This window comes from Burkholderia sp. AcTa6-5 (genome assembly GCF_017815075.1).
Classification (GTDB): domain Bacteria; phylum Pseudomonadota; class Gammaproteobacteria; order Burkholderiales; family Burkholderiaceae; genus Burkholderia; species Burkholderia sola.
In genome coordinates, this window is the sequence record NZ_JAGIQE010000034.1 from 1 (window position 1) to 56,584 (window position 56,584).

Below are 56,584 nucleotides of genomic sequence, written 5' to 3' on the forward strand. Positions count from 1 at the left end.
GAGCCGTATGCGGGGAAACTCGCACGTACGGTTCTTAGGGGGCGGCGGCGCAGCAATGCGCCGTCGCTACCCGACTTGTGGGTGGCATCATGCTCGCATCCTCCATTTCTCCCGAGTCCCTTCATCCGTCGCTGTGGCGCGGCTCGCAGCTCGCGCGCGGCGGTCCGCGCACGATCGAGACCGGCTTCGCGCCGCTGTCGGCCGAGCTGCCGGGCGGCGGCTGGCCGGTCGGCGGCCTCGTCGAACTGCTGGCCGCGCAGCCGGGCTGCGGCGAGATGCGGCTGCTCGCACCCGCGCTCGCCCGCGCCGTCAGCGCGCGGCGGCCGCTCGCGCTCGTCGCGCCGCCGCAGTCGCCGCATGCCACCGCGCTCGCCAGCCTCGGCGTGCCGGCCGACGCGCTGCTGTGGTTGCGCGCCGGTAGCCGCACCGATGCATTGTGGGCCGCCGAGCAGGCGCTCAAGACCGGCTGTTGCGGCGCGCTGCTGCTCTGGCAGGACGCGCGGCCCGATGCGCTGCGCCGCCTGCATCTCGCGGCCGCGCGCACCGGCGACACGCTGTTCGTGATGCTGCGCCCGCTGTCGGCCGCGCGGCAGCCGTCGCCGGCCGTGCTGCGCGTCGCGCTGCATCCGGTGCCGGGCGGCGTGTCGCTCGACATCGTCAAGCGTCGCGGGCCCGCGCGCAGCGAGCCGCTCGTGCTCGATTTGCCGTCGCCCATCGTGGAGAGCCGCTATGCGCGTCTTGCTCGGCATCCATCTGCCGCGCCTGCCGCTCGACGTGTGCGCCCCGCCGCCGTCTGACGCAGCGGCCGGCGAGGCCGGCGACGCAGGCTGCGCGGTGCTCGAGCAGGGTGTCGTGCTGATCGCCGATGCGGCCGCGCGCCGACAGGGCGTGCGCGCGGGCATGAAGCGCGGCGGCGTGCTGACGCTCGCGCCCGCGACGCAGCTCGTCGAACGCGATCCCGCCCGCGAAGCCGATGCGCTGCGCGCGGTCGCGCTCGCGCTGCTGCGCTTCTCGCCGTGCGTCGCGCTCGACGACGAAGCCACGCTGATCGTCGACGTCGGCCCGAGCCTGCGCCTGTTCGGCGGGCTGCCGTCGCTGTGCCGCCAGGTGCGCGCGACGCTCGCGGCGCTCGGCTATGCGGCGCGCCTGTCCGCCGCGCCGACCGGGCGCGGCGCGTGGCTGCTCGCGCGCACGTCGGCGCGCTCGCGCATGCGGCGCCGCGTCGCGCGTCACGCGTCGCTCGTCCGCACGCTCGACCGGCTGCCCTGCGTGCTGCTGCCCGACGCGCGTCCGTATGCGGGCTGGTTCGACGGCCTCGGCTGTCGCACGCTTGCCGATCTGCGCCGCCTGCCGCGCGCGGGGCTGCAGCGGCGCTGCGGTCCCGCGCTGCTGGCCGCGCTCGATCGGGCGTACGGCGAAGCGGTCGAGCCGCTCGCGTGGATGGCGGTGCCGCCCGTGTTCGACGTGCGGCTCGAATTGCCGGAGCGCGTCGACTACGCGGAAGCCGTGCTGTTCGCCGCACGGCGGCTCGTCGTGCAGCTGTGCGGCTGGCTGGCCGCGCGGCAACTGTCGCTGGCCGCGATGACGTTCGAGCTCGAGCACGAGCGCGGCCGCCAGGCCGTGCCGCCGACCCCGCTCGAACTCGCGTTCGCGGCGCCCGTGCGCGACGAAGCGCATTTCATGCGGCTGCTCGGCGAGCGGCTCGCGCGCATCGAGCTGCCGGCCGCGGTGATCGCGGTGCGGCTGAAGGCCACGCGCGTCGAACCGGTCGCGCCGCCGGCCGACGATCTTTTTCCCGAGCCGGGCGGTACGCGGGAAACCCGCGAGCGGTTGCTCGAGCTGCTGGTCGCGCGGCTCGGCACGGACAACGTATTGCGCGCGGCGCCTGTCGCCGATCATCGTCCTGAGGTCGCGAACCGCTGGTTGCCGCTCGATGCGCAAGCGGGCAAGCCTGTTGCCGGTCCGCCCGCCGCGCCGCCGCGTCCCGCGTGGCTGCTCGCCGAACCGCTGCCGCTTCTGATGCGCGGCGAGCGGCCGGTATTTCATACGCCACTCCGGATGATGTCGTCGGCTGAGCGGATCGAGGCCGGGTGGTTCGACGGACAGTTGATCGCACGCGATTACCACGTCGCGCAGGACGAAGAGGGCGCGTGCTACTGGGTATTCATGGAGCGGACGAGCAGTCAGGCTGCCCCGCGCTGGTTCCTGCACGGTTTGTTCGGGTGAGCGGAGATGGCTGCGGAATTCAGTTTGCTGCCCGATTACGCGGAGTTGTTCTGCCGCTCGAACTTTTCGTTCCTGCATGGCGCGTCGCATGCGGACGAACTGGTCGAGCGTGCGGCGGAACTCGGCTATCGCGGGATCGCGATCACCGACGAATGCTCGCTCGCCGGCGCGCCGCGCATGCATGTCGCCGCGAAGGCGAAAGGGCTGCCGCTTGTCATCGGTTCGTATTTCGACGTCACGCCGGATGAAGTCGCGCCCGGCCAGGATCCGGGCCCCGGTGCGTTCGGGCTCGTGTTGCTCGCGCAGAACCGCGAAGGGTACGGCAACCTGTCCGAGTTGATTTCGTGGCGGCGGATGGAGTCGCCGAAGGGAACTTACCGGCTGACGTCGCGAATGTTGTCGAGGCCGCCTGAGAAATTCGCCCATCTGCGTGGCATGCCCGACTGCTTCGCGATTCTCGTGCCGACGTATCCGGTGCGGGCGGCCGTGCTCGATGCGCAGGTCGCATGGTTCCGCGCGACCTTCGGCGAGCGTGCGCGGCTCGGGCTCGTGCAGTTGCAGCGTGCGCTGGATGGTGCGCAGCGCGACGAGATTCGCGAGGCCGGCAAACGGCGCGGCGTGCGCATCGTCGCGCTTGGCGACGTGACGATGCATAAGCGCTCCTGCAAACCGCTGCAGGACGTGATGACGGCGATTCGCGTCGGGATGCCGGTTTCTGAATGCGGCTATGCGCTCGCGCCGAATGCGGAGCAGCATCTGCGTTGGCGGAAGCGAATCGCAGAACTGTTTTCGCCGAACGAGATGGCGGAGACGTGCGCGATTCTCGATGCATGCGACGTCGATCTCGGCAAGCTGCGCTACGAGTATCCCGACGAGATCGTGCCGAAGGGGCTCACGCCGACGCGCTATCTGGAACAGGAAACCTTCGCGGGAGCGGCCGGGCGTTATCCGAACGGCATCCCGGAAAAAGTAGAGCAGCAGATCCGGTACGAACTCGATCTGATCGCCCGGCTGAAATACGAACCGTTCTTCCTGACCGTCTACGACATCGTCAAATACGCGCGCAGCCAGAACATCCTGTGCCAGGGCCGCGGCTCGGCCGCGAATTCGGTGGTCTGCTATTGCCTCGGCATCACCGAAGTGAATCCCGAGCAAAGCACGATGCTGTTCGAGCGCTTCATCAGCGCGGAACGCGGCGAGCCGCCCGACATCGACGTCGATTTCGAGCATCAGCGCCGGGAAGAAGTGATCCAGCACATCTACAAAAAATACGGGCACGACCGCGCCGCGCTCGCGGCCGCCGTTTCGACGTATCGTCCGCGCGGCGTGCTGCGCGAAACCGGCAAGGCGCTCGGCGTCGACCCGATGCTGGTCGATCGGGTCGCGAAGGGGCATCGCTGGTTCGACGGCAGCCGCGATCTGCTGCAGCAATTCGCGTCGACCGGGCTCGATCCCGAAACGCCGCTGATTCGCACATGGGCCGAACTGGCGGGGCGCTTGCTCAACTTCCCGCGTCACCTGTCGCAGCATTCGGGCGGCTTCGTGATCAGCCGCGGCAAGCTCACGCGGCTCGTGCCGGTCGAGAACGCGGCGATGGACGGGCGGCGCGTGATCCAGTGGGACAAGGACGATCTCGAGGCGCTCGGGCTGATGAAGGTCGACGTGCTCGCGCTCGGCATGCTGTCGGCGCTGCATCGCGCGTTCGACCTGCGCACCGCGTGGCGCGGGCCGCCGGAGCCGGACGGCGAACCGTTTACGCTGAAACACATTCCGCAGGATGACAAAGCAACCTACGACATGATCTGCCGCGCCGATACCGTCGGTGTGTTCCAGATCGAATCGCGTGCGCAGATGTCGATGCTGCCGCGGCTGCGGCCGCGCCACTATTACGATCTCGTGGTCCAGGTGTCGATCGTGCGGCCCGGCCCGATTCAGGGCGGCGCGGTGCATCCGTATTTGCAGCGGCGCAGGATCGTGGCCGGCGAAGAGGAGGGTGAGGTCACGTATCCGAGCGACGCGCTCAAGGAAGTGCTCATTCGCACGCTGGGTGTGCCGATCTTCCAGGAACAGGTGATGCAGATCGCGATCGTCGCCGCAGGTTTTACGCCTGGCGAAGCGGACGACTTGCGTCGCGCGATGGCCGCATGGAAGCGCAAGGGCAATCTCGAGAAATATCAGGACAAGATCATCAGCGGGATGCTCGAACGCAACTACACGCGCGAATTCGCCGAGCAGATCTTCGAGCAGATCAAGGGCTTCGGCGAATACGGTTTTCCCGAAAGCCATGCGGCCAGTTTCGCGAAACTCGCGTACGCGAGCAGCTGGCTCAAGTGCCACGAACCGGCGATCTTCCTCGCCGCGCTGCTGAACAGCCAGCCGATGGGCTTCTACCCGCCGTCGCAGCTCGTGCAGGACGCGAAGCGTCATCGCGTGAAGGTGCTGCCGATCGACGTCACGCAAAGCAACTGGGAGGCCGCGCTCGAAGCGCTGCCCGATCAGCCGCCGCCACACGGCCAGCCGGCCGTGCGGCTCGGCCTGTCGCTCGTGCGCGGTCTTGGCGAAGCCGCTGCGCGCCGCATCGAAGCCGCCCGCGCCGCCGGCCCGTTCGACAACGTCGACAGCCTCGCCCGGCGCGCGCAGCTCGAACGGCGCGATCTCGAAGCGCTCGCCGCCGCGAACGCGCTCGCGACGCTCGCCGGCCATCGCCGCGATGCGCTGTGGCAGGCCGTCGCCGCGGCGCCGGAGCGCGACCTGCTCGCCGCCGCGCCGATCGACGAGGTGGAGCAACCCGCGCTCGGCGCACCGTCGGAAGCCGACGACATCCTCGCCGACTATCACACCACCGGCCTCACGCTGAATCGCCACCCGGTCGCGCTGCTGCGGCCGGCGCTGCGCGCGCAGCGGCTGTCGTCCGCGGCCGAGCTGCGCGATCGCCTCGACGGCCGGCTCGCACGCGCATGCGGGCTCGTGATCGCGCGGCAGATGCCGGGCACCGCGAAGGGCGTGATGTTCATGACGCTCGAAGACGAAACGGGTTGCGTGAACGTGATCGTCCGGCCCGAACTGCTCGCGCGGCAGCGTCGCGAAACGCTCGATTCGCGGCTGCTCGCGGCGTCCGGCGTGTGGCAGGTCGTCAGCGACGTGCGGCACCTCGTCGCGCAGCATTTCGAGGATCTGACGCCGCTGCTCGGCGGCCTGCGCACGTCGAGCCGCGAATTCCACTGACGCCTGCATCGCGCCGGCCTGCTCGGCAGGTGCATACCAGTTGGCCAAATTGGTTCTATTTCGGTCTCATATTCGCACCCGAAATCCCGCCGAACCGGGCGCCTGAACCGTCCCTTTGCATACCACTTCGGGTAAATCCCTATGCCGCACTGCGTTGTAAACAAAGGCTTTGCTGGCACTAAAACGCTTGCCTCGCAAGGCTTTCGGCGATTTCCGCAGCGCTAATACCAGTTCGTTGACTGGTATTATGGTGGTTATATAATGCGTTCACTTTCGACGGTCCGAGATCGTCGTCCGACACCCGGAGGCACATGGAAACCGGCTGGTCCGAACTGGCGCCCGATCCCCTCGACGACACGCCGCTCTATCTGCAGCTCGCCCGCAACCTGGCGAGCGCGATTCACGCCGGCGCGTGGCGGGCCGGCGAGGCGCTGCCGTCGGAACGGCTGCTGTCGGTGTCGGTCGGCGTGTCGCGGATCACCGCGCGACGTGCGCTCGCGCTGCTGGTCGAGCAGGGCCTGATCAAGCGGGCGCGCGGCGCGGGCAGCTTCATCACGCCGCGCGTCGCCGATCCGCTGTCGCGTCTCGTCGGCTTCACCGCGAAGATGCAGCAGCGCGGCTTCGTGCCCGATTCGGTGTGGCTGGCGCGCACGCTGCGCACCGCGAGCCGCGACGAGCTCACGCATCTCGGCCTCGCGCCCGGCGCGACGGTCGCGCGGCTGGAGCGGCTGCGCCGCGCGGACGGCATCGTGATGGCGGTCGAGCATTCGACGCTGCCGGCCGCGGTGGTGCCCGATCCGCAGGCGCTCGGCGCGTCGCTGTACGAATACCTCGAGGCGCGCGGCATGACCGTCGTGCGCGCGTTGCAGCACTTTCGCGCCGCGAACGCGACGCACGCGATCGCGAAATGGATGGCGGTGAAGCCGGGCTCGGCGCTGCTGGTGATCACGCGGATCGGCTACGGCGCCGACCAGCGCGCGATCGAAGTGACCGAAACGTATTGCCGCGACGACTACTACGACTTCGTCGCCGAACTGAAACGCTGACGCGCGAGACTGCCCACACACCTCGCACCCTCCGCGCAATCGCGATGGAACGCAATCGCGCGTAATGAATCGCAACGGATTGGCCAATCACGACGCGGATGCCCGCGTCACCCGATCATCAAGAGAACGTCATGCTGACTGGCAACATCCTCACCTCCGACGGCTGGATTCTCGGTTCGCTCGATAGCGAGAACGGCCGCATCACCACGCTCGACGGCACGCCCGTCGATCCCGCGACGAACGACGCGCCTTACATCCTGCCCGGCTTCATCGACCTGCACGTGCATGGCGGCGGCGGCGCCGACGTGATGGAAGGCGGCGATGCGATCGAAACGATCGCTCGCACGCACGCGCAATTCGGCACGACGAGCCTGCTCGCGACGACGATGACCGCGCCGCGCGACGAACTGATGGAGGTCGTCGCGAACCTCGGCATCGTCGCCCGTACCCGCACGCCCGGCGGCGCGCGCGTGCTCGGCGTGCATCTCGAAGGCCCATACATCAACCCCGGCAAGCTCGGCGCGCAGCCGGACGCGGCCGTGTCGGCCGTGCTCGACGAGGTGCTGAAGTACCTGTCGATCGCGCCGATCCGCGTCGTCACGCTCGCGCCGGAAATCGCCGGCCACATCGAGATCATCGGCGAGATGGCCGCGCGCGGCGTACGCGTGCAGCTCGGCCACTCGCTCGCGACCTACGACGACGCGGTCGCCGCGCTCAAGCACGGCGCATGCGGTTTCACGCACCTGTTCAACGCGATGTCGCCGCTGCATCACCGCAACCCGGGCCTCGTCGGCGCGGCGCTCGCGCACGCCGAGTACGCGGAAATCATCCCCGATCTGCTGCACGTCCACCCCGGTGCGATCCGTGCGGCGCTGCGCGCGATCCCGCGCCTGTACGTCGTGACCGACAGCACGTCCGCGACCGGCATGCCCGACGGCGAATACCGGCTCGGCAGCCAGCACGTGACGAAGTGCCTCGGCGGCGTGCGGCTCGCCGACGGCACGCTCGCCGGCAGCACGCTGACGATGGACCAGGCGCTGCGCAACCTCGTGTCGCTCGGCCTGCCGATCGCCGACGTGTCGAACCGGATGTCGCGCTACGCGGCCGACTACCTCGGCATCGCCGATCGCGGCCGCCTCGAGCGCGGCGCATGGGCCGACCTCGCGGTGTTCGATCGCGACCTGAACCTCACCGCGACCTACGTCGAAGGAGAATCGATTGTCGAATATGCTTAAGGAAGCGCGCGAGTCCGCCCAGGTCGTCGCCGCGCAACTCGCCGACACCGCGCGCGTCGAAGCGCTCGCCGGCCAATTGCTCGATCACCCGCCGGCCGTCGCGCTGACGGTCGCGCGCGGCAGCTCGGATCACGCCGCCAGCTATTTCGCGAGCCTGACGATGAGCCGCCTCGGCGTGCCGGTCGCGTCGCTGCCGATGTCGGTCGCGACGCTGCAGCAGGCGCCGCTGAAGGTGCAGGACCAGCTCGCGCTCGCGTTCTCGCAGTCGGGCAAGAGCCCCGATCTCGTCAACACGATGGCCGCGCTGCGCGAAGCCGGCGCGCGCACCGTCGCCGCCGTCAACGTGCTGCCGTCGCCGCTCGCCGACGCGTGCGAGCACCAGCTGCCGCTGTTGGCCGGCCCCGAACTGTCGGTCGCCGCGACGAAGAGCTATATCGCGATGCTGTCGCTGTCCGCGCAGATCGTCGCGTACTGGCAGCGCGACGCCGCGCTGATCACCGCATTGCGCGGCCTGCCCGACGTGCTCGCGCAAGCCGGCCGGCTCGACTGGTCGCAGGCCGTCGCCGCGCTCGCGGGGGTCGAGCGGATGATCGTGATCGGTCGCGGCCTCGGCCTCGCGATCGCGCAGGAAGCCGCGCTGAAGCTGAAGGAAACCTCCGGCATCCAGGCCGAGGCATTCTCGAGCGCCGAAGTCCGCCACGGCCCGATGGAGCTGATCGACCGCGACTATCCGCTGCTCGTGTTCGCGCCGCCGGGGCCCGAGCAGGCCGGCCTGCTGCAGCTGGCCGCGGACATGCGCGCACGCGGCGCCGCCGTGCTGCTCGCGGCGCCAGCCGGCACGCCCGGCACATCCGACGCAAAGGGCACCGTGCTGCCGCTCGCGCAGTCGGCCCATTCGGCGCTCGACCCGATCGCCGCCATTCTTTCGTTCTACGTGATGGCGGCGGATCTCGCCGTCGCGCGCGGCCGCAATCCCGACACGCCGCGCCACCTGAATAAAGTCACCGAAACGCACTGACAGTCGAGAAAGCCGATGAGACGCGCCGAGGAATCCCAGTTGAAGAGCCCCAACCACGATCAGATCGTCCTGCTTAGCCCGTTGACGGGGCCGATCGTTCCGCTGGCCGACGTGCCCGATCCGGTGTTCTCCGGCGGGATGTTCGGCGACGGCATCGGCATCGACCCGCTCGAAGGCCGGCTCGTCGCGCCGTGCGCGGGCGTCGTGTCGCATCTCGCACGCACCGGCCACGCGGTGACGATCACGACGCCGCAAGGCGCGGAAGTGCTGCTGCACATCGGCATCGACACCGTCGAGCTGAACGGGCAGGGCTTCGTCGCGCACGTCGAAGCCGGCGCGCGCGTCGAAGCGGGCGCGTTGTTGATCGAGTTCGACCAGGACGCGGTCGCGCGAAACGCGCATTCGCTGGTGTCGGTGATCGCGATCGCGAATTCCGACGCGTTCGAGGTCGTCGATCGCGCGAGCGGTTTCGCGACGGCCGGCGAGACGCCGTTGCTCGCGCTGCGCGGCAAGGGCGAAGCCGCCGCGCAGGCGGCGCAGGCCGGCGCGGCCGCGCACAACGAAGTGCGCCGCGAAATCGTGCTCGCGCAGCCGGGCGGCCTGCATGCGCGGCCGGCCGCACGGGCGCGGGAAGCCGCGCGCGGGCTCGACGCGAGCGTCGACGTGCTGTTCGACGGCCGCAAGGCGTCGATCGCGAGCGTCGTCGGCCTGCTCGGTCTCGGCGCTGGCGAAGGCGCGACGGTCGAGCTGGTCGGCCGCGGCGCGCACGCGCAGCAGGCCGTCGATGCGGTCGAGCGCGAGCTGCTGCGCGAAGCGCACGGCGAAGTGGAGGAAAAGCCGGCGCGGCTGAAGTCGCCCGCGCCGCAGACGGTCGCACGCCACGCCGGCGCGCCGCGCGATGGCGCGCCCATTGACCCGAACACGCTCGCCGGCGTGTGCGCCGCGCCCGGCATCGCGGTCGGCACGCTGGTGCGTCTCGACGATGCGGACATCGTGCCGACCGAGCAGGCGACCGGCACGCCGGCCGCGGAAAGCCGCCGCCTCGACCAGGCGCTGAAGGCGGTCGACGCCGAACTCGGCGAAACGGTGCGCAACGCATCGGCGCGCGGCGCGGTCGGCGAAGCGGGCATCTTCGCGGTGCATCGCGTGCTGCTGGAAGATCCGACGCTCGTCGATGCGGCGCGCGACCTGATCAGCCTCGGCAAGGGCGCGGGCTTCGCGTGGCGCGCGACGATCCGCACGCAGATCGACACGCTGTCGAAGCTCGACGATGCGCTGCTCGCCGAACGCGCGGCCGACCTGCGCGACATCGAGAAGCGCGTGCTGCGCGCGCTCGGCCACACGAACGGCGCCGCGCGCGCGCTGCCCGACGAGGCCGTGCTCGCGGCCGACGAATTCACGCCGTCCGACCTGTCGTCGCTCGATCGCGAACGCGTGACCGCGCTCGTGATGGCGCGCGGCGGCGCGACGTCGCACGCGGCGATCATCGCGCGGCAGCTCGGCATCCCGGCGCTGGTGGCGGTCGGCGATGCGCTGTACGCGATTCCGGACGGCACGCAGGTCGTCGTCGATGCGAGCTCGGGCCGGCTCGAACACGCGCCGACCGCGCTCGACGTCGAGCGCGCGCGGCACGAACGCCAGCGCCTGGACGGCGTGCGCGACGCGAACCGGCAACTGGCAGGCGTGGCGGCCGCGACGGTCGACGGCCGCGCGATCGAGGTCGCCGCGAACATCGCGACGCTCGACGACGCGAACACCGCGGTCGACAACGGCGCGGACGCGGTCGGCCTGCTGCGCACCGAACTGATGTTCATCCATCGTCAGGCCGCGCCGACGGCGGTCGAGCACCAGCAGAGCTACCAGTCGATCGTCGACGCGTTGCAGGGCCGCACGGCGATCATCCGCACGCTCGACGTCGGCGCGGACAAGGAAGTCGACTACCTGACGCTGCCGCCCGAACCGAACCCGGCGCTCGGCCTGCGCGGCATCCGTCTCGCGCAGGTGCGCCCCGATCTGCTCGACGATCAGTTGCAGGGCCTGCTCGCGGTGAAGCCGTTCGGCGCGGTGCGCATCCTGCTGCCGATGGTGACCGACGCAGGCGAACTCGTGCGGCTGAAAAAGCGCATCGACGAATTCGCGCGCGCGCAGGGCCGCACCGAGCCGATCGAGGTCGGCGTGATGATCGAGGTGCCGTCGGCCGCGCTGCTGGCCGACCAGCTCGCGCAGCACGCGGATTTCCTGTCGATCGGCACTAACGACCTCACGCAATACACGCTCGCGATGGACCGCTGCCAGGCCGATCTCGCCGCGCAGTCCGACGGCCTGCATCCGGCCGTGCTGCGCCTGATCGACATCGCGGTGCGCGGCGCGGAAAAGCACGGCAAGTGGGTCGGCGTATGCGGCGCGCTCGGCGGCGATCCGCTCGCGGTGCCGGTCCTGGTGGGCCTCGGCGTGACCGAACTGTCGGTCGATCCGGTGTCGGTGCCGGGCATCAAGGCGCGTGTGCGCCGTCTCGATTACCAGTTGTGCCGTCAGCGCGCGCAGGATCTGCTCGCGCTCGATTCGGCACAGGCGGTAAGGGCAGCAAGCCGCGAGGTCTGGCCGCTCGACTGAACGTCGGCGGCAGGCGCGCGACCCGTATCACTACCAAAGCAATCACCTCAACGACGATTCATGACGAGACAAGGATTGGAGGACTGAATGAACGGGAATCCGTTTCTGAAAATACAGGGTCTAGGCCGCGCGCTGATGCTGCCGATCGCGGTATTGCCGGTCGCCGGCATCCTGCTGCGGCTCGGCCAGCCGGACGTGTTCAACATCAAGATGATCGCCGACGCCGGCGGCGCGATCTTCGACAACCTGCCGCTGTTGTTCGCGATCGGCGTGGCGGTCGGCTTCGCGAAGGACAACAACGGCGTGGCGGCGCTCGCGGGCGCGATCGGTTACCTGATCGAAACCGCGATCATGAAGGACATCGATCCCAAGCTGAACATGGGCGTGCTGTCCGGGATCATCGCGGGTGTCGTCGCGGGCCTGCTGTACAACCGCTATAAAGACATCAAGCTGCCGGACTACCTCGCGTTCTTCGGCGGCAAGCGGTTCGTGCCGATCATCACGGGGCTGGTGTGCGTGGTACTCGGGATCGTATTCGGGTACGTGTGGCAGCCGGTCCAGCATGCGATCGACGCGGCCGGCCAGTGGCTGACGACGGCGGGCGCGATCGGTGCGTTCGTGTTCGGCTTCCTGAACCGCCTGCTGCTCGTCACCGGCCTGCACCACATCATCAACTCGCTCGCATGGTTCGTGTTCGGTAACTTCACGCCGCCGGCCGGCGGCGAGATCGTGCACGGCGACCTGCACCGCTTCTTCGCGGGCGACCCGACCGCGGGCACCTTCATGGCCGGCTTCTTCCCGATCATGATGTTCGGCCTGCCGGCGGCGTGTCTCGCGATGCTGCACGAAGCGCCGAAGGAGCGCCGCGCGATGGTCGGCGGCCTGCTGTTCTCGATGGCGCTGACGTCGTTCCTGACCGGCGTGACCGAGCCGATCGAATTCAGCTTCATGTTCCTCGCGCCGGTGCTGTACGTGATCCATGCGTTGCTGACGGGGCTGTCGCTCGCGATCTGCCAGATCCTCGGCGTGAAGCTCGGCTTCACGTTCTCGGCCGGCGCGATCGACTACGTGCTGAACTACGGGCTGTCGACGAAGGGCTGGATCGCGATTCCGCTCGGTATCGCGTACGGCGTCGCGTACTACGGGCTGTTCCGCTTCTTCATCCGCAAGTTCAACATGGCCACGCCGGGCCGTGAGCCGGCATCGACCGATGCGGCCACGGAATCGTACGCGTCGGGCGGCTTCGTCGCACCGGGCGCGGCGGCAACGGCTGCCGCACCGCGTGCGCAACGCTACATCGCCGCGCTGGGCGGGGCGGCCAACCTGTCGGTCGTCGACGCATGCACGACGCGCCTGCGCCTGACCGTCGTCGATCCGGAGAAGGTATCGGAGCCGGAACTGAAGTCGATCGGCGCACGCGGCGTGCTCAAGCGCGGCGGCAACAGCGTGCAGGTGATCATCGGGCCCGAGGCCGACATCATCGCCGACGAAATGCGTGCCGCGATCGGCAGCGGCGCGACCGGCGCGGCAGCAACGGCGCCGGCCGCCGCCGCGCAGCCCGTCACCGGCGCGGCCGCCGGCCCGCTCGATCCGGAGCCGACCCGCTGGCTCGCGGTGTTCGGCGGCGCGACCAACGTCGTGTCGCTCGATGCGGTGGCCACCACGCGCCTGCGCGTGGTCGTGCGCGATCCGTCGGCGGTCGATCGCGAGCGTCTCGGCACGCTCGACGTCGCATGGGTGTCGCTCGACACGTTCCACATCGTCTGCGGCAACGCGGCGGCGCGCTATGCCGAACAGCTCGGCGCGCGCCTGCCGCCGTCGGGCGGCGGGGCGGCAGCACAACCGGCGTGATGCGGTGAAGCCGGCGTGAGCGATCCGCGCGGCGGATCCGGGCCGGTGGTCAAAAGAACAACGGCTTGCGACGTACGCGTCGCAAGCCGTTTTCTTTTGGGGCGGGCGATGCGCGATGCGTTTGCCCGCCTCGCGCATCGCCACATGCCTTCTTCAGCCGTTCACGGATTCGTCAGCGTGAAGGTCGGCTTCCGGTAGCCGACGCCGGCGCGCTCGAGCTTCGGCAATTCGCGTTGCGCGAGCAGCGTCGCGAAGCCGGCCCAGTCGCGCTGCAGCGCGGCGACGTCGACGTGATGCGTGTCGCCGCGCTTGAAGCGCACGCCGGCCGCATACGGCAGCTCCCAGTCGGCCCGGTGCCACGCGCGCTCGGCGAGCGCGAGCAGCCGCGGGTAGGTCATGTATTCGAGGAAGGTGTCGTTGCGCATCACCTCGCCCCACGCCTGGCCCTGCATGCCTTCGATGCGTGGCGCCGGGCCCGTGCCCGTCACCTCGAACGCGTTGCCGTCGCGGTCGCCCATCACTTCGGCGTTCTGCGGCAGGTTCTCCGGCGCGAGCGAGAACACCTTGTACTCGTCGGTCGCGTGCGAGCCCCAGTAGTAGCCGCGCTCGCGCGGATTGAGCGTGTACGGGAAGTCGAAGTACAGGTAGTCGGGCAGCGCGAGCACCGTCTGGTAGCCCTTGCCGCTCAGGTCGCGCGCGCTGTCCGACGCGCCCCAGAAGATCGTGTCCCACAGCGACACCATCACGTGGCGCGTGCTGAAATCCTGCGGCCCGTTCGCGTGCTTGATGCCGTCCTGCCACGCGGCCATCGTGCCGATCCCGTTCGCGTCGACGGCCGCGCTCACCTGTTTCGCGAAACGCGTCGGCAGCTCGTCGATCGACTTGATCTCGCCGCGCTGGAGCAGCGCCGTGCACGCGGGCGAACGCGCCCACGGCTTGTCCTGCGCGGCCAGGTCGATGCGCCCCTTGTTCGGATCGGTGCCGTTCAGCGGCTGGAAGCCGCCGCCGAGGAAGATGTTCTTCGCTTCGTCGCCGCCGTAGTGCCAGGTTTGCAGCGGCGCCTGCGCGTCCGCGTGCATCGCCGCGATCTCGCGGATCACCTTAGACGCGAAGTTGAGCGCGCCCGGCACGCACGGGTTCAGGTCGCTGCGCCGGTCGTAGAACTGCACCGTCGTCAGGTTCGTCGTGTCCTGCGGGTCGAGCAGCCGATACGCGTTCGCTTCCTGCTCGCGGCCGGCCGCGTGCAGCCGCCGGTAGCGCGCCTCCATCGTCACGACGGCCGCGCGGGCGTGCGCGGGCATGTCGATCTCGGGGATGATCTGCACGAAGCGCGCGGCCGCGTAGCGCACGAGCGCCACGTAGTCGTCGCGCGTCAGGTAGCCGCCGCCCGAGCGGTTGTCGGGGCCGGAGCCGAGCTGCGGCAGCAGGCAGCGCGTCTCGCCCGGGTCGTGACAGCGGCGCGAGCCGATCTCGGTCAGCTCGGGCAGGCCGGGAATCTCGATGCGCCAGCCTTCGTCGTCGGACAGATGCAGGTGCAGGCGGTTGAGCTTGTACGCGCTCATCTGGTCGATCAGGCGGCGCAGCGTCGCCGGCTGCTTGAAGTTGCGCGCGAGGTCGACGTGCATCCCGCGATGCGTGAAGCGCGGCGCATCCTCGACCAGCATCGCCGGGATCGCGCCGCCGCCGGCCGGCGCGAGCGAATAGAGCGTCTGCACGCCGTAGTAGAGGCCCGCGCGGTCGTAGCCTTCGATCAGCACGCCGCGCGGCCCGATCGCGAGCCGGTAGCCGCCCGGTGTCGCGAGGTCGGCCGGCAGCCGGCGCGGCGCGACGAAGCCGCGCACCGGCACGCGTGCGCCGTCGAGCCCGAGGGTCGTCGCGCGCTCGCGCAGCGCCGCGACCTGCGCGTCAGGCAGGTCCGGCAGCGCGAGTTCGACGCCGCGCAGCTCGAGCGTGCCGGGCAGCGGCAATTCGCGCTTCACGCTCGGCAGCGCGCGGGCCGGATCGGGCCGTGCGGCCACCGGCGGCGCGTTGCCGGTCGAGTTGTTCTGCGCGTCGGCCGGCAGCGATTCGACGTAGCGCAGCTCGTTGTCGGTGTCGTTGTAGCGCAGCACGGCCGGCGGCGCGCCGTCGACGACGACGTACGGGCGCGGAATCACGTCGCTGTAGCGCAGCAGCCAGTATTCGGCGACGAACGGCAGCTCGATGCGCTCGCCGGGCGCGAGCCGCACCGAGCCCGGCTGCGGCGTCAGTTCGTACAGGTCGCCGGTGAGCCGCCGCAGCGCGAAGCCGGGGCGATCGATCCGCAGCAGGCGGCGGATGCTGTGCAGGTAGAGCTTCCAGCCGCCGTCGGCGATCGCCTGGTGGCCGCGGTTTTGCAGGATCAGGCGGCCCGTCGCGCAGGCCGCGCCGTCTGCGCCGAGATCGGCGCACGGCACGCCGGCCGCGGCCGCGTGGTTGTTGTCGACGGCGACGCGCAACGCGAGGCCGTTCGACAGCTGCGTCGCGAGGCTGGCTGCCTGGGCGGCGGCCGCTTGCGCGCTGCCGGCGGTCGCGCCGGCGGTGGCCGACGCCGGCAGCGCCGAGATCGCAGCGGGCGACAGCACCGCGATCAGCAGACCGGCAATGAGGGATGGCAAGGTACGCTTCAATTCGAACTCCTGAGAAAAAGAGGGCGTGGCGGCGCCGTGACGCGACGTCGCTGCGATCGGGTCTTTCAGTGGAGCTGCGGGAGATACCAGCACGCGGGGCGATGCGGCAGCCCCGCGCACAATCGGCACGCGGGGGCGTGCGTTACGGAACGGGAGGCGGGCATGCGTGCCGATCGGATCGGCGCGGCGGCGTGCGCGGATTCATCGGCGGCCCATGACGTTCGCCGCGGCGACGAGGCGGCCGCGGCCGGCGGCGCCCGGTTGGCCGCGCACGAGCATGAGCACGACGACGGCGCGCGCCGTGGAACACGGACGTCGACACGGCGCGCAGGCGCACGCCACACACGGGAATCGCATGTCTCCCCCACCCAGAAGGAATCGGCCTGTCAGCGGCCGTGTCCAACGATCTTATGAAACCTTTTATTGGTATTCAAGTGGTATCAATCTGGCGCTAAATTGGCATCGATGCACGACGTGTGCCCGCGCGGCCAGGACGAAAAAAAACCTCGCGCGAAGCGAGGTTCTTTCTCTTCCGGACGGCGGCGCGCGATCGATCTGGCCGCGCGCGTCACCCGTCAGTGCATCGGTGTGTCAGTCGCGGCGCGCCCGCACGGACGCTTCCTGCGTCTTCTGCCGCGCTTCGAGCCACATCGCGTTGACGATGCCGAACGACAGCGCGACGCCGATACCGAGAATCCAGCTGAAATACCACATGGTCAGACTCCTTGCGAAACGGTAGGCGAGGGCGCCTGCGCGCCCCGGCCGGTTCAATGCATCAATACATCGAGTGCTTGTTTTCTTCGAGCGTCTGGTGCGTGACCTTGCCGCGCATCACGCGATACACCCAGCCCGTGTAGATCAACACGATCGGGAGGAACACGATCACCGCGAACAGCATCACCTGCAGCGTCATGTGGCTCGACGTCGAATCCCACACGGTCAGGCTGCTGCGCGGGTCGAGCGACGACGGCATGATGAACGGGAACATCGAGAAGCCTGCGGTCAGGATCACGCCGGCGATCATCAGGCCGGTGCAGAAGAACGCCGTCTTTTCCTGCTTCGAGCCGGCGAGCAGCAGCGCGAGCACGCCGCCCGCGATCCCGACGACGGGCGCGGCGATCATCCACGGATAGTCGCCGTAGTTCGCGAGCCACAGGCCCGCGCCGGCGGCGACGTCCTTGAGCAGCGGGTTCGCGACGGTGTCCGTCGGCGCGGCGTGGGTGATGTGGAAGCCGCCGATATACGAGGCCACCAGCACGCCGGCCAGCACGAACAGCACGACCGCGAGGAACGACGCGACACGCAGCGCGATCGACGCACGGCGCGCGATCACGCCGTCGGTCTTCATCTTGATGAACGCGGCGCCGTGCGCGACGAGCATCGTGAGGCTGACGAGCCCGCACAGCAGCGCGAACGGGTTCAAGAGCGCCCAGAAGCCGCCGTAGTAGGTCACGCGCAGGTCGCTGTCGAACTTGAACGGCACGCCCTGCAGCAGGTTGCCGAACGCGACGCCGAACACGAGCGCCGGCACGAAGCCGCCAGCGAACAGGCCCCAGTCCCAGCCCGCGCGCCAGCGCGGGTCCGGCCGCTTGCTGCGATAGTCGAAGCCCACCGGCCGGAAGAACAGCGCGAACAGCACGAGCAGCATCGCGAAGTAGAAGCCGGAGAACGACGCCGCATAGACGAGCGGCCAGGCCGCGAACATCGCGCCGCCGGCCGTGATCAGCCACACCTGGTTGCCTTCCCACGTCGCGCCGACCGTGTTGACGATGATGCGGCGCTCCTCGTCGGTCTTGCCGAGGAATGGCAGCAGCGCGGTCGCGCCCATGTCGAAGCCGTCGGTGACGGCGAAGCCGATCAGCAGCACGCCGACGAGCACCCACCAGATCAGCTTGAGAGTTGCATAGTCCATAGCGATTCCTTGTTCCGTTGCGAGTGCGTGCTCAGACGGCGGCCCGCTCGCCGGCAGCGACGAGTTCGTGGTGATAGCGGCCGGTATGCAGCGACGACGGGCCGAGGCGCGCGTACTTGAACATCAGCTTGATCTCGATGACGAACAGCGCGGTGTAGAACAGGATGAACCCGGCGAGACTCAGGTACAGGTCGCTCGGCTGCAGGCTCGACGCGGACAGGTGCGTCGGCAGCACGCCGGCGATCGTCCACGGCTGGCGGCCGAGCTCGGCGACGATCCAGCCGAATTCGATCGCGATCCACGGCAGCGGGATCGCCCACACCGCGTAGCGCAGGAACCAGCGGCGGTTGTCCTGCAGCAGTTGCCGCCGCGCGCAGAACCAGAACGCGGCAACGAACGTCGCGACGAACAGGAAGCCGAGGAACACCATGATCCGGAACGAGAAGAACACGGGTGCGACGGGCGGAATCGTCTTCTTCGCGGCGGCCTTGATCTGCTCGGGCGTCGCGTCGGTCACGTTCGGCGTGAACTGCTTGAGCATCAGCCCGTAGCCGAGATACTGCTTGTGCTGGTCGAACAGCGCGCGGGTCGCGTCGCTCGTGTCGCCCTGCTTGAGCTTCTGCAGCGCGCCGTACGCGATCATCCCGCTCTGGATGTGCTCCTCGCTGTGCTTCGCGAGGTCGCGCAGGCCGATCACCGGTTCGTCGATCGAGCGCGTCGCGATCAGGCCGAGCGCGTACGGAATCTTGATCGCATAGTCGGTGCGCTGTTCCGCCTGGTTCGGAATGCCGATCAGCGTGAACGACGCGGGCGCCGGCTGGGTTTCCCATTCCGATTCGATCGCGGCGAGCTTCATCTTCTGCACTTCGCCGGTCGTATAGCCCGATTCGTCGCCGAGCACGATCACGCACAGCGTCGCCGCGAGGCCGAAGCCGGCCGCGACCGCGAACGAGCGCAGCGCGAAGTCGACGTCGCGCTTCTTCAGCAGATACCACGACGACACGCCGAGCACGAACATCGCCGCCGACACGTAGCCGGCCGACACCGTGTGCACGAACTTCACCTGCGCGACCGGGTTGAACAGCACGTCGAACAGGCTCGTCATTTCCATGCGCATCGTCTGGTAGTTGAACTCGGCGCCGACCGGATTGTTCATCCAGCCGTTCGCGACGAGGATCCACAGCGCGGACAGGTTCGAGCCCAGCGCGACGAGGAACGTGACGATCAGGTGCTTGACCTTCGACAGGCGGTTCCAGCCGAAGAAGAACAGGCCGACGAACGTCGATTCGAGGAAGAACGCCATCAGGCCTTCGACCGCGAGCGGCACGCCGAAGATGTCGCCGACGTAGTGCGAGTAGTACGACCAGTTCGTGCCGAACTGGAATTCGAGCGTGATGCCGGTCGTCACGCCCATTGCGAAATTGATGCCGAACAGCTTGCCCCAGAACTGGGTCATGTCCTTGTAGACCTGTTTGCCGGTCATCACGTAGACGGCTTCCATGATGACGAGCAGCCAGGACAGGCCGAGCGTCAACGGCACGAACAGGAAGTGGTAGAGCGCCGTGATGCCGAACTGTAGACGTGACAGATCGACGACTTCACTACTTATCATGATGGTCTCCCTCGGTAGATGCAGGCGCCGGCACCGAGAGCAGCTTCTCGGCCACGGCGGCAGGCGGCAACGACATGTGCTCGGCCTGCGGATGATTGAAGAATGCGTATTTGAGCGACATCAGGAGGATCAGCTTGACGATCAGCACCAGGGTGATGTCGCGGGCGAGGGTGGGACCGCGTGCCCATGCGGCGATGCGCGCACGCCAGCCGATCGTGCCGGCCGGCCGCGAAGGCGGCGCAGGCTCTTTATTGATCGAGATCAAGGCGATTATCCTGAATCGATTTACGTCGGATTGGGGGCGACTTTACGTCGGATTTATGACGGCCGTGAAGCTGTTTTAATCCTTTTGCGCCTGACATGCCAATTTTAAAAGGACTGCTTTCCGATGCCGAGTGCTGCGATGCGGCAGACCGTCGCGAAACAGGGGGTAAAAATTGAGATGGATCAAGGTTATGCGGAAGGGCGCCGCACATGGCGTAATGCCTGATGAATCAGTTCAATTAATCGACGCAAAAACGGAGAGCGAAACGGCTGAAAAGCAGAGGAAAAGCTGCGGAAACCGGACGAAAAAAAACCGCTGCCGGTCGGGCAGCGGTTTTCGCTGAGGCGCTTTGGATCGCCGCGGATTTACGCGTATTCGGCGAGGGCGGTGCGCATCTTTTTCATGGCGCTCGCCTCGATCTGGCGGATGCGTTCCGCCGACACGCCGAATTCGGCAGCGAGATCGTGCAGCGTCGAGCCGCCCGAGCCGTCGTCGTCGACCTGCAGCCAGCGCGCCTCGATGATGCGGCGGCTGCGCGCATCGAGCGCGTCGAGCGCCTGCGCGATGCCGTCCGTCTGCAGCATGTCGCGTTGGCGCGCGGCGAGCACGGCGGTCGGCTCGTTGTGCGAGTCGGCCAGGTAGGCGATCGGCGCGTACGATTCCTCGCCGTCTTCCACCTGGCCCTCGAGCGCGATGTCGCCGCCCGACAGGCGCGTTTCCATCTCGGTGACTTCTTCGCGCTTGACGTTGAGCTCCTGCGCGAGGCCGTCGATTTCCTCGGGCGTCATCGCCTGCATGCTCTTCTTGTGGCTGCGCAGGTTGAAGAACAGCTTGCGCTGCGCCTTCGTCGTCGCGACCTTCACCATGCGCCAGTTGCGCAGGATGTACTCGTGGATCTCGGCCTTGATCCAGTGAATCGCATACGACACCAGGCGCACGTTTTGCGACGGGTCGAATCGCTTCACCGCTTTCATCAGGCCGATGTTGCCTTCCTGGATCAGATCGCCGTGCGGCAGGCCGTAGCCGAGATAGTTGCGCGCGATCGACACGACGAGACGCAGGTGCGACAGCACGAGGCGGCGCGCCGAGTCGAGGTCGTTGTTTTCGCGGAATTCGGTTGCATACCGGCGTTCCTCCTCGGCGGTCAGCAGCGGAATGCGGTTGACGGCCTGGATGTACGCGTCGATGTTGCCGAGCTGGCCCGGCAACATCGATTGGGCTGCGAGCGCCAGCGAGCCTGCCGATTCGGCCTTGGCCGGCGTCGGGCTCAGGGTGTTCGGAAGGGTCAGGGCGTGGCTCACTAAAAACTCCTTTGGAATCAGGGACAAACCGTTGGTCTCGGATGAGATTCCGGAGCCCATCTTAGCACTCCCACAATCCGAGTGCTAATTCCTTAGAGGCCACGGGGGCATCCAAGTTCCCGGTTTTCTATCGAGTCGTTCGAGTCGATAGTCTAATTTGCGACCGCGCTGGGGGTACGAAGTTCCGTAAGTGCTTGTTTCCGATAGTAATCAGTAGACGTTTTCGATTTTTGTAGTTTTGGAAGCAAACAATTTCGCTTCGCGATGCCGATTCGAAAAGTCCTTTACCATACCATTCAGTTCGCTCGGGCCGGCCGCTGCGGCAAGGCTCCATTCAACCCATAAAGTTGGAGTGTCAGATGAACAATAAGAAGAACCGCCGGCCCCGAAACCGGCTTGCGCTGCATGCGCTGCATGCGCTGCTGGCCGCGTCGCTGCTGGGCGGATCGGGCGCCGCGTTCGCGGACCGGTGGGGGATCCAGGCGGGCGGCGGATTTTCCGATCGCCACGGGATCGACAAGGCCGATCTCGGCGTGGTCTGGGATCCGGGCTGGAACTGGTGGGAAATCGGCGGCTGGCACTTCGCGTTCGTGATGGAAGGCCATGTCGGCTACTGGCACACCGGCGGCAACGTGCACGCCAACATCGGTGAATTCGGCGCGACGCCGATGTTCCGTTTCATCAAGAGCGCGGGCCAGGTTCGCCCGTTCGTCGAAGCCGGCGCCGGCATCCGGTTCCTCACGCATCCGACGATCTCGAACAATCTGTCGCTATCGACATCGTTCCAGTTCGCGGACGTCGTCGGCGTCGGCGCGCAGTTCGGCGAACGGCAACAGTATCAGGTGGGTTACCGTTTCCAACATGTGTCTAACGCGGGTATCAAAGAGCCGAATCCTGGTATAAATTTCCACCAGTTCTACGTGCAGTACAACTTCTGATCCGCACGCCGGCGCACGGCGGGCGCGTTGCCGAGGAGTCAGGCGATGGCGAAGGTGGTCGATGCGATTCGCGCGCTCGAGCGCGATCGGTTCCGGGCGATGGTCGACGGGGACGGCGAGGCGCTCGACGCGCAATTGTCGGACAAGGTGTTCTTCGTGCACACCAACGGCAAACGCGAAACCAAGCAGCAGTTCATCGACGCCATCGTCGCCGGCCGCCGCCGCTATCGTCAGATCGAGATCCAGTCGCAGGACCTGCTGCCCGTCGGCGATGCCACCTGCGTCGTGACCGGGCGCGCGTTGATCGAGATGGAAACGAACAATGGCGGCCTCGTGTTTCCGATCGCCTACACGGCCGTGCACACGCACGAGCACGGGCAGTGGCGGCTGCTCGCATGGCAGGCGACGCGGTGCGCGACCGAGACGTGAGCGCGGGTGGCGCTCGTTTTCATGTCCCGACCGAAGCGGCCTTCTGAGCCGCTTTTTGCTGTCTCGTGCGGCGCGGATCGCGCGGCGCACGGGCGGTCACGCACCGCTCGCTGACGTTTCAACCCTGAGCGGTCAGGCCGCCGCGCGGTGGTCCGCGCAGTGCCATGCCGAGCGGTTGATCGCGCTGACGACCGCATCGAGCGCCGCGACCGCCGCGTCGGCGTGCACGCCGACCCCATGCCGCAGCGGCGCGTCGCCGACCCGGCAGCCGACCGATACCGCGATCCGGCCGTCCGCGGTGCGCGTGTGCTCGCACGACGCGACGTCGATCGCGGCGCCAGCGGCCCCTGCCAATGCCGCGGCGAAATGTCGCGCGGCGTCGTCGGGTGTCGCATCGGCGGCGGGCGCCACCGCGATCTCGCGGTTTTGCCAGCGCGCGCCGCTGCCGTGGCGCGCGGCCGGGCCGTCGGTCTCGAAGAATTCGCGCGCGAACAGCGCGCAGATCGCGTCGCCCGTCACTTCCTCGCCCGAGGCGTCGGCGAGCGTCTGCACCGCGTGGCTGAACTCGATCTGGACGCGGCGCGTCGGCGTGAAACCCATTCCGCGTTCGAGCAGGAACGTCGCGCCGCCCTTGCCGGACTGGCTGTTCACGCGGATCACCGCGTCATAGCTGCGGCCGAGATCCGCCGGGTCGATCGGCAGGTACGGCACTTCCCAGATCGCGTCGGGGCGCTGCTGCGCGAAGCCCTTGCGGATCGCGTCCTGGTGCGAGCCCGAGAACGCGGTGAACACGAGGTCGCCCGCGTACGGATGGCGCGGATGCACGGGAATCTGGTTGCAGCGCTCGACGACGCGGCGCACCGCGTCGATGTCGGAGAAGTCGAGGCCCGGGTCGATGCCTTGCGTGTAGAGGTTCAGCGCGAGCGTGACGAGATCGACGTTGCCGGTGCGCTCGCCGTTGCCGAACAGGCAGCCTTCGATGCGGTCGGCGCCCGCGAGCAGCGCGAGTTCGGCCGCTGCGACCGCGGTGCCGCGATCGTTGTGCGGATGCACGGACAGCACGATGCTGTCGCGATACGCGAGGTTGCGGTCCATCCATTCGATCTGGTCGGCGAACACGTTCGGGGTCGCGGCCTCGACGGTGGCCGGCAGGTTGACGATCATCTTGTGGTCGCGGGTCGGGCGCCAGGTCTGCGCGACCGCGTCGCAGATCTCGCGCGCGAACGTCAGCTCGGTCATGCTGAAGGTTTCCGGCGAGTACTGGAAGGTCCAGTGCGTATCGGGGCGCGCGGCCGCGTGTGCCTTGATGATGCGCGTGCCGTCGATCGCGAGCGCCTTCACGTCGTCCTTCGACATCCCGAACACGATGCGGCGGAACGACGGGCAGACCGCGTTGTACAGGTGCACGATCGCGCGCGGCACGCCTTCGAGCGCATCGAACGTGCGCGCGATCAGGTCTTCGCGCGACTGCACGAGCACTTCGATCGTCACGTCGTCGGGAATCCGCTTGTCGTCGATCAGCTTGCGGACGAAATCGAAGTCGGTTTGCGACGCCGACGGAAAACCGACTTCGATCTCCTTGAAACCGATCGCGACCAGCATGTCGAAGAACTCGAGCTTCTGCTCGATGCTCATCGGCTCGATCAGCGACTGGTTGCCGTCGCGCAGGTCGGTGCTCATCCACACGGGCGCACGCTCGATGGTGCGGGCCGGCCAGCGGCGGCCATTGAGGCGGACGGGCTCGAACGGACGGTACTTGTCTTGCGGATTGCGCATCATCTTCTGGACCTCGGGTCTCAAGTCGCGAGCGAAGACGCGCGGCACGGGCGCCGGTTGGCGCTGCCTCGCACCCGGCGCGCGATGGCGCCGCGGATGCGGATGATCTTCGCGAATCGGCCGACGGATGGACGGACGAATGCTGACGACTTCGGGTTGTAAAAACTGCGAGAGGGGTACGGCGAGGAACTGCTGGGAGGACCGTGCGAACAGCACACGGCGCTACGACAGCCTTAGGCTAGTCGTAGCGATAGCGGCCGCGCTAGGCGGCCGGAGGTAATTCGGAGGGGGTTCGGAAAGGAACGCATGACGGCCACTCTATGCCAGGATGCGCTCGCGTGTCAAATGTCGGGATAAAGGGGCAGGTCGCCGCCGCGCCGTCAGCGCGCGACGCGGACGATCTGCACGATCGTCGCGACCTGTCGCGCGACCGTGTCGGGCACCGGCACCTCGCCGCGCAGCACCGCGTCCGTCCACGCGGCCGTGGTCGCCGCATCGCGCGACTCGGGCAGCGCGACGGGCGGCGCGTCGGTCGACGAACGCTCGGCGTCGATCAGCGTGTCGCACACGCCGTCGTGCAGCCAGTCGACCTGCACCTGGCGCCGTGTGTCGGCCACCGCTTCGCCTTCGGTGCCGCGCGCGAGCAGCGCGCCGCCCCGCGCGGCGTCCGGATGGTCGCGGAACAACTGCGCGAGGCTATCGCGGTACGGCGGATGCGTGTAGTTGACGAGCCGCAGCCCGGCCGGCGCGAACGGCTGCAGGATCTTCACGAGCGTATGCGTCGAGTTGCGCACGCCGAGCACGCCGCGCATCGACAGCAGGTGCGCGATGCGCGGCGCCAGCACGTCGATCGGCGCGAATGCGACGCGGCGCTCGGCGAGCGTGTCCTCGATCGCATCGTGCGACGTCGACGGCGCGAGCGACAGCGCCGAGAAGATCTCGGCGCTCGTCACGCGGCCCGGATCGCGCTCCACCCCGTGCACCAGTACCGGTACGCCTTCGCGCGCGAGCAGCAGCGCGAGCAGCGGCACGAGATTCGGCTGCTTGCGCGCGCCGTTGTAGCTCGGGATCGACACCGGGCGGAACGCGGCGTCCTGTACGTGCACGGGCTCGAACGACGCTTGCGCGGCGGCGAGCATCGCGGCCAGTTCGTCGGCGGATTCGCCTTTCAGCCGATAGGCGATCAGGATCGCGCCGAGTTCGACGTCCGACACGCGCGCATCGAGCATCGCGCGATAAAGCTCGAACGTGTCTTCGGCGGACAGGGCGCGCGCGCCGTTGGGGCCGCGGCCGATTTCCTTGATGAAGCGGGCGCAAGGGAACGGAGCGGCGGCGGGATCGTGGGAAGCGGTCATCGGAACGTGGGGCGGGCGGCCGGCATCGGGCCGCGCGGTGAGCGGTGAGGAATGCCCCGAGTATCGCACGGGCGCGGCTGCGCACCGTGCCGCGCTACACTCTGGTTCCCGGCGGCGTACGCACCCGCTGCGCCGCGCCCGTGCCGCCGCCGGCCGAATACGACCAAAAGAGAGACATCCCATGAAGCTCTACAGCTATTTCCGCAGTTCCGCGTCGTACCGCGTGCGGATCGCCCTGAACCTGAAGCGGCTGCCGTTCGACTATGCGCCCGTGCACATGCTGCGCGACGGCGGCGAGCAACTGAAGGACGCATACCGAGCGCTGAATCCGGATGGGGTCGTGCCGACGCTGGTCGATGGCGACGCGACGCTGCAGCAGTCGCTCGCGATCATCGAATATCTCGACGAAACCCATCCCGAGCCGGCGTTGCTGCCGAAGCAGCCGGTCGATCGCGCGTACGTGCGGTCGGTGGCGCTGCAGATCGCGTGCGAAATCCACCCGCTCAACAACCTGCGCGTGCTCAAGTACCTGAAGCACACGCTGAATGTGCCCGAAGACGCAAAGAACGCGTGGTACCGGCACTGGATCGAGGCGGGCTTCGACACGCTCGAGGCGCGTCTCGCGAACGATCCGCGCACCGGCAAGCTGTGCTTCGGCGACACGCCGACGCTCGCCGACGTGTGCCTCGTGCCGCAGGTGTTCAACGCGAACCGCTTTGCGATCGACACCACGCGTTTCCCGACGATCCAGCGGATCGCCGACCATGCGGCGACGCTCGATGCATTCAAGGCCGCCGAGCCGGGCGTGCAGCCCGACGCCGAATAAGCGCCGAACGAGTGTGGCGGCCCCGCGGCGAGCAGGATCGGGCGCGCATGAAAAAGGGCGCCCGAAGGCGCCCCGTGCGATGCGAGCCGGCGGCGTTCAGCCGAGCAGCGCGTCCGCGAATTCCACCGCGCTGAACGGCTGCAGGTCCTCGACCTTCTCGCCGACGCCGATGAAGTAGACGGGCACCGGCCGTTGCCGCGCGATCGCGGCGAGAATCCCGCCCTTCGCGGTGCCGTCGAGCTTCGTGACGATCAGGCCGGTCAGGCCCAGCGCGTCGTCGAATGCCTTCACCTGCGTGAGCGCGTTCTGGCCGGTGTTCGCGTCGATCACCAGCAGCACCTCGTGCGGCGCGCCGTCGTGCGCCTTCGCGATCACGCGCTTCACCTTCTTCAGCTCTTCCATCAGGTGCAGTTGCGTCGGCAGGCGGCCGGCCGTGTCGGCCATCATCACGTCGATCTTGCGCGCGCGCGCGGCGCTGACCGCGTCGAAGATCACCGCGGCCGGATCGCCGCTTTCCTGCTGCACGACCGTCACGTTGTTGCGCTCGCCCCAGACCGCCAGCTGCTCGCGCGCGGCCGCGCGGAACGTGTCGCCGGCGGCCAGCAGCACCGACTGGTCAAAGCTCTGCAGATGCTTCGCGAGCTTGCCGATGCTGGTCGTCTTGCCCGCGCCGTTCACGCCGGCGATCATCATCACGAGCGGCTGCGCGCGGCCGAGCATCAGCGATTTCTCGAGCGGCGTCAGCAGCTCGACGAGCAGGTCGTGCAGCGCATCCTTCACCTGCTGCGGATCGGTCAGCCGGCCCGCGCGCACCTTCTCGCGCAGCGCGTCGAGCAGGTACTCGGTCGCGTCGACGCCCGCGTCGGACATCAGCAGCGCGGTTTCGAGCTCCTCGTACAGGTCCTCGTCGATCTTCGTGTTGACGAAGACGCCGGTGATGCTCGAGCCCGTCTTCGCAAGCCCCGTTTTCAGGCGCGCGAGCCACGACTTCTTCGCGGACGCGTCCTGCAGCGGCGGCGGGACGATCTCGACCGTCTCGACCACTTCGTCGCGGCCGTCGTTGGTCGGCGTGACCGTCACCACGACGGCCGGCGCGGCCGCTTGCGCGCTCGCCTGCGGCACGTCTGCCGCGGCCGGCGCCTCCGGCGCGGGCGCGTCGGCGTCGGACGCTTCGTCCGCTTGCTGCGCGTCGGCCGATTGCGATTCCGCCGGATCGGGCTCCTGCGTTTTCTTGAATCGTTTGAAGAAACTGAACATGGTCTGGCGTCGGGAAGAGGGCGGGCCGCCGCCGAGGGCGGGGCGCCGGACGGGCCGTTCTGCGTTCGCGCGGGCGCGGCGCTCGGCGGCCGAAACCGTGCATTTTATCAGTGCGGCGCGGCGCTCGCGTCAGTGCGCGTCGCCGCTGTGGTAACGTGCGCCTGTTTGGCGGCGCCCCTCGCGCGCGCCCGGTCCCTCCGTTGTCGATATCCCGTATGTCCCGTTCCTCTTCCGGCCGCCCTGCGGCCCCTTCCTGTCGCGGCAAGCCGCACGCGGTCCGCATCATCGGCGGCGACTGGAAACGCACGCCGCTCGCGGTGCTCGATCTCGACGGCCTGCGCCCGACGCCCGATCGCGTACGCGAGACGCTGTTCAACTGGCTCGGCCAGGATCTCGACGGTTGGCGCTGTCTCGACCTGTTCGCGGGCACCGGCGCGCTCGGCTTCGAGGCCGCGTCGCGCGGCGCGGCGAGCGTCGTGATGGTCGAGCGCCATCCGCGCGCCGCGCAGCAGCTGCGTGCGATCAAGGACAAGCTCGGCGCCCGTTCGGTCGAGATCGCCGAAGCCGATGCGCTGCGGCTCGCGGCCGGGCTCACGCCGGGCGCGTTCGACGTGGTGTTCCTCGATCCGCCGTTCGACGACCTGGCCGCGCTCGAGCGCGCGATCGCGCTCGCGGCGCCGCTCGTCGCGGCGGGCGGCGCGCTGTACGTCGAAACGGGGGCGGAACTCGACCCGGCCGCGCACGACGCGCTCGCGGGCTGGCAGGTGGTGAAGCACGGCAAGGCCGGTGCGGTTCACTATCATTTGCTGCGGCGCGAAAATGATGAATAATGCGCGTTCCATACGAGGCGGCGCGCCGCAAAGGCGACGCATGCCCATCTCGGCAGCGGCGCGTGCATCGCACGGCTGCCATCCCGTTTGCGTGATGACAGGAGGAGCGACATGGTAGTCGCCGTGTATCCCGGTACGTTCGATCCGCTGACGCGCGGGCACGAAGACCTCGTGCGGCGTGCGTCGAGCATTTTTGATACGCTGGTGGTGGGCGTTGCCGACAGCCGCGCGAAGAAACCGTTTTTCTCGCTCGAAGAACGTCTGACGATTGCGAACGAGGTGCTCGGCCATTATCCGAACGTGAAGGTGATGAGTTTCACCGGCCTCCTGAAGGATTTCGTCCGCATCAACAACGCGCGCGTGATCGTGCGCGGGCTGCGCGCCGTGTCCGATTTCGAATACGAGTTTCAGATGGCGGGGATGAACCGCTATCTGCTGCCCGACGTCGAGACGATGTTCATGACGCCGTCCGACCAGTACCAGTTCATCTCGGGGACGATCGTGCGCGAAATCGCGCAATTGGGCGGCGATGTCAGCAAATTCGTGTTTCCGTCCGTCGAGAAGTGGCTGACCGAGAAAGTCACGGCGATGGGAGGCCCTGCCGCGTGACGCGGCGCCGGCCGGTTTCGTTGCGAAGCCGGCCGCCGGCCTGAAGAAGTGAGATCAGTATGGCTTTGATGATTACCGACGAGTGCATCAATTGCGACGTGTGCGAGCCCGAGTGCCCGAACGGCGCGATTTCGATGGGCCCGGATATCTACGTGATCGACCCGAACAAGTGCACCGAGTGCGTCGGCCATTTCGACGAACCGCAGTGCCAGCAGGTGTGTCCGGTCGAATGCATTCCGCGCGATCCGCAGCATGACGAGTCGCACGCGCAATTGATGGAGAAGTATCACGCGTTGATCGCCGTGAAGGGCGACGACGCATCGTGACCCTGCGCTGACGCGCGCGCTTCGATCGACGGGCGCGCGCGCCGCGCTTTCTTTCGGATCGGCGCCGCCCGGCGCCGGTTCTTCCGTGTCAGCCCAGCAGCTCGCGCAGCGCGGCGACGAGCGCATCGCATTCGGCGTCGGTGCCGACGGTGATGCGCAGATGCTGGTCGATCCGCGGCAGCCGGAAGTGCCGCACGAAAATTTCCCGTTCCTTCAGCTTCGCCGCGATCGCGCCCCCGTCGTGCGCCGGATGGCGCGCGAACACGAAATTCGCGGCCGACGGCACGATCTCGAAGCCGAGCGCGTCGAGCGCATGCGTGAGCCGCGCGCGGCTGTCGATCACGCGCCGGCAAGTCGCGTTGAAATGGTCGGTGTCTTCGTACGCGGCCTGCGCGGCGACTTGCGCGAGCCGGTCGAGCGGATACGAGTTGAAGCTGTCCTTCACGCGGTTCAGCGCGTCGATCAGCGCCGCATCGCCGAACGCGAAGCCGACGCGCATGCCCGCGAGCGAGCGCGCCTTCGACGTCGTATGCACGACGAGCAGGTTCGGGTGGCGGTCGATCAGCGTAATCGCCGACTGCGCGCCGAAATCGACGTACGCTTCGTCGATCACGACGACCGACGACGGGTTCGCGGCCGCGATCCGCTCGACGTCCGCGAGCGGCAACGCGCGCCCGGTCGGCGCATTCGGGTTCGGAAACAGCACGCCGCCGGCGTCGTCGAGATAGTCGTCGACGCGGATCGAGAAATCGTCCGCGAGCGGCACGACCGTGGTCTCGACGCCGTACAGGCGCGCGTAGGTCGGATAGAAGCTGTACGTGATGTCGGGAAAGCGCAGCGGCCGGTCGTGCTTGAGCAGCGCCTGGAACGCGTGCGCGAGCACCTCGTCGGAGCCGTTGCCGACGAACACCTGGTCGGGCTGGATGCGGTGATGGGCCGCGACCGTCTCGCGCAGCGCGCGTGCGACCGGGTCGGGATAGCGGCGCAGCGTGTCGCCGGTGTCGCCGAGTTCGCGTGCGATCGCCGCGACGACGCGCGGCGACGGCGGATAGGGATTCTCGTTGGTGTTCAGCTTGACGGGGTGCGCGAGCGCGGGCTGTTCGCCCGGCACGTAAGGCACGAGTTGCTGAACGACGTCGCTCCAGTAACGGCTCACCGCTTGGCTCCTGTCGGGCAAAACGTCCAGATTACCGCATGTGCGCGTCGCGGTGGGGCAGGCGAGGCCGCCGGATGGCGCCGGACGGCCGATGCACCGGGCCGGTGCGCGGTGCGGTCAGTTGCGATGCAGCTGCATCGTCGCGCGTTCGAGTTCGCCCTTGACGACCATCGGCATCACGGCGAGCGCGCGTTCGATCGATGCGTCGATCACGTCTTGTTCCTCGCGGCGCGGCGGTTTCAGCACGAAGTTCGCGACGTCGGGCTTCGCGCCGGCGCGCGCGCTTTCCGGAATCAGGTCGCGCGGATGGCCGATGCCGATCCGCAGCCGCCAGTATTGCTGCGACGACAGGTGCGCGGTGATGTCCTTCAGGCCGTTGTGGCCGCCGCTGCCGCCGCCGAGCTTCAGCTTCACGGTGCCGGGCGGCAGGTCGAGTTCGTCGTGCGCGACGAGGATCTGGTCGGGCAGGATCTTGAAGAATTGCGCGAGCGCGACGACCGACTGGCCGGAGCGGTTCATGTAGGTCTGCGGCTCGAGCAGATGGACTTCCTCGCCGTGCAGGCGCGCTTTCGCGTAAAAGCCGTGGAAGCGGCGCTCGTCGCGCAGCGTCGTGCCGGCTTCGCGGGCGAGCTGGTCGATCAGCCAGAAACCGGCGTTGTGGCGCGTCGCGGTGTATTCCGCCCCGGGATTGCCGAGGCCGACGATCAGTTTGATCATGACGTTTCGAAGGCGGCGGCCGCCGCCTGGGCGCAAAAAAGAAAAACCCGCCGGGCAAGCCGCGGCGGGTTGCGTCGACCGTTTCGTGAAACGGATCGATGGGGCGTGCAGGCAGCCGCTTAGGCAGCCGGCGTTTCGCCTTCTGCTGCGTCCGACACGGCACCCGCCGGGACCGTCGCCGAAGCGATGACCGGGTTTTCCGCGTCGACGTGCGCGACCAGCGCGACGCCCTTCGGCAGCGCGATGTCCTTCGCGTGCAGCGATTGACCGGCTTCGATCTTCGACAGGTCGACTTCGAGGAACTCCGGCAGGTCAGCCGGCAGGCACTCGATTTCGATTTCCGTCGCGACGTGCGAAACGATCGCGCTCGACAGCTTCACGGCCGGGCTGACTTCTGCGTTCAGGAAGTGCAGCGGTGCCTTCGTGTGCAGCTTCTTCTTCGCGTCGACGCGTTGGAAGTCCACGTGCAGCACGAGTTGCTTGAATGGGTGGTATTGCACGTCGCGCAGCAGAACCTGTTGCGACTGGCCAGCGACTTCCAGGTCGAGGATCGACGAGTGGAAGGCTTCCTTCTTCAGTGCATGCCACAGCGCGTTGTGATCCAGTTCGATCTTTTGCGGGGCTGCTTCGCCACCGTAGACGATACCCGCGGTCTTACCGGCGTTGCGCAGGCGGCGGCTCGCACCCGTACCTTGCTGTTGGCGCTCGAAAGCGACGACTTTCATGTGATTCTCCATGTGCTGCCCGCGACCAGGCAGTAAAACGGGGCCATCAAGCGGCCCCCGATGAAACGGCCGGGGTTTCGTCTATCCCGTCCGATTGTGCAAAAAGCGAAGCGTTGCCGCTTCGCTTTCCGCGCATGCTTTGTTCCGTCGATTCGCGATCAGGATTCCGCGAACAGCGACATCACCGAATCGCCGCGGCGAATCCGCGAGAACGTCTCGGCCAGCAGGCTCGCGCTCGTCAGCGAGCGGATCTTCGAGCATGCCAGCGATTCGGCCGACAGCGGGATCGTATCGGTGACGACCAGCTCGTCGAGTGCCGATGCGGCGATGCGATCTGCGGCGCCGCCCGACAGCACCGGATGCGTCGCATAGGCAAAAACCTGCTTCGCGCCGCGATCCTTCAGCACTTGGGCGGCCTTGCACAGCGTGCCGGCCGTATCGACCATGTCGTCCATGATCACGCAGGTGCGGCCTTCGACTTCACCGATGATGTTCATCACTTCGGCGACGTTCGCCTTCGGACGACGCTTGTCGATGATCGCGAGATCGCAGTTCAGCTGCTTCGCGAGCGCCCGGGCACGCACCACGCCGCCGACGTCCGGCGACACGACGAGCAGATCCGAATAGTTCTGCTTGCGCAGGTCGCCCAGAAGGATCGGCGTCGCGTAGATGTTGTCGACCGGGATGTCGAAGAAGCCCTGAATCTGGTCGGCGTGCAGATCCATCGTGATGATCCGCTCGACGCCGGCGATTTCCAGCATGTTCGCGACGATCTTCGCCGAGATCGCGACGCGCGCCGAACGCGGGCGGCGATCCTGACGGGCATAGCCGAAGTAGGGGATGGCAGCGGTGATCCGGCCGGCGGATGCGCGCTTGAGCGCATCGACCATGATCATCAGTTCCATCAGATTGTCGTTCGCCGGTGCGCACGTGGATTGCAGGACGAAGACGTCCTTGCCGCGCACGTTTTCCTGGATCTCGACCTGGATCTCGCCGTCGGAGAAACGGCTGACCATCGCTTTGCCGAGGGGAATACCAAGGATACTGACGACTTCCTGGGCGAGCGCGGGATTCGCGTTGCCAGTAAAGACCATCAGGCCATCATGGCTGTGGCTGCTCATCGTGCACCTGCTTCAGGCTTGGGCGGGAAATGCGGGAAAATTTTTGGCAGGGGAGGAAGGACTCGAACCCTCGCATGCCGGAATCAAAATCCGGTGCCTTGACCAACTTGGCGACTCCCCTACACTTAACTGATAACTTCACCGAACTTGTGTAGGCCGTTCGGCAAAGTAAAACTTCATGACGCGAAAGCGAAGAGCGGATGCTCGTTCAGACTCTCGGCAACTGCGCCGTTCCAACTGGCGGGCAGCTTGGCTTTCGCCGCTTCTGCCTCGTGCTTGCTGTGAAACGCTGCAAACACGCTTGCTCCGGAGCCGGTCATCCTCGCGGGGGTCACATCATACAACCATTTGACCACCTGCGCAACTTCCGCGTACTTCCTTGTTACAACTTCCTGCATATCGTTCCGGCCGAAGCTGTCTGGCCATTCCGCATCGCTGGTTTGCTGTGCAAGAAAGTCAGCAATTGTGACGGGCTTCGTATCTCTTGTCAACAACTCATCTGAAAATATTTCAGCGGTCGGGACATGAACGCGTGGCGTCACAACCAAGAACCAGCGAGTCGGCAATTGTACCTCAGCTAATTCTTCTCCGATACCCTCTGCGAACGCATTTTTTCCGAAAATAAAAAACGGGACGTCAGCGCCGAGTTTGACCGCGAGCGACTGGAGTTCGGCGCGCGGCACATCGAGTTGCCACAGGCGGTTCAGCGCGAGCAGCGTCGTCGCCGCGTCGGAACTGCCGCCGCCGAGGCCGGCGCCCATCGGCAGGATCTTGTCGATCTCGATGTCGACGCCGTGCGCGGTGCCCGTATGCGCTTTCAGCAGGTTCGCCGCGCGCACGACGAGATCGCTTTCCTCGGGCACGCCGGGCACGTCGGTGACGCGTGCGACGCGGCCGTCGTCGCGCCGCGTGAAGTGCAGCGTATCGCCCCAGTTCAGCAGCTGGAATACGCTCTGCAGATCGTGATAGCCGTTCGGACGACGGCCGGTGATGTGCAGGAACAGGTTGAGTTTCGCGGGCGCCAGGCAGTTGCGCAGCGAGCGGGTCGAATCGGTCATGCGGGTATCGGGGCTAGGCGCGCGTGCTCACTGATCGAGCACGAGCTTGATGTCGAGCGGCGGCGTCGCGCGCACGAGGTTGACGCGTTTGACGCCCGTGGCCGGGGCATCCGCGTAGGCAAGGTAGTCGATCGTCCAGCCGTCCTGGTGCAACTGCTTGATGCGCGTGCCGTCGGCCGGGTCGCGCACGGTTTCCGCGGGCGTCGCGGGCGCGGCGGTCGGCAGCAGCCAATAGCGCAGCCCCGCGAGCGGCAGCTCGAAGCCGAGCGTTTTCTGCATCAGGTCGCCGACGTCGGGCGCATATTGGGTCGGGCGGTTCGGCAATTCGAGCGACGCCGCGCGCGGGGACGATTTCACGACCGCGAGCGTCTGGCCGAGCGGGCTGCGCAGCTCGAGCGACACGTCGTCGCCGTGCTCCTGCCAGTCGAAGTTGCCGTACACGTTCTGCGGGTTGCCGAGACGATCGTCGTACCGCACCGCGAAGCGGCCATGGTACGCATGCGTCGCCGCTGTCTGCAGCGCGGCGCCCGTCGGCGCGTTGGCCGACGGCGGCGTGCTCGCGCAGCCGGCGAGCGCAAGCGCCGCGCCGGCTGCGGCCAGCATGCGCTGCGCGCGGGAGAACCGGGAAAACATCGGGAACATCCGCATCAGAGGCCGTTGATCTGCAGGCGTTTGAGCGTCTGCACGAGCGTTTCGTTGTCGGGCTCGAGCTTCTGCGCGGCACGCAACGCGCTGCGCGCGTCGTCCTGCGCGCCGCTCTTCCACAGCACTTCGCCGAGATGCGCGCCGATCTCGGCGTTCGGCTGCAGTTCGTATGCACGCTGCAGCACCTTCGTCGCGCCGGCCGTGTCGCCCATCCGGTACTTCACCCAGCCGAGGCTGTCCATGATGTACGCGTCGTTCGGCGCGAGCGTCATCGCCTTGTCGATCAGCTTGCTGGCCTCGGGCAGGCGCTGGTTGCGGTCGGCGAGCGAATAGCCGAGCGCGTTGTAGGCCTGCGGGTTGTCGGGCTGCGTACGGATCAGCTCGCGCAACTGCTTTTCCATCGTCGCGTAGTGGCCGGTCTTTTCGGCCGCCATCGCGTAGTCGTAGCGCAGGTCGGGATCGTCCGGGAAGTCCTGGACCGCTTGCCCGAGCCGCGCTTCCGCTTCCGGATAGCGCTTCGCGGTGAACAGGATCGACGCATCGGTGCGCGCGACCACGGCCGCGTCGCGCGGATCGGAGATCGGCAGGTTGTCGAGCACCTTGCGCGCCTCGTCGGTCTTGCCCTGTTTCTGCAGCAGTTGCGCACGCGTGATCTGCGCGGGCAGGTAGTGCTGGCTCGTCTGGTCGACCTTGTCGAGCCATTGCGACGCCTGCGCGTCGTTGTTCTGGTCGATCGCGATCTGCGCGAGGTAGATGTAGCCCTGGCCGACGTCGAGGTTCGGCTGCTTGTCGCCGAGCTGCACGTACTGCTTCAGGTAGCCGGTCGCCTCGTCGAGTTTCTTCTGCTGGATCTTGATCAGCGCGAGCGCCATCAGCGGCGTCGGATCCTTCGCGTCGAGCTTGCGCATCGTCTCGAACTGCTTCTGCGCGTCGTCGAGGCGATCGTCGGCGAGATAGAGCTGCGACAGCGCGAGCCGCGCGTCGCGCGACTTCGGATTCTGCTGAACATACTTCTCGAACGACGCGATGCCCGCCGCGCGCTCCGCCGGCCCCATCTGCGACAGCATCAGCGCCGCCGGCAGGTAGTCGGGGCGGATCTGCAGCGCCTGCTTCAGCGATTGCGCGGCGCCGTCCTTGTCGTCGACCGCGAGCTGCTGCCGCGCGATCGCGAGCTGCGCCTCGGGGCGATTCATGTCGTTCTTCAGCATGTCCTTCAGCACCGCGAGGCCGCCGACGCGGTCGGGGCCGCGCACGAGCAGCGCCTGCAGCGCAAGGATCGCCGGGCCGCGCGTGTCGCCGGTCGCGCGGGCCAGCTCGCGCGCGAGCATCGGCTGCGCGTCGGCCGGCTTGCCGGCGAGCACCAGCAGCGCGGCGTCGACCTGCGACGCGCGGTTCGAATCCGGCGCGTACTGACGCCACAGGTTCGCGGCGGACAGTGCGTCGGCCGGGCTCTGCGCGCCGAGCGCGATTTCGGTCGCGCGCTGCGCCATGCGCGGATCGCGCGTGTCGCGGGCAAGCGCGAGGTAGGTCTGGTACGCCGGTGCCGGCTGGTTGCGCTGGAGCGCGACCTCGGCCGCGAGCACCTGATAGACGATCTGGCTCGTCAGCGGCACGCCGGGGAGATTCTTCTGCTCGTCCGGCATCACATGCTCGAACGCACCCTGCGGCTCCGCGTCGTCCGATGCCGGAGCCTGCGCGTGGGCCGGAAAGGCGGTGAGGGTCCAGGCGGCAAACAGCGCGGCACCGAGTGCACGGCGGACCGGGAAGGCGCGCGCGCCGCGCACGGCGGCGGGGCGCTTCTGAAGCAGCTTCGAGGGCAGAGTCATGGAAATCCGTTCGATGTTTCAACCGATTGTAACGCGCTCGCTACAATACACGCACGATCGTGATAGGGTCCGCTTACCTGCGGAATCCCCATGCGAATGCCCGAAATCGCCCGCCTCGCGTGCTGCCAGGCCGGCGATTTCGGGCATTCCCGTGTTTAATTCGGGGTCGCCGCGAGAACGGCCGTTCGCGGCGGCGCATGCGCGTTCCCCATGTAAGCAGACCGTAGCCTCAGACCCGCAAAACATGCCAGAGTTGCCAGAAGTCGAAGTCACGCGCCGGGGCATCGAGCCCTTTGTCGCGGGCCGCCGCGTCGAGCGTGTCGACGTCCGTACCGCGATGCTGCGCTGGCCCGTGCCGGCGGGACTCGCCGAGCAGTTGCGCGCGCGCGAGGTGCTCGCCGTCGAGCGCCGCGGCAAGTACCTGCTGTTCGAAGTCGATGCGGGCTGGTTCATCGTCCATCTCGGGATGACCGGCACGCTGCGCGTGCTGCCCGCGGCCGGCGTGCCGGTCGCCGCGAAGCACGATCACATCGACTGGATCTTCGACGAATTCGTGCTGCGGTTCCGCGATCCGCGCCGCTTCGGCGCCGTGCTGTGGCACCCGCGCGAAGCCGGCGACGTGCATGCGCATCCGCTGCTCGCGAGCCTCGGCGTCGAGCCGTTCTCGCCGGCGTTCACCGGCGCGCTGCTGCATGCGCGCACGCGCGGCCGCACGGTGTCGGTCAAGCAGGCGCTGCTCGCGGGCGACATGGTCGTCGGCGTCGGCAACATCTATGCGTCGGAGAGCCTGTTTCGCGCCGGCATCCGGCCGACGACGGCCGCCGGCAAGGTGTCGCTGCCGCGCTACGAGCGGCTGGCCGATGCGGTGCGCGCGACGCTCGCCGACGCGATCGAGCGCGGCGGCAGCACGTTGCGCGATTTCGTCGGCAGCAACGGCGAAAGCGGCTACTTCCAGCTCGACTGCTTCGTCTACGATCGCGCCGGCCAGCCGTGCCGCGTCTGCGGCACATCGATCCGCCAGATCGTGCAGGGCCAGCGGTCGACCTATTTCTGCCCGACGTGCCAGCGTTGAAACCCTTTTCCACGATCAGACAACTTGAAGCCGCCCCGCATCGCCCCCGCTCCGTTCCCCGTCACGCCGCTGCACCGCACGTTCGCCACGCGTCTCGTCGCGTGGCAGCGCGAGCATGGCCGCCATGACCTGCCCTGGCAGAACACCCGCGATCCGTACCGGATCTGGCTGTCGGAAATCATGCTGCAGCAGACGCAGGTGTCGACCGTCATCCCGTATTACACGCGTTTTCTCGACCGCTACCCCGACGTCGCCGCGCTCGCGGCCGCGCCGACCGACGACGTGATGGCGCTGTGGGCGGGGCTCGGCTACTACTCGCGCGCGCGCAACCTGCACCGCTGCGCGCAGGTCGTCGTCGCCGAGCACGGCGGCGCGTTTCCGGCGACGCCCGACGCGCTGGCCGAACTGCCCGGCATCGGCCGCTCGACGGCTGCCGCGATCGCGTCGTTTGCATACGGCGCGCGCGCGACGATCCTCGACGGCAACGTGAAGCGCGTGCTCGCGCGGGTATTCGGCGTCGAGGGCTTTCCGGGCGAGAAGCGGGTCGAGAACGACATGTGGGCGCTCGCCGAATCGCTGCTGCCCGATGCCGCGAACGCGGCCGACGTGAGCGCGTACACGCAGGGGCTGATGGATCTGGGCGCGACGCTGTGCGTGCGCGGCAAGCCCGACTGCGCGCGCTGCCCGTTCGCGGGCGACTGCGTCGCGCAATCGACCGGCCGCCAGCGCGAACTGCCGGCCGCGCGGCCGAAGAAGGCCGTGCCGACGCGCAAGACGTGGATGCTCGTGCTGCGCGACGGCGACGCCGTGCTGCTCGAGCGACGGCCGCCGACCGGCATCTGGGGCGGCCTGTGGAGCCTGCCGCAAGCGGACGGCGATGCCGCGCTCGCGGATCTCGCGCGCGGCTTCGGCGGCGGCGGCACGGTGCCGCTCGCGCCGCTCACGCATACGTTCACGCATTTCCGGCTCGAGATCGAGCCGCGGCTGAGCGATCTGGCGGACGGCGGCGGCCTGCCGTCGCAGGCGCGGGACGCGGACACAGCGTGGGTGCCGCTGAGCCGGCTCGACGCGTACGGCGTGCCGGCGCCCGTGCGCAAGCTGCTCGATGCGCTGAGCGGGCCGCTGCTGTAACGAACGGGGAAGGGCGCGGCGCGGGCCGCGTTCGGGAAGGCGCGGCGTTGCCGCACGCAGGAAAGCCCTTCGGGTGGGCGCGACGCGCGATGCGCGAGCGGTCGCTACAGCCAGCCGTGCCGGTCGAGCACGTGGTGCACGGCGTCGATGCGCGCGCCGACGTCCGGAAACTCCATCAGCTTCTGCCGCGCGCGCAGGTCGAGCGGCAGCAGTTCCGCGAGGCGATTCGCTACCCAGCTCGGATCGTCGAGGCGGAACGGTTCGCCGAACGGCATTTTCTGCGGATCGGATTTCTTCAGCGCGTCGATGATGCGCTCGAGCACCTCGGCGCACGAGCCGAACTGCGCGAGCGCCTGTTCGCCTTCGAGCGGGATGTCGTCGGGCAGCGGCTCCGCGATGCCGACCAGCAGCCCGTTGCCTTCGACGCGATACGACAGCAGCTCGAAACGCTGCGTGCCGACCGCCTGCAGATACAGCATCCCGAATTCGCCGGTATCGCACTCGGTGATGCGCGCCATGCAGCCGATGGTCTCGGGCACCGACACCGCGCCATCCTGCGCGACTTCGGGCCCGCTCTTGAGCAGGCACACGCCGAACGGTGCGTCGTCGCGCAGGCAGGCGCGCGACATGTCGAGATAGCGCGCCTCGAACACCTTGAGCGGGAGCAGCCCTCCGGGAAACAGCACCGTGTGCAGCGGAAACAGCGGCAGGTCGATCAGGGTGGTCGATAGGGAGGACATGGCGCGCGGGCGTGGGGGCGGGTGTCGCTAGGGTCGGTCGACCTCGGAGACGAGCCGCGACGACGCGTCGACATCCACTGGCGCGTCACGATGCCGCACGATCACGTTCGCGTCGCGCGCGAGGCGCGCGGCGAGCGTTTCCGCGATGAACACCGAGCGATGCTGGCCGCCCGTGCAGCCGATGGCGACGGTCAGATAGCTGCGGTTGTCGTCGCGGAAGTGCGGCAGCCATTTCATCAGGAACGCATGGATGTCGTCGATCATCTGGTGGACGATCGGCAGTGCGTCGAGAAAGGCGATGACCGGCTGGTCGAGCCCGGTGAGCGGGCGCAGCTCGTGGTCGTAGTACGGGTTCGGCAGCGCGCGCACGTCGAACATCAGGTCGGCGTCGAGCGGCACGCCGCGCTTGAAGCCGAACGATTCGAACATCACCATCAGGTCGTTGTTCTTCTGCTCGATGAAGCGCTTGACCCAGGTGCGCAGTGCGTTCGCGCGCAGCGTGCTGGTGTCGATCTGATGGCCGAATTCGGCGAGCGGTGCGACGAGCTCGCGCTCGCGCTCGATCGCTTCCTCGAGCGACGACAGCAGGCCGACGTCCGCATCGTGCGACCGCGAGCCGGACAGCGGATGGCGGCGGCGCGTTTCGGAGAAGCGCTGGATCAGCGCCTGGGTGCTCGCGTTGAGGAACAGCACGCGCACGTCGTGCTCGCGGGACAGCTCGCGGATCAGGCCGGGCATTTCGTCGAGCGACGCGCTCGAGCGCGCGTCGATCGCGACCGCGAGCCGGCGCTGGCCGTCCTGCGCGAGGTAGCGGGCGAGTTCGGGGAGCACGTGCGGCGGCAGGTTGTCGACGCAGTAATAGCCTGCGTCTTCGAGCGCGTTCAGCGCGACGGACTTGCCTGAGCCGGAGATGCCGGTGATGAGGACGATGCGCATGGGAACAGAGAATCCTGACGTTTCATCATAGCACCGGCTCGACGCGTCGGCGTTGCGCGGCCGGCGCGTGCGGGTTACACCAGTTTGCCGGGGAACTGACTGTCGGGGTCCTGCATCGCGAGTCGTTGCCGATCCATGAAATCGCGCAACGTGTCGATTCCGCGCAACTGCAGGATCGTGTTCCGGACGGCCGCCTCGACGAGCACCGCGAGGTTGCGGCCGGCTGCGACCTGGATCGTGACCTTGCTGATCGGCAAGCCGAGCACGTCGACGGTCTGGCTTTCGAGCGGCAAGCGCTGGAATTCGCCGTCGGGGCGCCGCACGAGCTGGACGATCAGCTTCAGCTTCATTTTCCGCCGCACCGCGGTTTCGCCGAAGATCGTCTTGATGTCGAGCAGGCCGAGGCCGCGCACTTCGAGCAGGTTCTGCAGCAGCGGCGGGCAGCGCCCTTCGACGAAATCGGGGCCAAGACGGACGAAATCGACCGCGTCGTCGGCGACGAGGCCATGGCCGCGGCTGATCAGCTCGAGGCCGAGCTCGCTCTTGCCGAGACCCGAATCGCCGGTCAGCAGCACGCCCATCCCGAGGATGTCGAGGAACACGCCGTGCAGCGTCGCGCGCGGCGCGAGGATGCGCGACATGTAGAGCCGCAGGCTGTCGATCACCGCGGCGGCCGACATCGGCGTCGTGAACAGCGGCGTGGACGAGCGCGTGCAGCGCAGCACCAGCTCGGGCGGCGCCGCGGCGCCGCCGGCGACGACGAGGAACGGCGGTTCGAGTGCGATCAGCTCGGCCATGTGGCGCGAGCGGTCTTCGTCGGTCTGGCGCTGGTAGTAGTCGATTTCGGCTTCGCCGAGCACCTGGATCCGGTTCGGGTGGATCAGGTTCAGGTGGCCGACGAGGTCGGCGCTGGACGTTGCGTTGCCGACCGTGTCGGCCGAAAAGCCGCGTTCCCAGCCTTCATGCCCCGTCAGCCAGCTCAGTTTCAGCGTCGCTGCGTTGTCGTCGAAGATGCTCTGGGCGTTGATGCTGGACGTATCCATGACTCTCGTCACTCCAATGGGCCGGTGCGGGCGCGCGGCGACGGACGTCGCCATGCCGGGCCGGCGCCGGGCGGCCCTGGACGGCGGCGCGTGCCGCCTCGTACGGGGAAATATTCCGCCCGGAACAACTCAAGGTTGCCACTGAGTGAGCAGGCGATGCAACTCGGCGATATCCGTTTCGTTGTGCAGACGCTCGCGCGCGTCGCGATCGGACAGCAGTTGCGCGATTTCCGACAGGATCTCGAGGTGCTGCTGGGTGGCTTGCTCGGGGACGAGCAGGAAGATCAGGAGGCCGACAGGCTGGCCGTCGGGCGCTTCGAACGGGATCGCATCGGCGAGGCGGACGAACGCGGCGAGCGGATGCTTGAGGCCCTTGATGCGGCCGTGCGGAATCGCGACACCTTCGCCGAGCCCGGTCGAACCGAGGCGCTCGCGCGCGAACAGGTTGTCCGTGACGGTGCTGCGACCGATGCCGTTCTGATTCTCGAACATCAGCCCGGCTTGTTCGAAGACGCGTTTCTTGCTGGTGACCGAGAGGTCGATGACGACGTTCTCTATGGGCAGGATTTTGGCTAGGCGATTCATGTTGGCAGGCGATTGGGCGGCCTGGGGTCTCCTTGCGGCGGCGGACTGATTTACCATGTTCGGCGATATCAAGGCATGTGGCATGGCAACCTGCAACGCCGCTACCGCATCCAACACCCCCCGGCGATAACCGGAACATTATAGAGCACAGCCGCGTGCGTGGCGCAGCACGGACGGACCGGTTGCACCTGTGCTCGGCGTGGCAAAAAAAACGCCCGGCGAACCGGGCGGCGTGCGTGTTGCGGTGACGGTTATTGCGGCGGCAGTTCGATCTGGTCGATCGACGGCTGCAGCTTGATCGGATCGTGCGCATGCGTTTGCAGGCGCTCCATGTGCTTGACGACCTGGCGATCCAGCTTGTCGATCAACAGATCGATCGCGGCATACAGGTTGCCGTTCGCGCTTTCGACGAAGATGTCCTTGCCCTTCAGGTGCAGGTTGATTTCCGCGCGCTGCTGCTTGTCCTTTTCCTTGTGGTTGTCGACCGAGAGGATCACAGTGCCATCGATCACCTGATCGCTATGCCGTAGCACCCGGTCCAGCTTGGTGATCACGTATTCGCGAATGGCAGGCGTGACTTCGAGATGATGTCCACTGATCTTCAGGTTCATAGTGCTTCTCCAAGCGAGTGACCACCCGGCCGCATCGAGGCGGCGCTCCGGTCGACTTGCCCGTGCCGCACGAAGGCGGCGTATCGCGGACAGGTCGCCCGGCCTGTTCCCCGTGTGCGCGGTGGTCGGGACACGCCTGCCGCCGGGCAGGCAGCAGGCTTAAAGAGACTTGCGCAGATTCACTGCCGGGATCTTGAGGGCTTCGCGATATTTCGCAACCGTGCGGCGCGCGACCACGAAACCCTGTTCTGCCAGCAGCTCGGCAATGCGGCTGTCCGAAAGTGGCGATTTTGGGTCTTCAGCTCCTATCAGTTGCTTGATGAGGGCTCGGATGGCGGTCGACGACGCGGCGCCACCGGTGTCGGTCGAGACGTGAGATCCGAAGAAGTACTTAAATTCAAGCGTCCCGAACGGGGTCAGCATGTACTTCCCGGTTGTCACACGGCTGACAGTCGACTCGTGTAGGCCCAGCGTATCAGCTATTTCCCGCAAAACCAAGGGGCGCATGGCAATTTCACCGTGCGCAAAGAAGTTCTTTTGACGCTCGACAATAGCCTGCGCGACACGCAGGATCGTGTCGAATCGCTGCTGGATATTCTTGATCAGCCAGCGCGCTTCCTGGAGCTGCTGTTTCAGCGATCCGGCCGACGGATCGCCGCGGCTGTTGCGCAGGATGTTCGCGTACAGGTTGTTGATCCGCAGGCGCGGCACGACCTCCGGATTGAGCTCCGCGAGCCAGCCCTGGCCGGCCTTCTTCACGATGATGTCGGGCACGACGTAGTCGGCCTCGGCCTTGCCGTACGCGGCGCCGGGGAACGGCTCCAGCGAGCGGATCAGCGCATGCGCGTCGCGCAGCGCGTCGTCGCTCGCCTTCAGGTGCTTGCGCAACCGGGTGAAGTCGCGTGCGGCGAGCAGCTCGAGATGCTGCGACACGATCTCCAGCGCGAGCGTACGCGTGGGGGACGGATCGAGGCGCAGCAGCTGCAGCTTCAGGCATTCGGACGCCGAGCGCGCGCCGACGCCGGCCGGGTCGAAGCTGTGCAGCAGCGCGAGCGCCGCATTCAGTTCGTCGCAGTCGATTTCCAGTTCGGGCGGCAGGTCGGCGAGCACTTCGTCGAGCGTGGCGGTCAGGTAGCCGTCGTCGTCGAGCGATTCGATCAGGAACATCACGAGCGCGCGATCGCGCGGGCCGGCCTGCGTGACGCGCAACTGCGCGGCGAGGTGGTCGCGCAGCGACGTCGCGGCTTCCTGCACCTGCAGCGGCGGCAGGTCGTCGTCGTCGGACGCGCCGCTCGAGCGGCCGTATTCGTCGAGGTTCCACTGCGGGCCGTCGTTGCCGTCGCCGGACCCGTAACCGTCGTATTCGTCGGCGCCGGCCGGCTCGTCGCGCTCGGCGCGGTCGCTGGACGTGCTGCTGCCGTTCGTCGCGGCCGGCTCGGTGTTCTGTGCGGGCGGCGTCTGCGCGATCAGCGATCCGTCCGCCGCGACGCGCAGCGGGCTGGCGATCCATTCGTCGTCGTTCTCGAGCAGCGGATTCTGCGCGACGGCCATCGCGACTTCCTGCTGCAATTCGAGCGTCGACAACTGCAGGAGCCGGATCGACTGCTGCAGCTGAGGCGTCAGCGCAAGATGTTGCGACAGGCGGAGTTGAAGGCTGGCTTTCATGGCAAGGAGGGAGTCATACCGGCAGTTTGCCACGACCCAGGCGCATTGAGCCATCCGCGATTACGCGCGGCGCGCCGCCCGGCCGCGGGCAGGGCCGCGGGCGTGGATGCAAAGCGGGGCGCAGCCCCGCGCGGCGATGCCGGGCGGGGTGCAGCCAGCCACGAGGAGGACGTTACATGCGGAAGTGTTCGCCGAGGTACACGCGGCGCACGCTTTCGTTTTCGATGATTTCGCTCGGCGCGCCGGCGGCCAGCACCGACCCGTCGCTGATGATGTACGCGTGGTCGCAGATGCCGAGCGTTTCGCGGACGTTGTGGTCCGTGATCAGCACGCCGATGTTGCGCTGCTTCAGGAACTTGACGATCTTCTGGATCTCGAGCACCGCGATCGGGTCGACGCCGGCGAACGGTTCGTCGAGCAGGATGAAGTTCGGGTTGGTCGCGAGCGCGCGTGCGATTTCGACGCGGCGCCGTTCGCCGCCCGACAGCGACAGCGCGGGGTTCTCGCGCAGGTGGCCGATCTGCAGCTCGTCGAGCAGCGCTTCGGTGCGCGACGAAATCGCGTCCTTCGACAGGCGCTTGCCGTCCTCGCCGTACTGCAGCTCGAGCACCGCGCGGATGTTTTCCTCGACGGTCAGCTTGCGGAACACGGACGCTTCCTGCGGCAGGTACGACAGGCCGAGCGATGCGCGCTTGTGGATCGGCAGCAGGCCGATCGAGCTGCCGTTCAGCGAGATCTCGCCCGCGTCCGTCGGCACGAGGCCGACGATCATGTAGAACGACGTGGTCTTGCCGGCGCCGTTCGGGCCGAGCAGGCCGACGACTTCGCCGCTCTTCACGTCGAGCGACACGTCCTTGACGACCGTGCGCGAGCCATAGCGCTTCTTCAGGTTGCGGACGACGAGCGAACTCGTCGTGCCGGCCGGCTGGCGGTTCGGAAGCGCGTTCATTGGCCCGGTGCTCCCTGGATCGTGGTCGACGGCGACAGCTTGGCCGGCGCGCCGTTCAGCGGCGCGGGGCCGCCGTTCTTCGGCGACAGCATCGCGCGCACGCGGCCGTTCGGGTTGCCCGGCGCCGCGACGTCCTTGCCGCCCTTCGCGGTGTAGAAGTCGCGCTGGCCGTCGTACGTGATCACGCTGCCGTGCACGGTGTCGGCGACCGTCGACGTGCCCTGCAGGCGGCGCACGGTCGCGGCGGTGGTCAGCGTGGTCAGGTCCTGCTTGCCGTCGTAGTCGATGCGCTCGGCGTCGCCGTCGATGTATTCGTCGAGGCCTTCGCGCTTCTGGCGGAACGTCGCGTGCTTCTTGCCGCTGCCGAACGACGTCGCGTACTGATAGCCTTCCGGGTCCTGGCGCACTTCGACGCGATCGCCCTTGATGATGATCGTGCCCTTCGTGATCACGACGTTGCCGGTCGCGACCGTGACCTGCTTCAGGTCGTCGTAGGTCAGGTTGTCGGCCTCGACGTTGATCGGCTTGTTCTGGTCGGCCTTCTCGGCATGGGCGAGCGGCGCCAGCCCGACGAGCGGGAGCGCCACGAGCGTCGCGGCGAGCGCGGCGCGGACGGCGCGCGCAGCGCCGCCGGAAATCAGTCGAGGGAACGGTTCGTTCATGCAGTCACGTGAGGGATGCGTCACTTGGGTTGACCTTTCGAGCCGCCGGACGTGTCCGCCGCGGCAATCGTGCCGCGCACGTTGCCGTAAAGCTCGATGACCCGGGTGACGTTGTTGTACTTCATGCCGTCGGTCGCGTTGACGAGCGACAGGCCGCGCTGAAGTTTAACCGGCTTTTCGGTCTGGATCACATCGTCATTGACGAAGATCCGGAAATGCTGCGAATCGGCCTGCATCTGCGGATCGCCGCCGCCGGCCGCGCGCAGGATGCGCGCATCGTCGTACAAATCGACGATCGACACGTCGCCGTTGACGGTGCCGCGCTTCGCGGTGGTCGTCACGACCGGCTTGCCGGGCTGGAACGCGCGCATGGCCGGATCGGTCAGGTCGCTGCCTTCCGTGTCTTCGTAATGAACCAGCTTCGCGGCCGTCAGCCGGTACTGGGTCGTGCCGGTCTGGTCGAGCTCGGTGACCGAGAAGTTGTCCGCGAAATAGTCGGGCGTGTGGCGTTTCGGCTGCGCGACGCCCTCGCCGGGCGGCGGCAGCGTGGCCTGCAGCAGCCACCAGGTGACGCCCGCGAGCGCGGCGACCGCGGCGAGCGGCAGCATCTGGGTCCAGCGGAAATGCGTGCTCATCGGTCAGGCTCCGCAGGCGGCGGCGAGCAGCGCGTCGTAGCGGCGCTGCGCGCGCAGGATCGCATCGCAGACCTCGCGCACGGCGCCGTGGCCGCCGCGGGCCTCGGCGACCCAGTGCGCGCGGGCGATCACCTCGGGGTGCGCGTTCGCGGGGGCCGTCGCGAAGCCGCAGCGCAGCAGCACCGGCAGGTCGGGCCAGTCGTCGCCCATGTAGCCGCATGCGTCGGCCGTCAGGCCGAGCGACGCGATCAGGTCGGCGAACACGGCGAGCTTGTTCTCGACGCCCTGGAACAGGTGCGCGATCTTCATTTCCTTCGCGCGCGCCGCGACGATCTCCGAGCGGCGGCCCGTGATGATCGCGGTCGCGATGCCGGCTTCGCCGAGCAGCTTCACGCCGTGGCCGTCGAGCGAATTGAACGACTTCATCGCGTCGCCGGCCGCGGTAAACAGCAGGCCGCCGTCGGTCAGCACGCCGTCGACGTCGAAAATCATCAGCTTCACGCGGCTCGCGCGTTCGGCCGCAGTCAGCGCTGCGCTCATCAGATCACCTTCTTCGAAAACAGGTCGTGCATGTTCAGCGCGCCGATCAGCGCGCCGTCGGCATCGACGACCAGCATCTGGTTGATCCGGTGGCGCTCCATCAGTTCCACGGCCTCGACGGCCAGATGATCCGGCGCGATCGTGCGCGGGTTGCGCGTCATCACTTCGGTGATCGGCAGCGTGCGGAAGTCGCCGTCGCGGGCGAGCACGCGGCGCAGGTCGCCGTCGGTGAAGATGCCGGCGACCTTGCCGTCGGCGTCGACCACGGCCGTCATGCCGAGGCGCTTCGCGGTGATCTGGAACAGCGCGTCCGACAGCGTCGCATCGAGCCCGACGGACGGGACGTCGTCGCCCGAGCGCATCACGTCGCGTACGTAGGTGAGCAGGCGCCGGCCGAGCGCGCCGCCCGGATGTGAGCGCGCGAAATCTTCCGAACCGAAGCCGCGCGCGTCGAGCACGGCGACGGCGAGTGCGTCGCCGAGCGCGAGCGCGGCGGTCGTGCTTGCGGTGGGCGCGAGGTTCAGCGGGCACGCTTCCTTCGACACCGCGGCGTTCAGGTGCACGTCGGCGAGCGTGCCGAGGCTCGACCCCGCGCGGCCCGTGATCGCGATCAGCTTCGCGCCGATCCGCTTCACGAGCGGCAGGATCGCGACGAGTTCTTCCGATTCGCCGGAATAGGAGATGCCGATGAAGACGTCGTCGGAGGTGACCATCCCGAGGTCGCCGTGGCTGGCCTCGGCAGGGTGGACAAAGAAGGCCGGCGTACCGGTGCTGGCCAGCGTGGCTGCGATCTTGCGGGCGATATGCCCCGATTTGCCGATCCCGGAGACCACGACGCGGCCGCGGCAGCCGAGCAGCAGCGCCACGGCCTCGACGAAGCCGCCGTCGAGCTGGTCGCGCAGCGCGCGCACGGCGTCCGCCTCGATGTCGAGCACGTCGCGGGCGAGCGCGAGCGCCCGATCATCATTGATTTTCGCTATCATGCGCGGAGTATAGCAAAGGCGTTTGTTCGCCGCGCCGCGCCTTCGGACTCGTCCGAAGCAGCCTGTCCACCGCCACCACCCCGCGCCCGCATTGCCGTGGCCCCGACGAACGAGGACGCTTCGCCCGTGATTTCCCCGCTCGAAATGACCCTGCTGCTGCTGCTGGCCTCGGTGGTGGGCGTCGTCGTATTCCGCTCGTTGAACCTGCCGCCGATGCTCGGCTACCTGACCGTCGGCATTCTGGTCGGCCCGCACGCGCTTGGCATCACGGCGGATCTCGAACGGGCCGAGCACCTCGCGGAATTCGGCGTGGTGTTCCTGATGTTCTCGATCGGCCTCGAATTCTCGCTGGCGAAGCTGAGGTCGATGCAGCGGCTCGTGTTCGGGCTCGGGCTGCTGCAGGTCGTCGCGACGCTGGTACTCGCGCTCGCGCTCGGCGCGCTGTTCGAGCGCTGGGAGCATCTCACATGGCAGGGCAGCATCGCGCTCGGCGGCGCGCTCGCGATGTCGTCGACGGCGATCGTGTCGAAGATGCTTGCCGAGCGGCTCGAGATCGAGACCGAGCACGGCCGCAACATCTTCGGCGTGCTGCTGTTCCAGGATCTCGCGGTCGTGCCGCTGCTGATCGTGATCGCCGCGTTCGGCGCCGAATCGTCGAAGGACCTCGCGCTCACGCTCGGCGTCGCGGCGGTCAAGATCGTGATCGCGCTCGCGCTGCTGCTCGTCATCGGCCAGCGCTTCATGACGCGCTGGCTCAACGTCGTCGCGCGGCGCCGCTCGCAGGAGCTGTTCGTGCTGAACCTGCTGCTCGTCACGCTGGGCGCCGCGTTCATCACCGACAAGTTCGGCCTGTCGCTCGCGCTCGGCGCGTTCATCGCGGGGATGCTCATTTCCGAGACGCCGTTCCGCCATCAGGTGGAGGAGGACATCAAGCCGTTCCGCGACGTGCTGCTCGGCCTGTTCTTCGTGACGACGGGGATGCTGCTCGATCCGCGCGTGATCTGGGAGCATCCGTTGATCGTGCTTGGCTTCTTCGTCGGGCAGATCCTGTTCAAGGCGACGATGATCGCCGGGCTCGCGCGGCTGTTCGGCGCGACGCCGGGCGTCGCGATGCGCACGGGGATCGGCCTCGCGCAGGCCGGCGAATTCGGCTTCGTGCTGCTGAACCTGATCCTCGACCGGCATCTCGTCGATTCGACGCTGCTGCAGGCGATCCTCGCGTCGATGCTGCTGTCGATGCTCGCCGCGCCGTTCCTGATTCAGAACGCCGACCGCATCGTGATGCGGCTGTCGTCGACCGAATGGATGCAGCAGTCGCTGCAGATGACGCGGATCGCGACGCAAAGCCTGAAGCAGCGCGGCCACGTGATCATCTGCGGCTACGGTCGTGCCGGGCAGAACCTCGCGCGCATGCTCGAGCAGGAAGGTATTTCGTACGTCGCGCTCGACCTCGACCCCGATCGCGTGAGCGCGGCCGCGACGGCCGGCGAATCGGTCGTGTTTGGCGACGCCGCGCGCCGTGAATCGCTGCTCGCGGCCGGTATCCATCGGGCGGCGGCCGTCGCGATCACCTACGCGAACACGCCGTCCGCGCTGCGCGTGCTGCATCACGTGCACGAGCTGGAGCCGACGCTGCCGGCGATCGTGCGCACCGTCGACGACGCCGATCTCGAGAAGCTGCTCGCGGCCGGCGCGACCGAGGTGATTCCGGAAATCGTCGAGGGCAGCCTGATGCTCGCGTCGCACACGCTGGTGCTGGTCGGCGTGCCGATGCGCAAGGTCGTGCGGCGCGTCGAGGAGATGCGCGACGAGCGCTACAGCCTGCTGCGCGGCTACTTCCGCGGCGCGGACGATGCGGACGACGACGACCACGAGCAGGTGCGGCTACAATCGGTGCCGGTCGATGCGCGTGCGGACGCAGTCGGGCGTTCGCTGGAAGAACTCGGGCTGTACGCGCTCGGGCTGGAAGTCACGGCGATCCGCCGGCACGGCATCCGCGGCGTCGAACCCGATCCGCAGACCAAGCTGCGCGCGAGCGACATCGTGGTGCTGCGCGGGCTGCCCGAGGCACTCGCGCTCGCGGAGGAGCGGTTGTCGCGCCATCGGCGCGATCCGCCGGCCGCGGCCGCATGAGCCGCGATTCACAACCTGACCCGTATTGATCAGAAACGGTGCCCGATCTTCGCGCACCGTTTTTTTCGGAGAGTTTCATGCCGCATTCGTCGTCGGGCGCACCGCTCGATCCGGTCGCCTTCATCCACAGCCAGATCCGCACGGTGCCCGACTGGCCGCAGCCGGGCGTGCAGTTCCGCGACATCACGACGCTGCTGCAGAGCCCGAAGGCGCTGCGCATCCTGGTCGACCTGTTCGTCGAACGCTATGTCGACGCGAAGCTCGACTACGTCGCGGGCCTCGACGCGCGCGGCTTCATCATCGCGCCGATCGTCGCGTACGAGCTGAGCGTCGGCTTCGTGCCGATCCGCAAGGTCGGCAAGCTGCCGTACAAGACGCGCTCGGAATCGTACGACCTCGAATACGGCAGCGCGACGGTCGAGATCCACGAAGATGCGTGCAAGCCCGGCGACCGCGTGATCATCATGGACGACCTGATCGCGACCGGCGGCACGATGATGGCGGGGCGCAACCTGCTGCAGCGGCTCGGCGCGGTGGTCGTCGAAGGCGCGGCGATCATCGACCTGCCCGATCTCGGCGGCTCGACGCTGCTGCGCGACGCCGGACTGCCGGTCTATACCGTTACCGAATTCGCCGGCCACTGAACGCCGGTCCGCTCCCGGGGCCAGCCGCGCCGGCTTGCCCCGGTTCACGCTTGGTTCACCTTCCGCAGCGAGGTCACGATGCCCAACTTCATGCTGTTTCTCGCCACGTCGGTTGCGATCACGTTCGCGCCGGGTCCCGACAACCTGCAGGTGCTCGCACGCGGCATCTCGCAGGGCCGCGCGGCCGGCTTCGTCGCCGCGCTCGGCTTCACGGCCGGGATCCTGTTCCACACGACGCTCGCGGCGCTCGGCGTCGCGGCCGTGCTGCGTTCGTCGCCGGTCGCGTTCCAGATCCTGAAGCTCGCGGGCGCCGCGTACCTCGTGTGGATCGGCATCAAGGCGCTGCGCAGCCAGGGCCTCGCGAACGCGCATGCGCGCCCGCCGCAGCCGCTCGCCACGATCTTCCGGCAGAGCGTGATCGGCAACCTGATGAACCCGAAGGTCACGCTGTTCTTCGTCGTGTTCCTGCCGCAATTCGTCGATCCGCACGGCGCGCAAAGCGTGACGCTGCAGATGTTCGAGCTCGGCGCGCTGTTCATGCTGCAGACGGCCGCCGTTTTCTCGCTGTTCGGCGTCGGCGCGGGCATGATCGGCGCGTGGCTGAAGCGCCGCCCGAAGGCCGGCGTGTGGCTCGACCGGATCGCCGGCGCGACGTTCATCGCGATCGGCATCCGCGTCGCGCTGAAGGACTGAGCGCGATGACGTTTCCGTGCATCGCGGCCGCGCGCCGCTTCGATCCGGCCGCGCACCTGCGTTTCGAGATCGCCGGCCAGGCGGTCGGCTGGGTGCGCCGCCAGGACGTCGCGAAGCTCGCGCGCTGGCCCGACGTGTTCGAGCTGACCGCCGAGCGGGTCGTGCTGTCGGCGCGCTACGATTCGGTCGACGCGCGCAGCATGGCGCTGGCCAGCGCGATCGGCGCGCTCGCCGCCGAAGGCGCGATTCCCGGCTGGCGCGACGAGATCTACGCGATCCGCAACCGCTTCGACGATCCGCCGCTCGCGTACATCGAGCGCGCCGCGTCGCGCTTCTTCGGCACGCAGACCTATGCGGTGCACGTGAACGGCATCGTAGAATATGCGGTTACGCCGGGCGAGCCGCCTGCGGCGGCCGCGCCGAAGATGTGGCTCGGCCGTCGCAGCGAGACCAAGGCGACCGACCCCGGCATGCTCGACAACGTCGTCGCCGGCGGGATCGGCTGGGGGCTCGGCGTTCACGAGACGCTCGCGAAGGAATGCTGGGAAGAAGCCGGGATTCCGGCCGACCTGGCGGCGCGCGCGATCGCGGGCCGTGCGGTGCAGGTGCTGAACTCGCTGCCGGAAGGCACGCAGTCGGAACTGATCCTCGTGTACGACCTGCCGCTGCCGCACGACTTCGCGCCGCGCAACCAGGACGGCGAAGTGGCCGAGCACCTGCTGGCCGGCGTGCCCGAAGTGATCGCGTGGCTGCGCGAAGGCCGCGCGACGATGGATGCGAGCCTCGCGACGCTCGACACGCTGCTGCGCCACCGCTGGATTGCGGCGGCCGACGCGGCCGGCATCGACGCGCTGTTCGTGCCGGGCGCGTGACGCGCGCTGCGCGCGCAGCCGGGCGGCGCAAGCGGGCAATTTGACGAATACGGAAACAATGGGAGTAGCGGTCATGCCGACCGATCACAGCTTTATCTTGAAACTGTCGTGCCCCGACCGGCACGGCATCGTCCATGCGGTCTCGGGCTTCCTGTTCGAGCGCAGCAACAACATCCTCGATTCCGCGCAGTTCGGCGACAGCCGCACCAGCGAGTTCTTCATGCGCGTGCACTTCGAGCAGGACGGCGGCGGCGAGGATGCCGCGTCGGCGCTCGACACGCTTCGCAAGGAATTCGCGCCGCTCGCCGAACAGTTCTCGATGCGCTGGGAGCTGCACGATGCGGCCGTGAAGCCGCGCGTCGTGATCATGGTGTCGAAGATCGGCCACTGCCTGAACGACCTGCTGTTCCGCTATCGCACCGGCCAGTTGCCGATCGAGATTCCGGCGATCGTGTCGAATCACAAGGAGTTCTACCAGCTCGCGGCGAGCTACAACATTCCGTTCCATCACTTCCCGCTGATCGGCGGTTCGTCCGATGCCGCGAAGGCCGCGCAGGAAGCGCGCGTGCTGGAAGTGATCGACGAGCACCAGGCCGATCTGGTCGTGCTCGCGCGCTACATGCAGATCCTGTCGCCGAACATGTGCGCGCAACTCGCCGGGCGCGCGATCAACATCCACCATTCGTTCCTGCCGAGCTTCAAGGGCGCGAAGCCTTACTACCAGGCGTTCGACCGCGGCGTGAAGCTGATCGGCGCGACCGCGCATTACGTGACGACCGATCTCGACGAAGGCCCGATCATCGAGCAGGAAGTCGAGCGCGTCGACCACAGCATGACGCCCGACCAGTTGACCGCGATCGGCCGCGACGTCGAGTGCGTGACGCTCGCGCGGGCGGTGAAGTGGCACGTCGAGCACCGGATCGTGCTGAACGGGACGAAGACGGTCGTGTTCCGCTGATCCGTCGGCCGCGAAAGGCTGGCTGCGCAAGCGAAAACGCCGCGCCCTTCACGGGGCGCGGCGTTTTTGTTTGCCGTGCGCGAGCGGGCGGCTTCAGATCAGCCGCAGCAGGTACAGCTCGCGTTTCAGGTACGCATAGAAGATCGGCGCGGCGACCACGCCCGGCAGCCCGAACGCGGCTTCCATGATCAGCATCGCGAGCAGCAGCTCCCATGCGCGCGACTCGATCTGGCCGCCGATGATCTTCGCGTTCAGGAAGTATTCGAGCTTGTGGATGACCACGAGGAACGCGAGCGACGCGATCGCGGTGCCCATGCTGACCGACAGCGACACCGCGACGATCAGCGTGTTCGAGATCAGGTTGCCGATCACGGGCAGCAGGCCGACGATGAACGTGACGAGCACGAGGGTTTTCGACAGCGGCAGCCGCTGATGGAAGATCGGCAGCGCGACGAGCAGGTAGATGCCGGTGAATGCCGCGTTGATCGCCGAGATCTTGATCTGCGCGAACACGATGCGGCGGAACGCGTCGGCGAAGCGCGACACGCGCGTGACGAGCGCGGTGGACAGCGGCCGGCGCACCTTGCCCTGCTCGACGCCGATCGCGATCATCGCGCCGATGATCATCCCGAACAGCACGTGGCCGAAGCCGCGCGCGACGCTCTTGCCGCTTTGCTGGAGCTGGTCCATGTGCGAGTGCATCAGCACGGCCGCCTTCGTCTTCATCTGCTCGACGTCGACGGGCAGCAGATTGGCGATCCAGGCCGGCGTGCGTGCGCGGGTCTGCTCGACGATCTGCATCAGCTGGCCGAGCAGGCTCTGCAGGTTCGGCACCGTGTGCTCGAAATGCTCGATGATCGCGAGCGTCAGGCCGGTGAGCGCGCCGACGATCGCGATCGACAGCAGCACGACCGCGACCCAGCGCGCGCGCATGCTGGTGGTATGGCGCTCGATCACGGGTGCGATCGTGTGGATCAGCTGATAGACGAGCAGGCCGGCCAGCATCCCGCCGAGCAGCTTGAGCTCGAGGACGAGCCACATCATGACGAGCGCGAAGAGATAGCTGCCGATCTCGAGCGCCGACAGCTTCGGCAGGCTCAAGTCGCTCGTCAGCCGCACGCTGCGCAGGTGCGGCTCGCGGTTCTGCGTGTCGCGCGACTCTTGTTGCTTCTCCATCGTGGATTCCTGTTGTCCCTGTGTCGTGCCGCGGAGCACGCGGCAGAGCGCGGGTCGCCCGGCGCCGCACCGGATTGGTGCGGATGGCGAACCTTACGGCCGTAAAGTATAGCTGCCATTATGGGCTGCAAACGGGGGGTTTGGCGCGTGGTGTAAACGCAGAAGGGAAAACGAGGGGGCGCGGCCGCCCTCGACGCGCGCGCGGCCGGGCGGCCGCGCGCGGAAGGGCGGAACGGCGTCAGCCGGCCGCGACTTTGCGGGTCGGACGCTTGAGCAGCGGCGCGAGGTACTTGCCGGTGAAGCTCGCCTTGGTCTTCGCGACCTGCTCGGGCGTGCCCTGCGCGATGATCTGGCCGCCGCCGGCGCCGCCTTCGGGGCCGAGGTCGATCACCCAGTCGGCCGTCTTGATCACGTCGAGGTTGTGCTCGATGATCACGACCGTGTTGCCCTGGTCGCGCAGCCGGTGGATCACTTCGAGCAGCAGTGCGATGTCGTGGAAGTGCAGGCCGGTGGTCGGCTCGTCGAGGATGTACAGCGTGCGGCCGGTGTCGCGCTTCGACAGCTCCAGCGACAGCTTCACGCGCTGCGCCTCGCCGCCCGACAGCGTCGTGGCCGACTGGCCGAGGCGGATGTAGCCGAGGCCGACGTCGAGCAGCGTCTTCAGCTTGCGCGCGATGACCGGCACCGCGCTGAAGAACGCGTACGCGTGCTCGACCGTCATGTCGAGCACTTCGCTGATGTTCTTGCCCTTGTACTGCACTTCGAGCGTTTCGCGGTTGTAGCGCTTGCCGTGGCACACGTCGCACGGCACGTACACGTCCGGCAAAAAGTGCATCTCGACCTTCAGCACGCCGTCGCCCTGGCACGATTCGCAGCGGCCGCCCTTCACGTTGAACGAGAAGCGGCCCGGATCGTAGCCGCGCTCCTTCGACGTCGGCACGCCCGAGAACAGCTCGCGGATCGGCGTGAACAGGCCCGTGTACGTGGCCGGGTTCGAACGCGGCGTGCGGCCGATCGGCGACTGGTCGACGTTGATCACCTTGTCGAAGTGCTCGAGGCCCTCGATCGCCTCGTGCGCCGCCGGCTCGGCCGACGAGCCGTACAGGTGGCGCGCGACTGCGTGATACAGCGTGTCGTTGATCAGCGTCGACTTGCCGGAGCCCGACACGCCGGTGATGCAGGTCAAGAGGCCGACCGGCAGCTCGAGATCGACGTGCTTCAGGTTGTTGCCGTGCGCGTCGACGATGCGCAGCATCCGCTCGGGGTCGGGCGACATGCGCTCGTCCGGATACTCGATCACGCGCTTGCCGACGAGGTACTGGCCGGTCAGCGACTGCGGGTTCGACTGCACCTGCTTCGGCGTGCCTTCGGCCACCACGACGCCGCCGTGCTCGCCCGCGCCCGGGCCCATGTCGACGACGTAGTCGGCCGTGCGGATCATGTCCTCGTCGTGCTCGACGACGATCACCGAGTTGCCGAGGTCGCGCAGATGCTTGAGCGTCGCGATCAGACGGTCGTTGTCGCGCTGGTGCAGGCCGATCGACGGCTCGTCGAGCACGTACATCACGCCGGTGAGGCCCGAGCCGATCTGCGACGCGAGCCGGATGCGCTGCGCCTCGCCGCCCGACAAGGTCTCGGCGCTGCGCTCGAGCGACAGGTAGTCGAGGCCGACGTTGTTCAGGAAGGTCAGGCGCGCGACGATTTCCTTGATCACCTTGTCGGCGATCTCGCGCTTCGCGCCGTCGAGCGTCAGCCCGTCGAAATAGCCGAGCGCGTCGCGCAGCGGCCAGCCGCTGATTTCATAGATGCCGCGGGCATGGTCGCCGGTGCCGATCCGCACGTGGCGCGCCTCGCGGCGCAGGCGCGTGCCGTCGCACGACGGGCACGGCTGGTTGTTCTGGTACTTCGACAGCTCTTCGCGCACCGCGACCGAATCGGTCTCGCGATAGCGGCGTTCGAGGTTCGGGATGATCCCTTCGAACACGTGCTCGCGGATCGTCGTGCGGCCGC

General features: G+C 67.8%; 50 protein-coding genes and 1 tRNA gene (1 of these 51 cut by a window edge). 21 read left to right on the forward strand and 30 right to left on the reverse strand.

The annotated features are described in order from the left end of the window. Positions 1-89: 89 nt before the first annotated feature. The 8 genes from imuA (at position 90) to nagE (ending at position 13,214) form a co-directional block, all read left to right on the forward strand. Positions 90-797 (forward strand): translesion DNA synthesis-associated protein ImuA, encoded by a 708-nt coding sequence (gene imuA, locus J8I33_RS30710; RefSeq protein ID WP_050014827.1) that lies wholly within the window; start codon positions 90-92, stop codon positions 795-797. Further along, positions 730-2,226 (forward strand): DNA polymerase Y family protein, encoded by a 1,497-nt coding sequence (locus tag J8I33_RS30715; protein WP_209939700.1) that lies wholly within the window; start codon positions 730-732, stop codon positions 2,224-2,226. Before imuA ends, J8I33_RS30715 begins: the two co-directional genes overlap by 68 nt. A 6-nt stretch (positions 2,227-2,232) precedes the next feature. Beyond that, entirely contained in the window at positions 2,233-5,451 is a 3,219-nt protein-coding gene (locus tag J8I33_RS30720) for an error-prone DNA polymerase (protein ID WP_050014831.1), read from the forward strand. Positions 5,452-5,762: 311 nt separating this feature from the next. After that, positions 5,763-6,497, forward strand: coding sequence for a GntR family transcriptional regulator (locus tag J8I33_RS30725; protein WP_050014833.1), 735 nt, complete (start codon positions 5,763-5,765; stop codon positions 6,495-6,497). A 131-nt stretch (positions 6,498-6,628) separates the two neighbouring features. Then, positions 6,629-7,732 carry an N-acetylglucosamine-6-phosphate deacetylase gene (gene nagA / locus J8I33_RS30730; RefSeq protein ID WP_050014925.1) on the forward strand — a complete coding sequence of 368 codons (1,104 nt, stop codon included), beginning with the start codon at positions 6,629-6,631 and terminating at the stop codon, positions 7,730-7,732. After that, complete coding sequence (locus tag J8I33_RS30735) at positions 7,725-8,750, forward strand: SIS domain-containing protein (protein WP_050014835.1); 1,026 nt, start codon at positions 7,725-7,727, stop codon at positions 8,748-8,750. The genes nagA and J8I33_RS30735 overlap by 8 nt, the downstream gene beginning before the upstream one ends. Positions 8,751-8,765: 15 nt before the next feature. Continuing rightward, complete coding sequence (gene ptsP, locus J8I33_RS30740) at positions 8,766-11,363, forward strand: phosphoenolpyruvate--protein phosphotransferase (protein WP_209939701.1); 2,598 nt, start codon at positions 8,766-8,768, stop codon at positions 11,361-11,363. Positions 11,364-11,450: 87 nt separating this feature from the next. Further along, entirely contained in the window at positions 11,451-13,214 is a 1,764-nt protein-coding gene (gene nagE, locus J8I33_RS30745; protein ID WP_050014838.1) for an N-acetylglucosamine-specific PTS transporter subunit IIBC, read from the forward strand. Between the two features lie 161 nt (positions 13,215-13,375). Here the strand turns inward: nagE and J8I33_RS30750 are convergent, their stop codons facing one another. From J8I33_RS30750 to rpoH, 6 genes are all read right to left on the reverse strand, one after another. Then, the gene (locus J8I33_RS30750; protein WP_209939702.1) at positions 13,376-15,862 is read right to left on the reverse strand and encodes a family 20 glycosylhydrolase; all 2,487 of its coding nucleotides are present in this window, start codon (positions 15,860-15,862) and stop codon (positions 13,376-13,378) included. 591 nt (positions 15,863-16,453) lie between these two features. Next, the gene (cydX, locus tag J8I33_RS30755) at positions 16,454-16,576 is read right to left on the reverse strand and encodes a cytochrome bd-I oxidase subunit CydX (protein ID WP_060733353.1); all 123 of its coding nucleotides are present in this window, start codon (positions 16,574-16,576) and stop codon (positions 16,454-16,456) included. Between the two features lie 61 nt (positions 16,577-16,637). Further along, positions 16,638-17,774, reverse strand: a complete 1,137-nt coding sequence (gene cydB / locus J8I33_RS30760; protein ID WP_050014841.1) for a cytochrome d ubiquinol oxidase subunit II — start codon at positions 17,772-17,774, stop codon at positions 16,638-16,640. Between the two features lie 31 nt (positions 17,775-17,805). Then, the gene (locus J8I33_RS30765) at positions 17,806-19,386 is read right to left on the reverse strand and encodes a cytochrome ubiquinol oxidase subunit I (RefSeq protein WP_089488835.1); all 1,581 of its coding nucleotides are present in this window, start codon (positions 19,384-19,386) and stop codon (positions 17,806-17,808) included. Further along, a complete protein-coding gene (cydP, locus tag J8I33_RS30770) occupies positions 19,376-19,657 on the reverse strand; it encodes a cytochrome oxidase putative small subunit CydP (protein ID WP_027806881.1) in 282 nt (93 codons plus the stop codon). The genes J8I33_RS30765 and cydP overlap by 11 nt, the downstream gene beginning before the upstream one ends. Positions 19,658-20,016: 359 nt before the next feature. Beyond that, positions 20,017-20,952, reverse strand: a complete 936-nt coding sequence (gene rpoH / locus J8I33_RS30775) for an RNA polymerase sigma factor RpoH (RefSeq protein ID WP_089488834.1) — start codon at positions 20,950-20,952, stop codon at positions 20,017-20,019. 359 nt (positions 20,953-21,311) lie between these two features. Here rpoH and J8I33_RS30780 point away from each other — a divergent pair, with 359 nt between their 5' ends. Both J8I33_RS30780 and J8I33_RS30785 read left to right on the forward strand, forming a co-directional pair. Next, complete coding sequence (locus J8I33_RS30780; RefSeq protein WP_209939703.1) at positions 21,312-21,890, forward strand: acyloxyacyl hydrolase; 579 nt, start codon at positions 21,312-21,314, stop codon at positions 21,888-21,890. A 45-nt stretch (positions 21,891-21,935) separates the two neighbouring features. After that, a complete protein-coding gene (locus tag J8I33_RS30785; RefSeq protein WP_011886076.1) occupies positions 21,936-22,319 on the forward strand; it encodes a nuclear transport factor 2 family protein in 384 nt (127 codons plus the stop codon). Positions 22,320-22,451: 132 nt separating this feature from the next. Here the strand turns inward: J8I33_RS30785 and leuA are convergent, their stop codons facing one another. After that, positions 22,452-24,098: a 2-isopropylmalate synthase gene (leuA, locus tag J8I33_RS30790; protein WP_124638984.1), complete on the reverse strand. Its 1,647-nt coding sequence runs from the start codon at positions 24,096-24,098 to the stop codon at positions 22,452-22,454. A 377-nt stretch (positions 24,099-24,475) separates the two neighbouring features. Continuing rightward, positions 24,476-25,450, reverse strand: a complete 975-nt coding sequence (gene ybiB, locus J8I33_RS30795; RefSeq protein WP_124593415.1) for a DNA-binding protein YbiB — start codon at positions 25,448-25,450, stop codon at positions 24,476-24,478. A 181-nt stretch (positions 25,451-25,631) separates the two neighbouring features. On the opposite strand from ybiB, the gene maiA reads away from it, so the two are divergent. Continuing rightward, the gene (gene maiA, locus J8I33_RS30800) at positions 25,632-26,276 is read left to right on the forward strand and encodes a maleylacetoacetate isomerase (RefSeq protein ID WP_209926600.1); all 645 of its coding nucleotides are present in this window, start codon (positions 25,632-25,634) and stop codon (positions 26,274-26,276) included. Positions 26,277-26,372: 96 nt separating this feature from the next. On the opposite strand, the gene ftsY is transcribed toward maiA, so the two are convergent. Then, complete coding sequence (gene ftsY, locus J8I33_RS30805) at positions 26,373-27,533, reverse strand: signal recognition particle-docking protein FtsY (RefSeq protein ID WP_124556135.1); 1,161 nt, start codon at positions 27,531-27,533, stop codon at positions 26,373-26,375. Positions 27,534-27,748: 215 nt separating this feature from the next. Here ftsY and rsmD point away from each other — a divergent pair, with 215 nt between their 5' ends. The 3 genes from rsmD (at position 27,749) to J8I33_RS30820 (ending at position 29,298) form a co-directional block, all read left to right on the forward strand. Beyond that, positions 27,749-28,363, forward strand: a complete 615-nt coding sequence (rsmD, locus tag J8I33_RS30810) for a 16S rRNA (guanine(966)-N(2))-methyltransferase RsmD (RefSeq protein WP_209939704.1) — start codon at positions 27,749-27,751, stop codon at positions 28,361-28,363. Between the two features lie 111 nt (positions 28,364-28,474). Beyond that, positions 28,475-28,972 (forward strand): pantetheine-phosphate adenylyltransferase, encoded by a 498-nt coding sequence (coaD, locus tag J8I33_RS30815; protein ID WP_044847476.1) that lies wholly within the window; start codon positions 28,475-28,477, stop codon positions 28,970-28,972. Between the two features lie 59 nt (positions 28,973-29,031). After that, on the forward strand, positions 29,032-29,298 hold the full coding sequence (locus J8I33_RS30820; RefSeq protein ID WP_006477774.1) for a YfhL family 4Fe-4S dicluster ferredoxin: 267 nt from the start codon (positions 29,032-29,034) through the stop codon (positions 29,296-29,298). An 88-nt stretch (positions 29,299-29,386) separates the two neighbouring features. On the opposite strand, the gene hisC is transcribed toward J8I33_RS30820, so the two are convergent. The 8 genes from hisC to J8I33_RS30860 all read right to left on the reverse strand — a co-directional run bounded on the left by hisC (position 29,387) and on the right by J8I33_RS30860 (position 36,546). Further along, positions 29,387-30,454 (reverse strand): histidinol-phosphate transaminase, encoded by a 1,068-nt coding sequence (hisC, locus tag J8I33_RS30825; RefSeq protein WP_050014857.1) that lies wholly within the window; start codon positions 30,452-30,454, stop codon positions 29,387-29,389. A gap of 117 nt (positions 30,455-30,571) precedes the next feature. Further along, complete coding sequence (gene pth, locus J8I33_RS30830; protein ID WP_124593413.1) at positions 30,572-31,171, reverse strand: aminoacyl-tRNA hydrolase; 600 nt, start codon at positions 31,169-31,171, stop codon at positions 30,572-30,574. A gap of 119 nt (positions 31,172-31,290) precedes the next feature. After that, positions 31,291-31,896 carry a 50S ribosomal protein L25/general stress protein Ctc gene (locus tag J8I33_RS30835; protein ID WP_209939705.1) on the reverse strand — a complete coding sequence of 202 codons (606 nt, stop codon included), beginning with the start codon at positions 31,894-31,896 and terminating at the stop codon, positions 31,291-31,293. A 158-nt stretch (positions 31,897-32,054) separates the two neighbouring features. After that, entirely contained in the window at positions 32,055-33,017 is a 963-nt protein-coding gene (locus tag J8I33_RS30840; RefSeq protein WP_050014861.1) for a ribose-phosphate pyrophosphokinase, read from the reverse strand. Between the two features lie 44 nt (positions 33,018-33,061). Next, positions 33,062-33,138 (reverse strand) — tRNA-Gln (locus tag J8I33_RS30845). A gap of 55 nt (positions 33,139-33,193) precedes the next feature. Further along, the gene (ispE, locus tag J8I33_RS30850) at positions 33,194-34,075 is read right to left on the reverse strand and encodes a 4-(cytidine 5'-diphospho)-2-C-methyl-D-erythritol kinase (RefSeq protein WP_050014863.1); all 882 of its coding nucleotides are present in this window, start codon (positions 34,073-34,075) and stop codon (positions 33,194-33,196) included. 27 nt (positions 34,076-34,102) lie between these two features. Then, positions 34,103-34,723 carry a lipoprotein insertase outer membrane protein LolB gene (gene lolB, locus J8I33_RS30855; RefSeq protein WP_124593412.1) on the reverse strand — a complete coding sequence of 207 codons (621 nt, stop codon included), beginning with the start codon at positions 34,721-34,723 and terminating at the stop codon, positions 34,103-34,105. Continuing rightward, entirely contained in the window at positions 34,723-36,546 is a 1,824-nt protein-coding gene (locus J8I33_RS30860; RefSeq protein ID WP_209939706.1) for a tetratricopeptide repeat protein, read from the reverse strand. Before J8I33_RS30860 ends, lolB begins: the two co-directional genes overlap by 1 nt. A 244-nt stretch (positions 36,547-36,790) precedes the next feature. On the opposite strand from J8I33_RS30860, the gene mutM reads away from it, so the two are divergent. Then, positions 36,791-37,618: a bifunctional DNA-formamidopyrimidine glycosylase/DNA-(apurinic or apyrimidinic site) lyase gene (gene mutM, locus J8I33_RS30865; protein ID WP_050014869.1), complete on the forward strand. Its 828-nt coding sequence runs from the start codon at positions 36,791-36,793 to the stop codon at positions 37,616-37,618. A 24-nt stretch (positions 37,619-37,642) separates the two neighbouring features. Continuing rightward, on the forward strand, positions 37,643-38,749 hold the full coding sequence (gene mutY, locus J8I33_RS30870) for an A/G-specific adenine glycosylase (protein WP_050014871.1): 1,107 nt from the start codon (positions 37,643-37,645) through the stop codon (positions 38,747-38,749). A gap of 104 nt (positions 38,750-38,853) precedes the next feature. Here mutY and J8I33_RS30875 read toward each other — a convergent pair whose 3' ends face one another. The 11 genes from J8I33_RS30875 to kdsD all read right to left on the reverse strand — a co-directional run bounded on the left by J8I33_RS30875 (position 38,854) and on the right by kdsD (position 48,098). Beyond that, on the reverse strand, positions 38,854-39,489 hold the full coding sequence (locus J8I33_RS30875; RefSeq protein ID WP_050014873.1) for an LON peptidase substrate-binding domain-containing protein: 636 nt from the start codon (positions 39,487-39,489) through the stop codon (positions 38,854-38,856). Positions 39,490-39,516: 27 nt separating this feature from the next. After that, positions 39,517-40,425, reverse strand: a complete 909-nt coding sequence (rapZ, locus tag J8I33_RS30880) for an RNase adapter RapZ (protein WP_050014875.1) — start codon at positions 40,423-40,425, stop codon at positions 39,517-39,519. A 74-nt stretch (positions 40,426-40,499) separates the two neighbouring features. Further along, positions 40,500-41,468 (reverse strand): HPr(Ser) kinase/phosphatase, encoded by a 969-nt coding sequence (hprK, locus tag J8I33_RS30885; RefSeq protein ID WP_006483133.1) that lies wholly within the window; start codon positions 41,466-41,468, stop codon positions 40,500-40,502. Positions 41,469-41,597: 129 nt separating this feature from the next. Next, the gene (locus J8I33_RS30890) at positions 41,598-42,137 is read right to left on the reverse strand and encodes a PTS sugar transporter subunit IIA (RefSeq protein WP_209926588.1); all 540 of its coding nucleotides are present in this window, start codon (positions 42,135-42,137) and stop codon (positions 41,598-41,600) included. A gap of 167 nt (positions 42,138-42,304) precedes the next feature. Beyond that, complete coding sequence (raiA, locus tag J8I33_RS30895; RefSeq protein WP_006477786.1) at positions 42,305-42,664, reverse strand: ribosome-associated translation inhibitor RaiA; 360 nt, start codon at positions 42,662-42,664, stop codon at positions 42,305-42,307. Between the two features lie 159 nt (positions 42,665-42,823). Next, positions 42,824-44,329, reverse strand: coding sequence for an RNA polymerase factor sigma-54 (locus J8I33_RS30900; protein WP_089488830.1), 1,506 nt, complete (start codon positions 44,327-44,329; stop codon positions 42,824-42,826). A gap of 172 nt (positions 44,330-44,501) precedes the next feature. Continuing rightward, positions 44,502-45,278: an LPS export ABC transporter ATP-binding protein gene (gene lptB / locus J8I33_RS30905; RefSeq protein WP_050014881.1), complete on the reverse strand. Its 777-nt coding sequence runs from the start codon at positions 45,276-45,278 to the stop codon at positions 44,502-44,504. Further along, a complete protein-coding gene (gene lptA / locus J8I33_RS30910) occupies positions 45,275-45,940 on the reverse strand; it encodes a lipopolysaccharide transport periplasmic protein LptA (RefSeq protein WP_050014883.1) in 666 nt (221 codons plus the stop codon). The genes lptB and lptA overlap by 4 nt, the downstream gene beginning before the upstream one ends. Before the next feature lie 20 nt (positions 45,941-45,960). Then, on the reverse strand, positions 45,961-46,575 hold the full coding sequence (lptC, locus tag J8I33_RS30915) for an LPS export ABC transporter periplasmic protein LptC (RefSeq protein WP_012329238.1): 615 nt from the start codon (positions 46,573-46,575) through the stop codon (positions 45,961-45,963). A gap of 3 nt (positions 46,576-46,578) precedes the next feature. Then, complete coding sequence (locus J8I33_RS30920; protein WP_050014885.1) at positions 46,579-47,115, reverse strand: HAD family hydrolase; 537 nt, start codon at positions 47,113-47,115, stop codon at positions 46,579-46,581. Then, positions 47,115-48,098 carry an arabinose 5-phosphate isomerase KdsD gene (gene kdsD, locus J8I33_RS30925; RefSeq protein ID WP_089488829.1) on the reverse strand — a complete coding sequence of 328 codons (984 nt, stop codon included), beginning with the start codon at positions 48,096-48,098 and terminating at the stop codon, positions 47,115-47,117. The genes J8I33_RS30920 and kdsD overlap by 1 nt, the downstream gene beginning before the upstream one ends. Before the next feature lie 126 nt (positions 48,099-48,224). On the opposite strand from kdsD, the gene J8I33_RS30930 reads away from it, so the two are divergent. The 5 genes from J8I33_RS30930 to purU all read left to right on the forward strand — a co-directional run bounded on the left by J8I33_RS30930 (position 48,225) and on the right by purU (position 53,398). Then, positions 48,225-50,231: a monovalent cation:proton antiporter family protein gene (locus tag J8I33_RS30930; RefSeq protein ID WP_050014889.1), complete on the forward strand. Its 2,007-nt coding sequence runs from the start codon at positions 48,225-48,227 to the stop codon at positions 50,229-50,231. 77 nt (positions 50,232-50,308) lie between these two features. Next, a complete protein-coding gene (locus J8I33_RS30935; protein WP_126363367.1) occupies positions 50,309-50,875 on the forward strand; it encodes an adenine phosphoribosyltransferase in 567 nt (188 codons plus the stop codon). A gap of 78 nt (positions 50,876-50,953) precedes the next feature. Beyond that, a complete protein-coding gene (locus tag J8I33_RS30940; protein ID WP_050014892.1) occupies positions 50,954-51,568 on the forward strand; it encodes a LysE family translocator in 615 nt (204 codons plus the stop codon). Positions 51,569-51,573: 5 nt separating this feature from the next. Next, on the forward strand, positions 51,574-52,440 hold the full coding sequence (locus J8I33_RS30945) for an NUDIX hydrolase family protein (RefSeq protein WP_209926585.1): 867 nt from the start codon (positions 51,574-51,576) through the stop codon (positions 52,438-52,440). 73 nt (positions 52,441-52,513) lie between these two features. Then, the gene (gene purU, locus J8I33_RS30950; RefSeq protein WP_050014896.1) at positions 52,514-53,398 is read left to right on the forward strand and encodes a formyltetrahydrofolate deformylase; all 885 of its coding nucleotides are present in this window, start codon (positions 52,514-52,516) and stop codon (positions 53,396-53,398) included. Positions 53,399-53,491: 93 nt separating this feature from the next. Here the strand turns inward: purU and J8I33_RS30955 are convergent, their stop codons facing one another. Both J8I33_RS30955 and uvrA read right to left on the reverse strand, forming a co-directional pair. Next, positions 53,492-54,574: a hypothetical protein gene (locus J8I33_RS30955; RefSeq protein ID WP_050014898.1), complete on the reverse strand. Its 1,083-nt coding sequence runs from the start codon at positions 54,572-54,574 to the stop codon at positions 53,492-53,494. A 238-nt stretch (positions 54,575-54,812) separates the two neighbouring features. Beyond that, positions 54,813-56,584: the 3' portion of an excinuclease ABC subunit UvrA gene (uvrA, locus tag J8I33_RS30960; protein ID WP_124593407.1), read on the reverse strand. It continues 1,114 nt past the right edge of the window; only the last 1,772 of its 2,886 coding nucleotides appear in the window; its start codon lies off the right edge, out of view; it ends in the stop codon at positions 54,813-54,815.

What these genes read in the sequence shown, in the direction of transcription:
- rsmD (WP_209939704.1), top strand. Translation starts at nt 27,749, where the DNA reads ATGTCCCGTTCCTCTTCCGGCCGCCCTGCGGCCCCTTCCTGTCGCGGC.
- cydB (WP_050014841.1), bottom strand. Translation starts at nt 17,774, where the DNA reads ATGGACTATGCAACTCTCAAGCTGATCTGGTGGGTGCTCGTCGGCGTG.
- kdsD (WP_089488829.1), bottom strand. Translation starts at nt 48,098, where the DNA reads ATGATAGCGAAAATCAATGATGATCGGGCGCTCGCGCTCGCCCGCGAC.
- J8I33_RS30900 (WP_089488830.1), bottom strand. Translation starts at nt 44,329, where the DNA reads ATGAAAGCCAGCCTTCAACTCCGCCTGTCGCAACATCTTGCGCTGACG.
- pth (WP_124593413.1), bottom strand. Translation starts at nt 31,171, where the DNA reads ATGATCAAACTGATCGTCGGCCTCGGCAATCCCGGGGCGGAATACACC.
- maiA (WP_209926600.1), top strand. Translation starts at nt 25,632, where the DNA reads ATGAAGCTCTACAGCTATTTCCGCAGTTCCGCGTCGTACCGCGTGCGG.
- ispE (WP_050014863.1), bottom strand. Translation starts at nt 34,075, where the DNA reads ATGACCGATTCGACCCGCTCGCTGCGCAACTGCCTGGCGCCCGCGAAA.
- J8I33_RS30780 (WP_209939703.1), top strand. Translation starts at nt 21,312, where the DNA reads ATGAACAATAAGAAGAACCGCCGGCCCCGAAACCGGCTTGCGCTGCAT.
- J8I33_RS30840 (WP_050014861.1), bottom strand. Translation starts at nt 33,017, where the DNA reads ATGAGCAGCCACAGCCATGATGGCCTGATGGTCTTTACTGGCAACGCG.
- ptsP (WP_209939701.1), top strand. Translation starts at nt 8,766, where the DNA reads ATGAGACGCGCCGAGGAATCCCAGTTGAAGAGCCCCAACCACGATCAG.
- ftsY (WP_124556135.1), bottom strand. Translation starts at nt 27,533, where the DNA reads ATGTTCAGTTTCTTCAAACGATTCAAGAAAACGCAGGAGCCCGATCCG.
- J8I33_RS30715 (WP_209939700.1), top strand. Translation starts at nt 730, where the DNA reads ATGCGCGTCTTGCTCGGCATCCATCTGCCGCGCCTGCCGCTCGACGTG.
- lptA (WP_050014883.1), bottom strand. Translation starts at nt 45,940, where the DNA reads ATGAACGAACCGTTCCCTCGACTGATTTCCGGCGGCGCTGCGCGCGCC.
- hprK (WP_006483133.1), bottom strand. Translation starts at nt 41,468, where the DNA reads ATGGATACGTCCAGCATCAACGCCCAGAGCATCTTCGACGACAACGCA.
- lptB (WP_050014881.1), bottom strand. Translation starts at nt 45,278, where the DNA reads ATGAACGCGCTTCCGAACCGCCAGCCGGCCGGCACGACGAGTTCGCTC.
- purU (WP_050014896.1), top strand. Translation starts at nt 52,514, where the DNA reads ATGCCGACCGATCACAGCTTTATCTTGAAACTGTCGTGCCCCGACCGG.
- J8I33_RS30920 (WP_050014885.1), bottom strand. Translation starts at nt 47,115, where the DNA reads ATGAGCGCAGCGCTGACTGCGGCCGAACGCGCGAGCCGCGTGAAGCTG.
- J8I33_RS30835 (WP_209939705.1), bottom strand. Translation starts at nt 31,896, where the DNA reads ATGAAAGTCGTCGCTTTCGAGCGCCAACAGCAAGGTACGGGTGCGAGC.
- imuA (WP_050014827.1), top strand. Translation starts at nt 90, where the DNA reads ATGCTCGCATCCTCCATTTCTCCCGAGTCCCTTCATCCGTCGCTGTGG.
- cydX (WP_060733353.1), bottom strand. Translation starts at nt 16,576, where the DNA reads ATGTGGTATTTCAGCTGGATTCTCGGTATCGGCGTCGCGCTGTCGTTC.
- J8I33_RS30945 (WP_209926585.1), top strand. Translation starts at nt 51,574, where the DNA reads ATGACGTTTCCGTGCATCGCGGCCGCGCGCCGCTTCGATCCGGCCGCG.
- coaD (WP_044847476.1), top strand. Translation starts at nt 28,475, where the DNA reads ATGGTAGTCGCCGTGTATCCCGGTACGTTCGATCCGCTGACGCGCGGG.
- rapZ (WP_050014875.1), bottom strand. Translation starts at nt 40,425, where the DNA reads ATGCGCATCGTCCTCATCACCGGCATCTCCGGCTCAGGCAAGTCCGTC.
- leuA (WP_124638984.1), bottom strand. Translation starts at nt 24,098, where the DNA reads ATGATGCGCAATCCGCAAGACAAGTACCGTCCGTTCGAGCCCGTCCGC.
- J8I33_RS30725 (WP_050014833.1), top strand. Translation starts at nt 5,763, where the DNA reads ATGGAAACCGGCTGGTCCGAACTGGCGCCCGATCCCCTCGACGACACG.
- nagA (WP_050014925.1), top strand. Translation starts at nt 6,629, where the DNA reads ATGCTGACTGGCAACATCCTCACCTCCGACGGCTGGATTCTCGGTTCG.
- ybiB (WP_124593415.1), bottom strand. Translation starts at nt 25,450, where the DNA reads ATGACCGCTTCCCACGATCCCGCCGCCGCTCCGTTCCCTTGCGCCCGC.
- J8I33_RS30820 (WP_006477774.1), top strand. Translation starts at nt 29,032, where the DNA reads ATGGCTTTGATGATTACCGACGAGTGCATCAATTGCGACGTGTGCGAG.
- J8I33_RS30935 (WP_126363367.1), top strand. Translation starts at nt 50,309, where the DNA reads ATGCCGCATTCGTCGTCGGGCGCACCGCTCGATCCGGTCGCCTTCATC.
- mutM (WP_050014869.1), top strand. Translation starts at nt 36,791, where the DNA reads ATGCCAGAGTTGCCAGAAGTCGAAGTCACGCGCCGGGGCATCGAGCCC.
- J8I33_RS30955 (WP_050014898.1), bottom strand. Translation starts at nt 54,574, where the DNA reads ATGGAGAAGCAACAAGAGTCGCGCGACACGCAGAACCGCGAGCCGCAC.
- J8I33_RS30875 (WP_050014873.1), bottom strand. Translation starts at nt 39,489, where the DNA reads ATGTCCTCCCTATCGACCACCCTGATCGACCTGCCGCTGTTTCCGCTG.
- J8I33_RS30720 (WP_050014831.1), top strand. Translation starts at nt 2,233, where the DNA reads ATGGCTGCGGAATTCAGTTTGCTGCCCGATTACGCGGAGTTGTTCTGC.
- J8I33_RS30735 (WP_050014835.1), top strand. Translation starts at nt 7,725, where the DNA reads ATGCTTAAGGAAGCGCGCGAGTCCGCCCAGGTCGTCGCCGCGCAACTC.
- lolB (WP_124593412.1), bottom strand. Translation starts at nt 34,723, where the DNA reads ATGCGGATGTTCCCGATGTTTTCCCGGTTCTCCCGCGCGCAGCGCATG.
- J8I33_RS30940 (WP_050014892.1), top strand. Translation starts at nt 50,954, where the DNA reads ATGCCCAACTTCATGCTGTTTCTCGCCACGTCGGTTGCGATCACGTTC.
- J8I33_RS30860 (WP_209939706.1), bottom strand. Translation starts at nt 36,546, where the DNA reads ATGACTCTGCCCTCGAAGCTGCTTCAGAAGCGCCCCGCCGCCGTGCGC.
- lptC (WP_012329238.1), bottom strand. Translation starts at nt 46,575, where the DNA reads ATGAGCACGCATTTCCGCTGGACCCAGATGCTGCCGCTCGCCGCGGTC.
- nagE (WP_050014838.1), top strand. Translation starts at nt 11,451, where the DNA reads ATGAACGGGAATCCGTTTCTGAAAATACAGGGTCTAGGCCGCGCGCTG.
- raiA (WP_006477786.1), bottom strand. Translation starts at nt 42,664, where the DNA reads ATGAACCTGAAGATCAGTGGACATCATCTCGAAGTCACGCCTGCCATT.
- J8I33_RS30785 (WP_011886076.1), top strand. Translation starts at nt 21,936, where the DNA reads ATGGCGAAGGTGGTCGATGCGATTCGCGCGCTCGAGCGCGATCGGTTC.
- J8I33_RS30890 (WP_209926588.1), bottom strand. Translation starts at nt 42,137, where the DNA reads ATGCCACATGCCTTGATATCGCCGAACATGGTAAATCAGTCCGCCGCC.
- J8I33_RS30765 (WP_089488835.1), bottom strand. Translation starts at nt 19,386, where the DNA reads ATGATAAGTAGTGAAGTCGTCGATCTGTCACGTCTACAGTTCGGCATC.